The organism is Leucobacter sp. 7(1) (assembly GCF_900163635.1).
Taxonomy (GTDB): Bacteria; Actinomycetota; Actinomycetes; order Actinomycetales; family Microbacteriaceae; genus Leucobacter.
Genome location: NZ_FUID01000005.1, coordinates 1 through 57,671, shown reverse-complemented (window position 1 = coordinate 57,671; position 57,671 = coordinate 1). Strand labels below are relative to the sequence as shown.

Here is a 57,671-nt window from a genome sequence, read left to right as displayed (position 1 = left end):
CCTCGATAATCTGAAGCCCGAGCACATCGACCAGGCCATCGCGAAGTACGACAGCCTCGGCAGCGACATGATCGCGTGGTCCACCGGCGCCCAGGCACAGCAGCAACTCGAGAGCGGCGAGGCAGTGATGGGCTACGTCTGGTCCGGGCGCGGTTACGGTGCCGCGGAGGCCGGGGCCCCGATCGCACCGGTGTGGGACGAGTGGCTCGTCGCGATCGACTCGACCGCGATCCCGAAGGGCGCGAAGGATCCGGCGGCCTCACACGCGGCGATCAACTACTTCCTCGGGGCAGAACAACAGGCCGGGATGACCGAGCTGAACTCGATGTCGCCGGTGAACGTCAACGCCGAACCGCAGGTGGACGATGTGCTGGCCGAGTGGCTCGCAAGCACACGATTCGAAACCGGCCACGTCCCCAACTTCGACTTCTGGGTCGAAAACTACGACGCGATGTCCGATGCGTGGGCGAAGTGGGTGACGGGCGCGTAGCCGGATCCTGCGGCGCGTGTCGTCGGGGCCTGCTCCGGCTCAGGCTCCGGCGACACGCGGACCCAGCTTCCAGCTAGTTCATAGCAAACGATCAGAGACTGGGAACATGAACACTCAGCCAAAGGGACCCCGGATTCTGATCGTTGACGATGAGCCCAACATCCGCGAGCTGCTCAGCACGAGCCTCCGGTTTGCTGGGTTCGGTGTGCGCGCCGTCGCAAATGGTGCGCAGACAATCTCCGCTGTACTTGAGGAAGAGCCCGATCTGATCGTGCTCGACGTGATGCTGCCCGACATGAACGGCTTCAGCGTCACCAAGCGGCTCCGCTCCGCGGGCTACACCGCGCCCATCATCTTCCTCACCGCGAAGGACGATACCGAGGACAAGATCGAGGGCCTCACCGTGGGCGGCGACGACTACGTCACCAAGCCGTTCAGCCTCGACGAGATCATTGCCCGCATCAAGGCAGTGCTGCGACGCACAATCCAGGAGGACGAGGACTCGGTCCTCACGGTCGGCCCGATCACGATGGACCAGGACACCCACGAGGTCTCCGTTGAGGGGGCCTCCGTGGAGCTCTCCCCCACCGAGTTCAAGCTGCTGCGGTACCTCATGCAGAACGCGAACCGCGTCCTCTCCAAAGCACAGATCCTCGATCACGTGTGGGAGTACGACTTCAACGGCGATGCCGGCATCGTCGAGTCGTACATCTCGTACCTGCGCCGCAAGCTCGATCCGCTGACCGAAGAATCGCTGATCCAGACGAAGCGCGGCTTCGGGTACATGCTGAAGACCGAAGCAAAGTAGCGTGGCGCGGCAGAGCTTCACCGACCGATGGGCCGACATCTCGCTTCGCGCGAAGATCACCGGTGTGACGGTGTTCATCCTGTTCCTGGGACTCGTCGTTGCGGGTGTCGGCACCCTCTCGGTGCTGCGGCCGATGCTGCTCTCCAACCAGACCTCTTCGCTGCTGCAACTGCGGAAGGACCCGACGGCCGCGCTGGCGGTTGACGCGAACGGGGCGCAGCTGAGCCCCGAGGACATTCGCTACGCAAACCAGCAGTACTACGTGGCGCTGTTCGATTCCTCGGGCGCGCTGCAGTACGACAACACTCTGGGGCTGCGCCCCTCGTCGGTGCCGGAGCTGCAGCACTCGATGACGCTCGAATCTGTGACGCAGGATCCGGCGCAGATTATCCCCATGACAAGCCCGGACAGGGTCGACTGGCGCGCCATCGCGATCCCGATCCTGGTGCCCGGCGAACAGAGCGCGATCCTGCTTATCGCGTCCTCGATGGCGGGGATCAACCAGGTCGTCGCGCAGTACGTCATCATCTTCACAGGCTTCGGCATCGCCGTGATCTTGCTCGGTGCGGCGCTCACCCGGCTCCTTGTCACCACCACGTTCCTCCCGCTTGCGGAGGTCGAACAAACGGCACTCGAGATTGCCCGGGGCGACACTTCGAAGCGAATCATGGTGGCGAGCCCGCACACAGAGGTGGGTCATCTCGGGGAATCCCTGAACATCATGCTCGACCGGCTCGACGGGTCCATCGAGGAGCAGGCGCACACGATCGACCGGATGCGTCGCTTCATCGGCGACGCCAGCCATGAGCTGCGCACCCCGCTCGTCTCCGTGCGCGGCTACGCCGAGCTCTACCGGATGGGTGCTCTGCAAGACACCGAACAGGTGGGACAGGCGATGGAGCGCATCGAGAAAGAAGCGATCCGCATGACCTCCCTCGTGGAGGACCTGCTGGCCCTCGCCCGCCTCGACGAGCGCCGACCACTGCAGCTCACCTCGCTGCCACTCAACCAGCTCGCCCGCGACGCCGCTCTCGACGCCCGCGCGCAGGCCCCCGATCGGGAGGTCACCGTCGTCGAGGACGCCGCCGACCCCACCGTGACCGGCGACGAGCACAAGGTACGCCAGCTCCTCACGAACTTGATCGGCAACGCGATGCGGCACACCCCTGAGGGCAGCCCCATCGAGGTCGTGGTCTCTGCGCCGCCCGTCGCTGAGGGCGAACCCACGATCGGCCGTTTCGAGATCGTCGATCACGGCGAGGGCGTGCCCGAGCAGATCCGGGACAAGATTTTCGGCCGCCTGTGGCGCGCGGACTCCTCCCGCAACCGAGAAACCGGCGGCTCCGGCCTGGGACTCGCGATCGTGCAGTCGATCGTGGAAGCGCACCGCGGCACCGTCAGCGTGCACGACACCCCGGGTGGCGGCGCAACCTTCCGCGTGGACCTCCCCGCGGGCGGACACGAGCTGCCGCCCACCACAGGCTCCACCGCGCTCACATCCGGCAGCACGGGCCCCACGGAATAGGCGATCCCCGCCATTTCCGGGCCCCTCCACACCACCGCACCTCCGTGGGTTCCGTGACAGCCCAGCCACGCGCACTACCCGTGCCGCCCGTGTGAGGGCCGCACCTGCGAGAGCGCGGCCATGCTGAGCCGCTGCACCTCGGGCCACTCCCGTTCCACCCGCCGCGAGCTCACGCGAATCCTCACGTAGCCGTTCACGGTAGGTTCCGCGTCCAGCAGATTGTCCGCATCGCGCTGCGGCCCCAACGTGGTGCCCGCCGTCGATCGGGAGGACGAGCCAGCGTTCGACGAGGAAGTCGACGCGATGCCCCAGGACCCGGGCCCGGCGCCCGAGCCTGCCCCGGCACCCAGCACACTCCGCCCTCCGCACACCGCACACCGCACTCCGCACTCCGCACCAACGAACCCGAAGGATATTCACGAGTTCACAGGAGATCCAGCCCCGAGCACGGCACGCGAGCAAAGAATCTTCGTAGCTCAGGTTCGCCCGGAGCCGTACGAGCGAACCACACGTACGCTCCATGGGCACCAGCCCGGCTTGATGCCGAAAACACCACAGGGGGCCGCGCCCGAAGGCGCGACCCCCTGTGAGGGGAGGCAGGACTTAGAAGTCCATGCCACCGGTCGGGTCACCGGCCGGAGCGGCACCAGCCGGCTCGGGCTTGTCGGCGACGACGACCTCGGTGGTGAGGAACAGGCCTGCGATGGACGCGGCGTTCTGCAGCGCGGAGCGCGTCACCTTGGCCGGGTCGAGGATGCCCTGCGCAGCAAGGTCACCGTACTCGCCGGTCGCGGCGTTCAGGCCGTGGCCGAGGGGCAGGTTCGCGACGCGGTCGACGACAACGCCCGGCTCAAGGCCAGCGTTGAGCGCGATCTGGCGCAGCGGAGCCTCGATGGCTGCCTTGACGATCTTCGCGCCAACGGCTTCGCCCTCGGTGAGCTCGAGCGTGTCGAACACGTCCTTGCCCGCCTGGATCAGCGCGACGCCACCGCCGGGAAGCACGCCCTCTTCGACGGCTGCCTTTGCGTTACGCACGGCGTCCTCGATGCGGTGCTTGCGCTCCTTGAGCTCAACCTCGGTTGCTGCGCCAGCCTTGATGACGGCAACGCCACCGGCGAGCTTTGCGAGACGCTCCTGGAGCTTCTCACGGTCGTAATCGCTGTCGGTCGACTCGATCTCGCGACGGATCTGGGTGACGCGACCCTGGATCGCCTCTTCCTCGCCGCCACCCTGGACGATGGTGGTCTCGTCCTTGGTGATGATGACCTTGCGGGCGGTGCCCAGCATGTCGAGGGTGGTGTTCTCGAGCTTGAGGCCTACCTCTTCGGAGATGACCTGGCCGCCGGTGAGGATCGCGATGTCCTGCAGCATGGCCTTGCGACGGTCGCCGAAGCCCGGAGCCTTGACGGCTGCCGACTTGAAGATGCCGCGGATCTTGTTCAGCACGAGGGTAGCGAGCGCTTCGCCCTCGACGTCTTCAGCAATGATGAGGAGCTGCTTGCCCGACTGGATGACGGGATCGACGACGGGGAGCAGGTCCTTGATGTTGGAAACCTTGCCGTTGACGATGAGGACGTAGGGGTCCTCGAAGACGGCTTCCTGGCGATCTGCGTCGGTGACGAAGTATGCGGAGAGGTAGCCCTTGTCGAAGCGCATGCCCTCGGTGAGCTCCAGCTCGGTGCCGAAGGTGTTCGACTCCTCGACGGTGACAACGCCTTCCTTGCCGACCTTGTCGATTGCCTCGGCGATCAGCGCGCCGATCTGCTCGTCAGCTGCGGAGATCGATGCCGTTGCGGCGATCTCGGAGGTCGTCTCGATCTCCTTGGCGTTGGCGAGGAGCTGAGCGGTCATCGCGGAGACGGCCTTCTCAATGCCCTTCTTGATCGCGATGGGGTCGCTGCCAGCGGCCACGTTGCGGAGGCCCTCACGCACGAGCGCCTGAGCGAGCACCGTAGCGGTGGTCGTACCGTCACCCGCGACGTCGTCAGTCTTCTTGGCGACCTCCTTGACCAGCTCAGCGCCGATCTTCTCGTAGGGGTCGTCGAGCTCGATCTCCTTGGCAATGGAGACACCGTCGTTCGTGATCGTGGGGGCGCCCCACTTCTTCTCCAGAACAACGTTGCGGCCGCGCGGGCCCAGCGTCACCTTCACGGCATCAGCGAGAATGTTCAGGCCTCGCTCAAGCCCACGACGTGCTTCCTCATCAAACGCAATGATCTTTGCCATGTAATTCGCCTCTCCTGGACGTTCTCGGTGTGGTGAGCAGCGCATCAACGCAGAGCATCGATGCGCGAAGCTTTAGCACTCAGTCGATTCGACTGCTAACACCAATCTTGGCACTCACACGTGGCGAGTGCAAGCGGTATCGCTCGCGTACAGCGAACAGAGAGGGAGTCTGGCCGGGCGGCCAGACGGCTAGGACGCGGGGGCTGCGGGATCCGCAGCGAGACCTGTCGCCGGGTCAACAGGAAGCCCCGTTGCGGGGTCGATCGGGAATCCGGTCGCGGGATCAATCTCCCACCCGGTTGCGGGATCAATTTCCGGTTCCGCTGTGGCCCCGCCGCCCGCGCCGCCCATCGAAATCGACCCGTCGGTCCCGGGATCGGTCTCTGCGGCAATCTGTGCTGCCTCAGTCAGTCCCGGCCCCTGATAGTCCGCACCGATGAGCACAACAAGCTGTGCTCCGTACTGGTCGTAATCCGTGGTCGTGTAGGTCGAAAGTCCACCCAGTTTTGCGGCGAGGCCCGCGGCGGCACCCTCGTCCGCAGGATCCGAATAGAACACCGCAGAAATCTGCACGTCGGCCGCTGAGGCACTGCCTGAGAAGAGGATCTTGCCCCACGCTTCCTCGGTTACGATCTTGTCGACCGCGGCTGCCAGGTGTTCCGTCGTGGTTCCGTTCAGCACCGCAATCGTCGCGTCCGGATTGATTTCCGCATCGGGCTGCGTCTGCCCCGAGGATGAGGTCAGTCCTTCACCACGAATGGGCAGTTTCCCCGCGTCGCCAATCGCGTGCACCGCGAGCACGCCCAGCGTAGTCAGAATCGCAAAGCCCAGCAGTGCAGCGATCAGATACTGCCATGTATATCGGGGCCGGGCGGTGACACGATGCGCCCCCACTCGCCCGCTCCGTGCAATCCTGTCGAACCGATCCTCGGGGTAGTCCTGGCGGTTCACCGGACGCGCCCCTGCGTCTTCGGTTCGTTTCGCCACGCGGTTCTCCTCGATCAGTCTGTGGTGGATCGCCACGAAGAAACCGCAGGATCAGCCCCTACAGTACAACGTGGTTCCTGCCAGGACGGTGGATCCACTCCGAATGGGCGTCACTTTGGTCCGGGGACGCCCGTCGGCTGGGCGTGCACGCGCACCCAGCACCGGATCGCGTACCGGGGTAATGGCCCCGGCGCGACCCGCAAGAAAACGCTGACGCGTTTTCATGTGAGCGGGACGCGCGCGTTACTGTAGCGAATCATCCTCCGGGCTACGCCCGTCGGCTGTGCGCGCACGCGCACCCAGCACCGGATCGCGTAACGCTGGCGCGTTACTGTAGCGAATCCGGTGCATACACCGCGCGGGCGAGGCCGTCGATCACGTCCGGGATGCGCGTGCCACCGGCAAACAAGAGTGTGTCATCCACATCGATGATCCGACGGTTCTTGCCCGCAGTAGTGAGCGCGATGCTCGGCTGCGCCTCCAAAAGACCGTCAACACCGCCGGCGCTCTCCAGCCCCTTGGTCATGACGAGGATCACGTCTGGGTCGATCGCGATGAGCGCTTCGTCAGTCATCGGCTTTTCGCCCTTCCACCCAATCTCGGCCGCCACATCGAGCGCCCCGATGGAGCGAATCAAACTATCGACGCCGCTCCCCTCGCCGAACAGGTAGTAGATCCCCGAGGTTCCACGCACGTACAGAAACGCAACGCGGGGCAGCTTCTCGGGATCCTCGGGCAGCAGCGTTGCGACTTCCGCTTCTTTGGCGGAGATCGCCGCTTGCAGGGTGTCGATCAGTGGCGGGGCCGATTCCGGAACACCCAGGGCATCCGCAACCTGCTGCGCCGTCACGAACGTCGTCGCCGCATCAACCGCGCGATCCACCGTGATCACCGGAATCCCAGCGTCACGCATCTGCAACACAACGTCGGTGGGGCCGATCGATCCATCGGTGAGGATCACCGTGGGGCTCAGGCCAAGTACGCCCTCCGCATCGATGGAGTGCCCGTCCCGAGTCACAATGGGGAGATCCTCCGAGCCTGGGAAGTTCGTCGAGATGTCGCGTCCCACCAACTGATCAGACATCCCATACGCGTGCACAAGCTCACCGAGTGAGCCACTCAACGACAGCGCGAGCACGCGCGAGGTATCCGTTACCGTCACCTCGGTATCGCCTGAGCGGTCATGCGAGGTTACCGTTGCCGGCAGCTCCGGCGCGGGTGCGTCGGCGACCGGGGCAATTGAGGGTCCACCGATGAGCGCCGTCGTCGGGCCCTCAATGTTGCGCGGATCCGGCGCGGGAGTCAGTTCCGAGATCGGTGGAAGTTCAACGGACTCGGCGCTTTCCAGGCCGACGGACGCGCTCCCACTTTGGCAAGCAGTCAGCCCGAGTCCGAGCAGCGCGACAGTGACGAGAGCGAGCGCGCGACGAGCGCGCGTACCGCGGAACGTGTGCATGAGGTCCCTTCGAATCTGCAGGAGCAGCAGGTCAGACAGCGCAGCAGGCATCATATGCCCCTGCACATTTCCCGTACGCCAGCGGGGGTAAGTCTAACCTAGTGAAGGTATGATGAAGCCAAAGGGTCGTCGCGGGGACGTGGCGCTCGGCGCGGGTGCGCGCTCGGGATCCTGACCCACGAACTCTCACGAAAGCTGTCCTTCGCACGCATGACTGCCCAATTGAAACGGACCGGTTCCCGGCACGCCGCGAAGACGACGATCCTGTTCGCCTCGCTCGGCATCGCCCTCGTTGTATCGCTCCTCATTTCGGCGGGAACTGGCCAGCTCGGAGTGCCGCCGCAAGAGGTGCTCGGGTCCCTGCTGCACCGCATCGGCATCGACTGGCTGCCAATGCCAACGCATCCCGCCGGCGACCAAACTCTTTGGGCGATCCGGTTCCCACGGGTTTCCATGGCGGCACTCGTGGGTGCGGGGCTCGCAGTGTCCGGTCTCCTCATGCAGGCGATCTTCGGTAACCCGCTCGCCGAGCCTGGCGTCATCGGCATTTCATCCGGTGCGGCAGTCGGTGCGGGGCTCGCAATCGTCTTCGGCCTCACCATCTTCGGCGAGTGGACCACGGCAGTTCTTGCTTTCATTTTCGGCCTCGGGGCGACACTCATCGTGTACGCGATGAGTCGCGCTGACGGCAAAACCGAGGTCGTCACCCTCGTCCTCACCGGTATCGCGGTCAACGCCATCGGTGGGGCCGGGATCGCGCTCCTCACGTTCCTCGGCGATACCCAGTCACGCGAGCAGATCGTCTTCTGGCAGCTCGGCAGCCTCGCGGGCAGCCGCTGGTCGCAGGTGCTGATCATCGCTCCCATCATCGCGGTCGGGCTGCTCGCCGCATATATCGCGGCGCACAAGCTCGACCTGCTCGCGCTCGGCGAGCGCAACGCTCGGCACCTGGGTGTCAACGTCGAGGCGCTCCGCATCGTCATGATCTTTGTCGTCGCCCTTCTTGTCGGCGCCGCGGTCGCCTTCGCTGGCATCATCTCGTTCGTCGGGCTTGTGATCCCGCACCTGATGCGCATGGTCCTCGGCCCCGCACACCTCCCGCTTGTCACGGCAAGCGCCCTCGGCGGCGCGCTGTTGCTGACCCTGGCGGATCTGGCAGCCCGCACGCTCGTTCCCATGGCCGATATGCCGATCGGCATGCTCACCGCGATCGTTGGTGGACCGTTCTTCTTCTGGCTGCTCCGACGAACTCGCAAACGAAGTGGAGGCTGGGGATGAGCGCGCGGCATGTGGCTCTGCCGACTCATGCAACCACGGGCGATGTTGTGTGTGCTGCCGAAAACGTCGGTCTGAAGCGTGGCGGTCGCGCCCTGCTCGATCAGGTCTCGCTCGAGGTTCGCGCCGGTGAAGTGCTCGCCCTCCTGGGCCCGAACGGTGCCGGCAAGTCGACACTGCTGAGTGTGCTCTCGGGCGACGTCGCAGCTGATTCCGGCGTGGCTCGGTTTGGCGGTCGGCCCATCGCCGACTGGTCGCTGGGAGAGCTCTCGCGTCGCCGCAGCGTGCTCTTGCAAGACAATCAGCTTTTGTTCCCGTTCACGGTGCACCAGGTTGTCGAGATGGGTCGCGCGCCGTGGCGCAAGACTCCACTCGAAGACGAGGACAACGAGGCCATCTCCGAGGCCATTGCCTCCGCCGACATTGCTCACCTCGGCAATCGCCGGGTTCCGTCACTCTCAGGTGGCGAGCGTGCCCGCACCGCGTTTGCACGTGTGATCGCGGGCCGCACCGGGGTGCTGATGCTCGATGAGCCCACAGCTGCGCTGGATCTGGGGCACCAGGAGGCGGTTCTGGGACTGGCACGAGAACGCGCGATGGCCGGGGACGCTGTCCTTGTCGTGCTGCACGATCTGAACCTCGCCGCGGCGTATGCCGACCGGATCGCACTGCTGCGTGATGGGAAGGTCTACGCCTGTGATGCGCCGGCGAAAGTACTGACGGCCGAGATCGTCAGCGAGGTCTACCGGACCCCGGTCGAGGTGATCCCCCACCCCATCACCGGGCAGGGGATCGTTATGCCGAAGCGGTCCTAGCACGGCACAGCCCCACAGCTTCAGGGGCCTCTCCACGAGACGACCCCGAAACTTCGAGACGACCCCGAAGCCGCAGATATTCCTGCAGTTTCGGGGTCGTCTCGCGCTCAAGGGGTCAGGTCGACGCAAACCGGGCTGCGCCCGAGCACCGGACTAGTGTGTGTCGGTCCCGGGATCGGTTTCGGACTGCTGCGCGCTCGGGCGTTTGCGTCCACCCAGCAGCATGCCGCCGGTCACACCAATGACGAGGAGCGCCACGGCACCGATGCCGATCGGCAGCCACGGGATCGACGGAGCGGCGCTCTCTGTGTCGGTCACGCCGGGGGCGGGGGTCGGATCACCGGGCAGCTCGGTCTCGGGCATGACCACAGCGGCGCTCTCCCCGAGCTCGCAGCCGGTCACGGTTGCGGTGAGCGCAATCGGGTCGAGTTCCTCCCCCGCGACATAACTGCCGTACTCTCCGTTCAGTGCCGCGGCACCCTCTGCGGTGAGGCGCGGGATCGCGCTCTCGAGTGACAGCTCGGATCCGCCGGCCGAGACCGCGTCTGTCAGATCGATCTTTGCGGCACGCAGCGTCTCCGCAGTGGCCTCCCCGCCGGCATCCGCGGCGTCGGTCGCGCCGATGGTGAGCGTCAGGTAGGCGGTGTCATCGTCCGTGAACTCGATCTTCGGATCCGACAGGTCCAGCTCCATTGCGCCGCTGTGACCGGTGAAGTGGATCGCGCCAGTGAACGCAATGTTGCCCGCGGTGAGGTCACTCGACACAGCCCCGGTGACCTGGTCCCAGATAAAGCTGGGGGTCTCGTAGCGCATGTCCTCGCTCACGGTCCACTCACCGTTGGCGATGGAGCCACTGATGTATGAGCGGAAGCTCTCCTTGACGCCCCAGGTCAGCATCCCGGTGCTCACCGTGCACGACGTTTCTGCCGTCGCGGCAACGGGGGCCGCTTGTGCAAGAACGGCGGGAGCTGCGGTGGCCGCGGTTGGCACGAGCAGCGCTCCGGCCGCAATCAATCCGCCTCCCACCAGCGCGAGGGTACGTCGCGCGGTCCGGCGCCCGAGGTCGTGAGAGTTCTGCACGTCTGATCTCCTTGTGTTGCGGGGTGCGGCGGCGTTCCCGTGGCAGGGACGCCCGCACCAACGATACGTGATGGTGTTAGAAGCCGGATCCGGGCGGGGTGTTTCCCGCGGCGGCCTTTCGGCGCTGCCCTACAACGAGACCACCCATGACGCCGGCCACCGCAAGCAGTCCGATCGATGCCGCCCACCACATCCATGCGGCCTGGTCGTCTGCGGCAGGAACCACTCCGGCTGCGGCTGGCGCGCCGGCTTCCTGTTGCGCGGCAAGCTCGGCCACGCGCTGTTGCTTCGCGGCAGCCTTCGCCTTCGGTTCCGGCTTGCGAACCTCGAGAACGGCACCGGCGTCGGTACTGCCCTGCACGGTGATCACGTACTCACCGAGCGGCAGATCCTCGGGGATCGTTCCGAGCCAGCGCACAGTGCCGGAAGTATCCGCGCCTGCGGCTTCGTCCAGCACGATCACGCCAGGGTAGAGCACCACAAGCGCTTCGCGTTCCTTCGCGGTGAAGCCCGGGGCTTCAAGCTCGATCTCGCCGCCCGGCACCAGCTTCTTCGGGTCGGTGAGGATCCGGATCCCGCTCGTCGTCGGAGCGGAAGCGGCAGCGGTCCGCTTGAGGGAATCGTTGCTCACGGCGGTGGAGCCGTAGCTCACACCGCTCGCGGTGCCGACGGTGAATGTCAGTGGGTCGGCGGCGAGGGTGTACTGGCTTCCGCCCGACGCGCCTCCGGAGAAGCCACCGCTCACAGGGACGCCGCTCCAGGTCACCTCACCATTGGCACCCACCGACTTTGCAGCTGCGGCGAGGTTCAGGGTGCCCCACTGCGATCCACCGTTGTAGATCACAGCGGAATCGGGCCCGGTGACCTGGATCATCGGGTTGCTCATGCTTTCGCTGAGGAGACCTTTGTGGCCGGTGAAGGAGATGACGCCGGAGTACTGCACGGAACCCGTCTGGGTCGCCGTGTCCCAGCTGCCGCCCGCGGCCTGTGGGAAGAGGTAGCCGCCACCGGAACTGCCCACCCCGCTCGTGGCAACCTCGCCCTTGGCAATCGGGCCTGTCACGTACTTGGAGAAAGCGCTCGAGACGCCCCAGCTCAGCGAGCCAGCAGCCTGCGCACCGCCCGCGTTCCCGTCCACAACCGTGGGCGGAAGCGGCTTCGGGACCGGCTTGGGCTTGGGTTTCGGAACCGGCTTCGGCTTCGGGGGCGTTATCGGCTTCACATCACGTTCTGAGCCAACCGTAAAGGTGATCAAATCAAGCGGCTGTCCTTCGCTATAGAACCCCTGAAAAACGTCAACGCCGGCAGTGGTCAGCGTCGCGTTCGCGTTCGCCCACCGGATCGCACCACCTTTTCGAGTCGTCGACGTCGCCGATGAGAGGTCAATAGACGCGATCACATCAACGCTCTCTTTGATCACAGGGTCACGTTCGGATTCCATATCCAGTTCAACTGACGTAGTCGTCACGGAGAGCTCAGCCCGTTTCGAGTCGATGACCCGAATCACGGGGTTGGACATATTGAGGTCAAGGCCCCCGTTGTGCCCATAGAAACGCATCGAACCTCCATACTGTGCCACGCCGCGCTGCGTTCCTGCGCCCCATTTTCCACCGGTTACCTGCGGAAAAGTGAACAGTTTTCCGTTGTACGAGGCTGGCTTGGTTGCGGACACCTTTCCCTTCGGCCCGGCTTTGGTCTCCACGTAGTTCCGGAACCGCTCAAGCACACCCCAGCTGATGCTGCCTTCCTCGGCGACCGGGGGAACCGGCCCAAGCAGCTGGTCCCATTCCCCTGAGGAAAGCTTTAGGTCAACACGCGCGAAGATATTCGACTGCGCGGGCTTCTCATCGCTTGGCCACAGCACGATTTCGTACTGCGCTGCACGCACAAGCTGTGAAACAGCGGCGGTGAGTACAAAGCTCGAAGCTCCATCGGTCACACGAGGCAGGGGTTTGGCCAGAGCCGGAATCCGATCCGTCGGCCCGGTGAGCACGGCGGTGTCTCCCTGAGGAATGAGCGCCGCGGAGAGGTCAGTCACGCCCGCTGGAAAGCCACTCGCGGACACCTGAACCTCAAGGCTTTTCTTCGGGGCGACGGATGCCTCGAACTGAATCTTCACGTTTTCAGGTCCGGCCACGGGCTCCGTTGGGAGGTCTGGTGCCTCCGCTGCGGAGGTCACCGCGGAATTGGTTTCGCTCTCGGGGACCGGACCTTGGAGTTCCGGCGCTGGATTCTCCGCTTCCACGTCGCCATCCTTGAAACTGAGCTCAGGAGCTTTCCCAGGATTCCCCGGTTCGACGACTTCAGCACCGCCCTGCGGCGCTTCCGGGCTTTCGCTGGGCACTTCAGCCTCACTGACATCGGTAGCGTTCTCCACAGAGACAGAGTTCGCGGGGTCTATCTGCTGCGAGTCACCGATAACCGATTCCTCTGCGAATGCAGGTTCTCCCACCGCCCCACCAATGACGAGCGCTGTCGACAGCGCCGCCGCGGCCAATCCGCGGAACACGTTCCGTGCGTGCATTTGGTCAGACTCCCTGTATGTGACGCCAGTGGTGCGTCGAACCTTCCGGGGGACATATGGCTGAGCCCGCCCGTGTGTAGTGCAGTGTTTCCAGTCTGCTGAACATCATCTGATGTTGCAACTCGGTGCGGGAGTTTCATCCCCCACCGACAAGTTCGGGCGTGAGCGTGGCCGAAGCAACACTCACGCCCGAACTAGCATTACTTTACGGCTGTGCGCGGTAGAGGAACGCCGCCATCGCCTCACGCGTGACGTTACTCTTCGGCGCGTACGTCGGCTTGCCACTGGGCTGCTTGTTGCCCGTCGACAGACCACTCGAGTGCATCCAAGCGATCTCCTTGAAGAACTTGTCACCCGGCTTCATATCAACGAACGGCGAGACCTTCGGCGACGCCGGCTTCTTGCCCGTGTCGATCCGGTACATGAACGCTGCCATCGCCTCACGGGTGATGCTCGCCTTCGGCAGGAACTTCACCGTGCCGTTGGCCTGCTTCACGCCAGTGGAGATCTTCATCTCCGCCATCCAGGCGATCTCCTTGTAGAACTTGTCCGTCGTCTTCACATCGGTGAAGGCCGACTTCGCCGGAGCCTTGTAACCCGGCTTGCTGTACTGCCGGAACAGGAACGCCGCCATAGCCTCACGCGACACATTCGCCTTCGGCGCGTAGGTCACTGTACCGTCAGCCTGCTTGTTACCGGTGGAGAGCTTACTCGTGTACATCCACGAGATCTCCTTGTAGAACTTGTCGCCCGGCTTCATGTCGGTGAAGGGAATCTTCGGAGCAACGGTCGGGAACACGGTGTCCCACTGCTCCTTGGTGACCGTGACATCGGCACGCGCATAGGTGTTCTCGGGGGTGAGGTCCGCATGCTTCTTCCAGAGGAAGAGCTCGTACTGCTTGGTGCGGTCTAGATCCTTTGTGGGAGCCTGCAGCGTGAACTCTGCAGCTCCATTCGTGACCTTCGGGAACGGGAGACCGAACGCTGCGTACTTACTGTTGGGGTCAGTCATTTGCGACTCGGTACCCTTGATGATCACCGCGGCGTACATGTCCGTAATGTCCGCGGGCAGGTCTTTCGCCGAGACACTGATGCTCAGACCATTTTTCGTGGCCGAAACGGCAGTCGCGGCAGTCGCGACCGGGGCCACGACCTCAGGAGCGAAGCTAAACGACTGCTCCAGCTCGTTCGCGGGAATGGCGAGAGCAGGTGCGCGTCCTGTGAGGCCATGTGTGAATACCGCGTAACGGGCACCCTCGGGAAGCGCACCGAGCTTCTCTTCGCTCACGTCAAACGTATGCTCGAACGATGCCGTGCCGTCTTCCGCGATCGTCCACTTCGACGGGGCCTGGCAGTTCTTGTCCTTGTCCGCGAACCACGCCTGCTCGACGCCGTTACGATCTGTCTTGCTGACGCCGCCCGTGGACGGACGCCAGTTGTCCGTCACCCAGCCGAGCTGGACATATACGCCCTGCGGAGCCTCCGCGGAATCCGTGCAGCCGTAATAGCTGGGCAGCCCCTTGGCGGAAGCGTCAAAGCCGGTGCCGACAACCGTCAGCGTGTCACCAGCGGGGTCGAGGACGGGCTTCGAGATCGACAACTGCGGGGCCGCAGGAGCCTCTTCGGCAAATGCGGCGGCCGGGGCCATCAGGGCGCCGCTTGCGGCGAGAAGCACCGCGGTTGCGGTGGCCAGCACCGAGGCGGAACGCCTCCGCCAGCTCGTGTGTGCTGTCATGACGATTGCAGTCCTTTACGCGTCGGTGGCCTGCACACTGTCGTGGAGGCTCTCATCGGATCGAAGTGAGGTGCACCTAACCTCAGCACCGCCCTATAGTCTGACGAATAACATCTGACGTTGCAAGTCGAGGGCCATTTTTGGGCCCAGAGAAATACTGATTTAGGTACTCGATCCCTTCAGGCACTCAGCCGGCCCGGTTACGATTGGGGCTGCAGTACCCGTTGCGCACACCACGGAGGCATACATGACGAAGCCCATCGACTCACCTGAGTATCCGGTCCAGCTCTCGGAGAGTGACTGGCGTGAGCGGCTCAGCCCGAACGAGTACTCGATCCTCCGCGAGGCCGCCACGGAGCGCGCCGGCACGGGCGCACTCCTCAACGAGGAGCGTGACGGGCTCTACCGCTGCCGCGCCTGCGGCAACGAACTCTTCATTGCGGGGACGAAGTTCGACTCCGGCTGCGGCTGGCCCAGCTTCTATGAGAGCGTACGTCCGGACGCGGTGGAGCTCTTGGAAGATGCGAGTCTCGGCATGGTGCGCACGGAGGTGCGATGCGCGGACTGTGGCTCGCACCTGGGGCACGTGTTCCCCGACGGCTTTGGCACTCCGACCGGGGACCGGTACTGCATGAACTCGCTCGCGCTCACGTTCGAAGCGGGCGCGGCTCCCGAAACCGACGCGTGACCGAGGCCGCGCCTGCGGCCGCCGCGGTCCGCGCCCGCCGCTCACACTCAAAGGTCACCGACGCAGCGCCCAGCCACGAGGAGCTGAGCGAACTCGTTTCTGCGATGTCCAGCATTGCTGATCATTCCGGGCTCCGGCCGTGGCGGATCATCGAACTGCGTGGTGATGCACGTCTCAAGCTCGGCGAAGGCCTCGCTGCTGCGGCCGGGTCCAAGCGGGAGAAATATCTCGCCAAGGCCACTCGCGCACCGCTGGTCCTCGCGCTTGTGGTGTCTTCCAGGCCAAAGCACAAGGTCCCCGTCTGGGAGCAAGAGGCCGTAGCCAGCGGTGTCGCTCACACCCTGGGCCTGCTCCTGCATGAGGCGGGGTGGGGCACCTTCTGGCGAAGCGGTTCACTCACGCGCACCCCGGAGGTACACGCCGCGCACGGACTCGCACCCACCGAGTACTTGCTCGGGTGGCTCTACGTGGGCGGGATTCCGGAGCGCGATCAGAAGTCCAAGCCCCGCAAGCCTCTGGACCTCGGCCGCCACCTCAGCGCGCCGAGCGCGGACGCCACGGCAGCGCCGCAATAACAACCGCGAGAAGCGCGACGGCGGTGCCCGCGACGAGCCCCAGGGTGAGCCCCCCTCCCAGCGGCGCACCGGCATCGAACGCCAGTGCAGCGAGGAGCTGGCCGGCAACGTTAGACATGCTCAGCAGCAGCACACCCGCGGTCCGCACAAGCATGGCGGCGACTGCAATGAAGATCGTCCCGATCACCCCGCCGAGGTAGTACACGGGTGAGGATGGCCACTCAGTAGGCCATCCGGACGTCGCAACGGAGATCACGGCGATCAGCCCCAGGAGCGTCGTCCCGACCACGAAGTTCACGAAGGTGGCTGTGATCGCGCTCTGTGCGGCCGAGCGCACGAGCCCGTTCACCATCGATTGCGCAGAGACAAGCACGCCAACGAACACCGGGAACACGACCAGCCACAACACGCTCTGGTCGGTGGCGTCGCCGCTGAAGCCAACCGACACGATCACCGCGATCACGGCGAGGACCGTGCCCGCGATCCGGGTGGGTGTCGGATCGATGCGGCCACCTGGGCCGAGCCCAATCCGATCGAGCACGAGCCCTCCGAGCACCTGCCCGGCGACGATCCCGACGGTGAACAGTGCGAGGCCAGTGAGCGGGGCGACGAGCCCCTGGCTCAGCACGAAAAACGCGCCGCCAGCACCGCCGATCAACGTCCAGGCGGGCAGCCTTCTGGTTCGAACCTCGGTCCGAACCCGCCCTAACCCTGCGCGGCCCTTGCGTGAGGCGAGCAAGACCACAGTCATCACCACGAGGCCAATAGCGAATGAGACCGCTGCCGTCACATAACCGTTGCCGATCTGCTGGCTGAGACCCCCATTAATACGGGACTGCAGAGCAACGAGGACGCCAGCCAAGCCCGAGCCCAGCAGTGCGGCCCACACGGGGAAAGATCGAGTACGACTCACCCCGCTACCCTACTCGCCTCGCGCGATACCCATGTACGAGGTGCCGTCCTGTCTTCCCTGACGCCCCCTCCCCTCCCTACCTCTTACCCCTATCCCCATTCACCCACCCGGCAGCTCCGCCGAGAACGCAATCTCGCACGTATCTCGCGCTACGAACGCGCAGAATCGGGATCTCGGCGGGGTATCACCCTGGAGGTGTGTGTGTGGGTGGGTGGGAGTGAGAAGCCCCATTGAGAACGCGATCACGCACCGGGCCGGCCGCACCTACGCCCAAGATCGCGATCTCGGCGGGGCGTCGTCCGGGCCACCCTGGGCCCATCCCCACTCCCCTTCTTGACCTTTTCCCGCTCACCCACCCGGCAGGCTCCGCCGAGAACGCAATCTCGCACCTACCGCGCGTGGATAACGCGCACAATCGCGGTCTCGACGCGATACCAAGCTGGAGAGGAGGCAGAGGAGGCAGAGGAGGCAGAGGGAGCGGGAGGGGTAGCGGGAGGGGTAGCGATGGGAGCGGAGCCACCCTGGAGCAGGACGCTTCGTGGCAGTGCTGATCTGCAAGCGCCGCAGTGGCGGCACCGACCCCGGCCGAAAACGCTACGCGTTTTCTTGCTGGAAACAGGACGCTTCGCGGCAGTGCTCATCTGCAAGTGCCGCAGTGGCGGCACCGACTCCGGCCGAAAACGCTTCGCGTTTTCTTGCTGGAACCGCCTATCGGACTCGCTTGCCGCGCTCCGGGCAAGGCGAAGCGTTGCGCGCGGCAAGCCGGCGAAGTTGGCTTCGCCGGAATCGGTTCAAAGCCCGATAGCCGGCGACACGCAAAAGGCCCCGCGGAGCGGGGCCTTACTGGAGCCGCCTATCGGACTCGAACCGATCACCTGCGCTTTACAAGGGCGCTGCTCTACCAGATGAGCTAAGGCGGCAAGTGGGGCGGCCGTACGCGACCGCCCCGTGAGTAAGTCTACTCAGATTTTTTGGCGTCGGACTTCTCCTGCGCCTGTTCGTACTCGCCCTTGACCTTCAGGAGGTACGATTCGAGGTCGCCGTCGCGGGCCTGGTTCCACTGCTGACCATTGACAATGACGGTCGGTGTGGAGACGAGACGCTGCGGTCCGTCGGCGGGCTGCGGGGTGGCACCGTCGGCGCTCAGCATGAGCGCGCCATCGGCGAGTCCCTTGATGCCGGTCTCGCTCGCGGACTTGTAGTTCGCGGAGATGAAGCTGCCGAACGTCACGTCCTGCACGCAGGAACGCAGTTCGGGTGTGAGCTTCGCGCCGGCCGCCTCGGCCTCTTCCAGGAGCTGCTCATCGCTCAACCCGGTGGTGCCTTCCTTCGGCTGCACCTCGGGGCTCAGGAGTCGGGTATGCAACGCAAAGGCAACGTCGGGCTGCTCTTCGACGACGCAGGCAAGCAGGTTGCCCGCGCGTGTCGAGTACTTCGAACCGAGTGATGCACCGTCGAGGAAGTTCAGCGGGTAAATCTCGAGCTCAATGTCGCCAGCGCCGACGTAGTTTTCGAGCATGGTGCCGTACTGCTGCTCGAACGCGCCACAAGCGGGGCACATGTAGTCGGCGTAGACCGTGACGTCGAGCGGCAGCTCGTCACGGTTGACGGTGCGTGCTTCACGCTCCGCCCCCGATTCGAGCGCGGGACCTTCAACGACCTTCAGGTCCTTCGTGAACACCACACCACCGGAGGCCATGTTCTCCGGGCCGGGGCCCGCGGGCTTCATGGTCTGCGTCAGGACGAGGGCCACGATCCCGAGGATCGCGAGGACACCGATAACGATGCCTCCCTGCAGGAAGAGGCGGTTGCGCTTCTCCCGCTTCTTCTCCTGTTCACGGGCCTTGCGCGCCTGTTCGCGCGCCTGAGTGCGTCGCTCGTTCTTGGTCAGACGACCGGTGTTCTCGCTTGCCATTCGGTATATCTCCCCATCGGTCCGCGGGTGCGGAGCACGGTTTGGTGAGGGCGGGTCGCCCTACTTCTTCTTGCCTGCGCGGCGCTCGGCGCGGTTGCCCGCTGCTCCGGCACCATCCGCGGGAACCTGCTGTCCGAACGCGCCGCGCTGGGTGGCCGGGGCCGCCTTCGCTGCCGGATCGGGAGCACCGCTCACCGCGGGAGCTCCATCCTCGTCGGGCGCGCTGTACGAAAGCTTGGACTGATCCGGGCTCTGCTGCTCGTCGAGGCCGCCACCCTCAAGGTGGACGTGTCCGTGGTGCTCGACGTCTTCGCGCACCTTAACCTCGAGGTTGTAGAGCAGCCCCATGGACTCCTCCTTGATCTGCCCCATCATGCCCTCGAACATTGTGTAGCCCTCGCGCTGGTACTCGACGAGCGGATCGCGCTGGGCCATCGCACGCAGGCCAATGCCCTCCTTGAGGTATTCCATCTCGTAGAGGTGATCACGCCAGCGGCGGTCGATCGTGGCGAGGACAACGCGGCGCTCGAGCTCGCGCATTGCCTCGCTACCGAGGGCCTTCTCGCGGTTCTCGTACGCGACAATTGCGTCAGACAGGATTTCGCGACGGAGGAAGTCGCGGTCAATGCGACGGCCACCGGTTTCGGCGAGGAGCTCGTCGACGGTGATTCCCACGGGGTACACCTGACGGAGGTCGTTCCAGAGCGCGTCGAAGTCCCACTCCCCGTCGGTGCCGTGGGAGTCGAGGATCGCGTCGATCGTCTGCTCACGGAATGCGACGATGCGTGTTTCGATTTCTTCGCCGTCGAGGATCTGCTGGCGGTCGCCGTAGATCGCCTTGCGCTGACGATCGAGCACGTCGTCGTATTTGAGGACGTTTTTGCGAATCTCGGCGTTCCGCTGCTCGACCTGGCTCTGTGCGCTCTGAATAGCGCGCGACACCATCTTCGACTCGATCGCGACGTCGTCGGGGAACCCGTCGCGGTTCATCAGCGCCGCTGCGGCACCCGAGTTGAAGAGTCGCATCAGATCGTCGGCGAGCGACAGGTAGAAGCGGCTCTCGCCGGGGTCACCCTGACGTCCGGAACGACCGCGCAGCTGGTTGTCGATACGGCGCGACTCGTGTCGCTCAGTGCCGAGCACGTACAGGCCGCCAACGGCGGACACCTTGTCGGCTTCTTCCTTAACGGCAGCCTTCACTGCCGCGAACACGTCGTCCCAGGCAGCCTCGTAGGCGTCCGGATCGTCCTCGGTCGAAAGACCGCGCGCGGCCATCTCCTGCACGGCGAGGAACTCGGCGTTGCCGCCGAGCATGATGTCCGTACCACGGCCAGCCATGTTCGTAGCGACGGTCACGGAGCCCAGGCGGCCGGCCTGCGCGATGATCGCGGCCTCGCGTGCGTGGTTCTTCGCGTTGAGCACCTCGTGGCGCACACCAGCCTTTGCGAGCAGGCGCGACAGGTATTCGCTCTTCTCGACGCTCGTGGTGCCGACGAGCACGGGCTGACCCTGCTCGTAGCGCTCCGCGATGTCTTTCACAACCTGCGCGAACTTCGCTTCTTCGTTCTTGTAGACAAGGTCGGGCTGGTCCTTGCGCTGCATGGTGCGGTTGGTCGGGATCGGGACCACACCGAGCTTGTAAGTCGACATGAACTCGCCGGCCTCGGTCTCGGCGGTACCGGTCATGCCCGAGAGCTTCTCGTACAGTCGGAAGTAGTTCTGCAGGGTGACTGTCGCGAGCATCTGGTTCTCAGCCTTGACCTGCACCCCTTCCTTCGCCTCGATGGCCTGGTGCATGCCCTCGTTGTAGCGGCGACCGGCAAGAATACGGCCGGTGTGCTCGTCAACGATCAGCACTTCGCCGTTCAGCACGACGTAGTCCTTGTCGCGTGTGAACAGCGCGTTGGCCTTGATCGAGTTATTCAGGAACGAGATGAGCGGGGTGTTCACGGACTCGTAGAGGTTCGTGATGCCGAGGTGGTCTTCGACCTTCTCGATACCCGGTTCAAGGACACCGATTGTGCGCTTCTTCTCGTCAACCTCGTAGTCGACGCCCGGCTTCAGCTTGCGGGCAATGCGAGCAAACTCGGAGAACCAGCGGTTCGCTTCGCCGGAGGACGGACCCGAGATGATGAGCGGCGTACGCGCCTCATCGATCAGAATCGAGTCGACCTCGTCGATGATGGCAAAGAAGTGCTCGCGCTGTACGCGCTCCTCCGCGGACGACGCCATGTTGTCGCGCAGGTAGTCGAAGCCGAACTCGTTGTTCGTGCCGTAGGTGATGTCAGCGCCATACTCTTCGCGGCGCTTCGCGGGATCCTGGCCTGCAACAATGCAGCCCGTGGTCATCCCGAGCGCGCGGAACACACGCCCCATGAGCTCCGACTGGTAACTCGCGAGGTAGTCGTTGACCGTGATGATGTGCACGCCCTTGCCCGCGAGGGCGTTGAGGTACGCGGGCATTGTCGCGACAAGGGTCTTGCCCTCACCGGTCTTCATCTCGGAGATGTTGCCCATGTGGAGGTTCGCGCCACCCATGACCTGCACGTCGAACGGGCGCAGACCAATTGTGCGCTTCGCGGCCTCGCGGACCGCGGCGAAGGCCTCTGGGAGCAGATCGTCGAGCGTCTCGCCCTGTGCGAGGCGGCCGCGGAACTCGTCGGTCTCGCCGCGCAGCTCCTCGTCGCTGAGTTCTGAGAACGAGTCTTCGAGCTGGCCGACGAGTTTCGCCTGCCGCTCGAGCTTCTTCAGGGTGCGACCCTCGCCGACGCGAAGGAGCTTTTCGAGAACTGTCGCCACGTTGTCTCTCCGATAGGTTGGCACGCTGACCCGCTCTGCAGAACAGACTCAACGCCGTTGCCAAATTGTGACAACTGCCTCAGCTTAGCAACGCGGTGAGACGACCCGCTGGGAATGTCGTTCTTTTGAATGATTCAAAAGAACGCTATACTGGGAGCATGACCCCTCGCGCACCCCGCTCCGCCACGGACGCTCAGTTGAGCGCCGCGGGGCTGCGCTCAACGGCTCCCCGACGTGCGGTACTCGAGATGCTTGAGCCAGGCGGCCACCTTGACGCGAGCGGCGTGTACGAGCGCCTTCGCGACACGTTGCCCGGGACCTCACTCCAGGCCGTGTACGGCGTGCTGGGTGCCCTCACCGACGCCGGGCTCGTGCGCCGCCTGGCGCACGACGGCGGACCCGCACACTATGAGGCGCGCGTCGACAACCACCACCACCTTGTGTGCCGCGCCTGCGGCCGCATCGAAGACGTCCCCTGCGTGGTCGGGAGCGCACCCTGCCTGACTCCCGAGGTCGACCACGGCTTTACGGTCGACACCGCAGAGATCACCTTTTACGGAGTGTGTGCCGCGTGTACCGCGGCGACAAGCTAACTCCGCCGCGTTGCGCGTCAGCACAGTCGCGCTCCGCCAGAGACCACCCTTCCCGAACCATGAGAGAGGCATCAATGTCTGACAAGCAGCCCACCACCACACAGACCGGTACGCCGGTCGCGAGTGACGAGCACTCCCTCACTGTCGGGGCCGACGGCCCCACGGTGCTCCACGACCGCTACCTGGTTGAGAAGCTGGCCTCCTTCAACCGCGAGCGGGTGCCCGAGCGCAACCCGCACGCCAAGGGCGGCGGCGCCTTCGGCGAGTTCGTTGTGACCGAGGACGTCTCGAAGTACACCCGCGCAGCGGTATTCCAGCCGGGCGCCAAGAGCGAAACCCTCATCCGGTTCTCGTCCGTCGCCGGCGAGCAGGGTTCCCCCGATACCTGGCGTGACGTGCGCGGCTTCTCGCTGCGTTTCTACACGTCTGAGGGCAACCTCGACATTGTCGGCAACAACACCCCGACGTTCTTCATCCGGGACGGCATCAAGTTCCCCGACTTCATTCACTCGCAGAAGCGCCTCGGCGATTCGGGTCTGCGCGATGCTGACATGCAGTGGGATTTCTGGACCCTCTCCCCTGAGTCGGCACACCAGGTCACCTATCTCATGGGCGATCGTGGCCTCTCGAAGAGCTGGCGTCACCTGAACGGCTACGGATCGCACACCTATCAGTGGGTCAACGCCGCAGGCGAGCGGTTCTGGGTGAAGTACCACTTCATGTCCCAGCAGGGCGTCGAGCACCTCTCTCCCGAGGCCGCTGAACAGCTTGCCGGATCCGACGCTGATTACTACCGCCGCGACCTCTTCGATGCGATCGCCCGCGAAGAGTACCCGGCGTGGGACGTGTACGTGCAGATCATGCCGTACGAGGAGGCGAAGACCTACCGCTTCAACCCGTTCGACCTGACGAAGACCTGGCCCAAGGCGGACTACCCGCGCATCAAGGTCGGCACGTTCACCCTGAACCGCAACCCGGAGAATTTCTTCGCTCAGATCGAGCAGGCCGCGTTCTCCCCCGGAAACCAGGTGCCCGGCACCGGCATCTCGCCCGACAAGATGCTGATGGCCCGCGTGTTCTCCTACGCGGACGCGCACCGCTACCGGATCGGCACGAACTTCAACCAGCTGCCCGTGAACCAGCCGCACGCGGCCGAGGTGCGCAACTACATGCACGAGGGCAACATGCAGTACCGCTTCAACGGCCCCGAGCACCGCACCTACACGCCGAACTCCTACGGCGCTGCCGGCGGCCCCGCCGCCGACCCGCAGCTCGGCGTCGAAGCGAGCTGGGAGTCGGACGGCGAGCTCGTGCGCAGCGCGTACACGCTCCGCGCCGATGACGACGATTTCGGTCAGCCCGGGACGCTCTACCGCGATGTGTTCGACGCCGCGGCAAAGGAGCGCTTCCAGGCGGTCCTCGGCGGCCAGGCGAAGTCGATCACAGTCGACGAGATCCGCGAGCGGTTCTTCCAGTACTGGACCAACGTTGACGCAGATCTTGGCCTGATCCTGCGCAACAACTACGCCGCGTAGTTTCGCATACTGACGGGAGGCTGGCCTATGGGGCAGCCTCCCGTTGGTGTCTCGCCGCCCCTCTCACGGGAGTGGACCACGTAGCCTCTGCCAGGATGGACAGCATGCAGAATCCGCACGACGATGCAGCCCAGGGCGAGGTGCTTGTCCTCCTCCCCACCTACAACGAGCGTGCGACGCTGCCCGGAACCGTCGCGGGGCTCCTGCATCATCTCCCTGCCGCGCATCTGCTGATCATCGACGACGGTAGCCCGGACGGCACGGGTCGGCTTGCGGATGAGCTTGCTGCAGATCCCCGGGTGAATGTGCACCACCGTTCCGGGAAGCTCGGGCTCGGCACCGCGTACTCGTGGGGATTTCAAGCGGCGCAGGATCGTGGCTATCGCTACGTCGTCGAGATGGACTCCGACGGCTCACACCTCCCGGCGGAGCTGCCGGCGCTCCTTGCCGCGGCTGAGGCCGGGGCCGGGCTCGTCATCGGGGCCCGCTGGGTCCCGGGCGGCCGCATCGTGAACTGGCCGTGGTACCGCCGGTGGATTTCCCGCACCGGAACCTCGGTCGCGCGGATCGCGCTTCGCTCCTCACTGCGGGATCTCACAAGCGGGTTCCGCGTGCTCGATACTCGGTGGGTGCAACGCCTCGAGCTCGGTGCGCTCGATTCGCAGGGGTATGCCTTCCAGGTGGAAACTGCCTGGTCGCTCGAACGCCTCGGGTGCCCGATCACTGAAGTTCCCATCACTTTTGTGGAACGGACCGAGGGACACTCCAAGATGAGCGTCGGCATCGTCTGGGAGGCCCTGGGCGGGGTGCTTCGCTGGGGCTGGCGGCTCCGCTTTCCTCACCGCGACCGATAGTTCATCGGTCCCGCGCCCGGCTGGTTCCAGACGCGGGACCCACACTCAGCCGCGCGCCCGACGACGCAGAGTCACGAACAGTCCACCACTGAGCAGGAGCAGTGCGACGACGGCGGTCCAGCCCATCGGGACGGCCCCGGTCACAGACAGCCCCGTCGTCGACGTGTAGAAGTTCGTCACCCGAACTTCCGTTGGTACCGCAGTGGCCTCGGGCCCGGGGCCTGTCAAGGTCACCAACGCAGACTCTTCAGGCTGGTCTGCAACGTCCACAGGCTGCTCCCCGAGCGGAACAACCGTGGTGCGTTCCGCCCCGGCGGGATCTGGCTCCGTCACCGCGCACTGCGCGCCAGCGGGGAGCTCCGCAATCGTTGCGGGGGCCCCTGGGGCAACACGGGAGAGCCCATCGTGATCGGTTACTGTCCGTTCGACGCCGTCGATTGTCAGTTCTCGCGTACACGTAGACTGAATGCCAAAGGTGTCTGGTACCCGGTCCTCCGCCGCTCCTGGACCGGCCACCTCTTTGCTGAGCTCGAGCGCGGCCGGGTGCACCGTGTTCACCATCTCGACAATGACCTCGTCCTGGGGCAGCACGGTGACGGTGCGATCGGGCGCGGGTACGTGAGCGCCGCCGGCCTCGGTTTCCCGCACGGTGCACTCGGCACCGACAGGGAGTTGACGGATACTCCCGCTCGCCCGTGCTTCACCCGGCGCAAAACTCAGGCCGAGGGTTCCCCGGTCGCCGAGATCCAGCGTGTAGCCGCCGAGATCACAGCTCAGCCCGAACGCGACATCGCCCACGGCAAGCCCGGCCCGAGGAAGCTCCGCTGTTTTCAGGATCGTCAGATCTCCACCCGCCGCAAAGGTGTTCGTGAACCGGATCTCGTGCTTGCCCGGATCGAGCGTGCTGACGCGAACACCCCGTTGCTCGTCGAGCACAGCCTGGCTTCCGTTCACACTCGCTGTCACCTGAGCCGCCCCGCGGTGATCGCGCTCGGTCGCGGTGCAGCTGACTCCCACAGGAAGCCCCGTGATCGTTTCGGTTTCACCGCGCAAGATCGAGAACGGCCCGTAGTCCTGGGTCACGCCCCCAAATTCACACACAACCGCAACTTCGAAGCTCGCGTCCTGCGAGATGAGGTCTGCGGCCTCCCCCGCTACGTCGACACCGACCTGAAGCTCAGTCTCGACAAACTCGGTGACGACAAGAATGTTGTTCGCCGCGGGGTCATCCTTCAGCACGATCGGCTCGGCAGGCGCTGCCGTGAAGCGGTAACCTGTGGGGCTTTCCGAGGCCAGGCCGTACTGACCGGGGCCCGCGGCGGGGCTGGGTTCGTACCGCTGATCACTCACCTCGCAGCTGCCCCCGCGCGGCAGACCCGCCACACGGGCGGTTCGCGTACCCTGCGGGGTATCAATACCCGGCAGCGTCACCACACGTTCTGAGGGGATGGACGCCCCCGGGTTGAGGCAGGCGATCGTTACTTCGTAGTTTTGGGCCGCAAGATGCCACGGCGTCGCGGCTCCTTCCCCGAGCGCGACCGTCACGAACATGTCGGTGTCCTGCGCCCGGGCACCAGACTTCGGCGACTCGGACGTGGGCTGCCAGATCGTCGTTGGGTGGGTCCGTCCTGTGCCCGCAGCGGAGTTCCAACTCAGGCTCGGGGCAATCCCGGTCGCGGGCACGCTCATATCGAAGTCGATAAGCACGTACTCTCCGCCACCGATTGTCCCGTTCACAAAGCTGATGTCCCCGCCGAACGCAGCACTCGTGGCACTGGGCACAGCGGACCAGTCGCCTGCGTCGCAGTCCATCGTCGTCATGGTGCTGTACCCGTCCGGGATCAGCGTGCACGGTTTAGCCGTCGCGGAGTAACGGAACGTGTCGCCGCGAAGCTCCCCATCGCCGCGGGCACCCAGGTTTGTCGCAGCCTCCCCCGTGAGTAGGCGGGCGGATCCGGGGACAAAACCCGGCGTCCATTCGGAGCCCCGCGGGCTCTGGAGCACCGTGCCCTTGTCGCCAATCTTCGGGAGTTCATTCACGAAGCGAAGGTCGGTAAGCGCGGAGTTGCCCGAGTTAATGACTTTGACACGGTACGTGAGACCGCCGTCGACCGTCGTCTCAACGAGGCACGGATTGCGCACCCAGGTGCCGTCATCCCAGTCCGCCACAGTCGTGATGTCACAGCTTTCCCCGCCGAGAACACTGGCACCGCCGACCTTGGCATCGAGATACGATTCCAGACGCACCGAGTCAATGCGCTGCGCCTCCACACCGGCTTGCGCGGTACACACCTGAGCGTTTGCGTCGTCCGCTGCACACACCGACGGGCCCGGAGCATCGGGAATACCACTGCCAATGACGCGGACCGTGTTCAGTGTGGTCTGCGACGCGGGGAGGCCGTCACTGAGTTGCAGCGGGAGCCGCAGCACGATGCGTTCGCCGGGCCGGAGGACCTCGTGCTCCGGCCAGGTCCAACGCAGTGAGGTGGAGCCGTTATTGATGATCTCTACGTCCGGGGACGTCGAGACCCCTTCGGGGGCGCTCTCTACACGCCACGCGTATGCCGCGCTTGTGGCGTTGTAGTGCAGTTCGGGCGGCAGCACATCCTCCATGCGCAAGCCGTAGAGATTGCTCGAGGCGGAACCCCGGTTCTCGAGGACAAGTGTGAAGTTGACCCAGGATCCCGGGTTGGCCTGCGTATTCGTCAGGCCGGTGTTCGCGTTTGCGTCATACCGCGCAGCAAACTTCAACGCCCGCGGAGCTGGTGTGCCCGGCCGTACCGTAAGCGCGGCCGACACATTGCTCGCGGTCGCGAGCGCTCCCGTCTGGCTGCTGCTGTGCACCGCAGCAGCGCCCGTTACTTGTGATTCCCAACTCTGCTTCCCCTCGGGGAGCAGAGTGGCTGGCGCGAGCTCAGTAGTGTCAGAACGAAGCGTCTCCCGCAGACGCGTAGTGAGTCTCAGGATCGCCTCGGACCGCTTTTCGATGAGTTGGTCTGCGCCGGGCTCCGCAGCAAATTCGACGCGGATCCCTGTGGCGTCTTCCCAGCGTTGGGGTCCGGTGCCGCCGGGCGGCAACGCAATTGCGCTCCCGTTCTCAGCGGGAATCGGCGCGGTCCACGCGCCGCTCGCGTCTCGTACCCGGATCTCGGCGGCCGTGGCACCCTTCGGATATACAACGCTCGCCTGCACGATCCGAGACGTGTCGAGGAGAGTTCCAGGTGCCGGTGCCCCGGAACCCGTCGCGATTCCGTCCCATGCCCCCGCAAGCAACCCGCTCTCGCTCGCGAGCCGCACCACTCCCACAGGGAAGTTGCCGGTGTTGCGTGCCCGCAGCTCCCATGAGGTGTCCTGCCCTGTTCCGGACGCGATATCGCGGTCCACAACCCCATTGCGCGTCGGGCTCAGGGTGGCTGCAACTCCGGGAGCCGCGCTGTTGATCGGGAGTTCTTCACTCACGAGCGTGCCGCTGAAGTCTTCAAGCGGGGTGAGTCCACCGCGGTACTCTGCGGCGAGCGCGGCGCGGCGCTGGATCAGTCCCTCGTCCGAGGGGAAGCCGCCCTCAATGCTTGCTCCGGGCCCCAGCTGCGCCGGGTCTCCGGCGGTGAAGTCGTACGTGAAGTCGGCGCGTACGAAGTCGCGAAGCGCGGCGGTGAATCCGAGCCGTCCCGGCGTCTCACTCGCGGAAAGCCGGGCACCGACGAACTTGTGGGGTTCAGCCCAGGTGATCGCGACACCCACGATGTCGCCCCACCGTTCCTCTTTCGGGTTGAGTTCACTGTATTCCGCTCCGACGGGGGCCTGAAGTTCCTCGATGCTCCCATCCGCAAATGTGTAGCTCAGGGTACCCGCGACGCGGCGCATCGATTCAGAGCCCCAAATCGGCGCGTCCTCACTCAGGGGCCAGCTCAGTTCGCTCACCCCAGTGAAGTCCAGGATCGCGAACGGATTGCTCCCGCTCTCGGCGTCACCACCCACACTTGCCGTCAACTGTTCAATACCGATGGGCACGCTCCCTTCCAAGTCCCCCGGCGCTCCGGCGGATCCGGAGGGACCCACCACAGTGCGGTTGCTCGCCTCGAGCGTGACGTGCGACTCCGTGCCGTGCTTGGCAACCAAGTACCCGTCGCCATCGGCGGCATCCCAGCTCACGCGCCCGTCTCCGGTGATCTCGGTCGCCGCGAAGACCGTGAACGCGGCCGTGCCCTCTGGTCGTGCGGTCCACTGACCGTCATCTTCGTTGTCCGGGTCGACAAGTGGCACAGCCCGAGAGGAGATTCTGGCGACGTTCGTGTAGCGAGTCCCTTCGGGGCTGCCCGTAATCTCGTGATCTTGATCGCTGAGGCGTGTCGTCCGAAGTGTGGCGTCCAGGATCACCGAGAACGCACCAAAGGTTTGCAGCGCCTGGTCCGGATCGCTGCGCTGCAGCGTCGCCCGCACCTCGAACACTCGCTCCCGCTCCCCCGCGGCCCACTCTCCGTTCCATTCGAGTTCACGAGTGATCTCGCGGAACTCCCGGTAGCCGGCGCTCTGGGAGTTCTCGATCTCAGCGTCAGAGAGCGGACCTGTCGGGAGGCTCGTCCCTGGGTCGACAGTTCCGATGGGACCGATGGCTGCGCCATTCAGATCTCGGAAGCTCAGCCGTAGGATCTGATCCGGGCCCAAGCGCGCGTCTCGGATCTTCGCCAAGGCAAAAATGTCGAGCGAGTCGCCGATTCGGCCACCGTCAACGATTCGGGTCGCTACGCTGTCCTGACCATCGGGGACTCCCGCCAGGGTGAAGCCTGTGCGCGTGTTCCGCCCAGCGATGCCGTGCGACGGTGCCTCGGGGGCGAACGCTTTGGCCACGGCTGAGCGCTGCTCCTCGAGCAGGGTCAGGCGATCGCTCCCCACGGCTGTCGGCAAGTTCGTGCCCGTCCAGACTTCGGCGGTGTTCGTGACGGTGAGCAATCCTGGCGTCTCAGCGGGTGCGAGATTCGCCGGGCTGATGTGTGTCATGTCCGCCACCTGCGCGTCACGGAAGCCTGCGGTCATGCCCGCCGGAACCTCGCACCGCACAGCGCGGGGGAACTCGCCGCTCTGCGCGGTGGGAGTGACCCGGAGCTGGAAGCCCACGATCCGGTCGAGTTCATCCGGGTCCACGTCATCCACAAACTCGATGTGTTGCGGATCGGTGAGATCGTCCACCACCCAGAACTCGCGCACCGTTTCGCTGCCGACCGCGGACTCGTCGTCAGCGACGCACACGGCCTGCGCCTGCGCTATGGGAGTGAGCGTGGTGACCCGGATCGTGTTGAACGGGTTCTCGGGGAGATTGCTGGGGCTTGGTTCGAGTTGCGGATCCACGATTGTGAATCCGGTGGCGCCCTGCGGCTCGTTCTCCCCCGCATTGACCTGGGTCTCGACGGTGAAGCGTAGGGGATGGTCCGCATAGATCTGTTCCTCGCGCCCCGGGACGTAGATGTCCCCGGCCGCGGCGGTGCCCGTGGGTGGATACACGGTCTGGGAGCCGCCGTCACCGAAACGCTTCGTGAGCGTTGTGGTGAACTGGGGCTTCACGATCGTGAGCTGCGCAGTCTGTGTACTTGTGCTGGCTTCAGTACCCGTCGTCGCACGCAGCCCAACCGCGGCCGTCATGCTCAGCGGCGTCGTGCCAGGATTCTGCGGCGGTGGGGTGATCTCCGCACCGTTCGACAGCCGTGTCTCGCGCAGCGCACCCTGCAGGACCACCGCGCCCGCGCACTCGGCCGCAAGCTCGCAGCCTCCGGGTATCCCGCCGCTCGAGCTGAACACAATTGACACGGCTCCCACCGCGGCAAGGTCCTGCTCGCCGACGTCGGGACCCGGGACTGCGTCGAAGGGTCCAAACTCACGCGCGGTTCCCTGCTCGGGCCCGTCCTCGGTGTGGACTGTGTACTGGATCGTGGCCCGGTCTGCGCCTGGGGGGAATGTCACAGCGGGGACCTCGGTGAGCCGCTGGTACTCGAAGAAGTCGCCGCTTCGCGCGTCAACCCGCACCGATACTTCGGAGAGCTCCTGCAAGCCAGTGTTGGCGAGCCGGATCGTGGCGGCAGAGGCTTCCTGCGAGCCATACACGCTTGTGGAGTCTCCGGAGGCGGTGAGCCAGGTGAGAGAGTGGCCGAGGGCCGGCGGAACCGTACTCACTCGGACATCAGCGAGGGTCCGCTGCTCTGCGATCGGTGACTCACCGGCGGCGGGAGCGCTCACTGCGTTCACGACGTGCCCGGTGGCACGCACCGTTCGAGAGGTGCTCGGCGACGCGATGATGCGATCGCCACTGGTGCGCTGGGTCGTCCGAAGCGTCGAGTGCGCGGTCATGGTCACGGTCCGCGCTGCGGGATCGGCCAAGGCGCGAGACGGCAGCCCGGTCGCTACGAGCTCAACCGCGACCGCATCTGCTGGCGCAACAAGTGTCAGATCACCGGGCTGCAGCGTGGCGTCATGCGTACTCCCGTTTGCGAGCGTGAACGTGATCGTGGCGCCACCCGGATTCTGGTTGAGTTCAAGCTGCACGAGGTCAAATGCTTCCGCGGCGGGTAGCGCTGCGGCGGGAACTGACGGGTCACCGGGCACCCGAAAGGTGAGGGTGCTTGTGCTGTTTGCGTCGGCGATTGCCGTGAGCGTGTGGCTGGTGTCGGTGGCGCTGCCCTCCTGCACGGATTCCTCGGCCCAGCGGTGCGTGGCCCCAGAAACCCCAGGAACCTCCGGCACGCGCAGCGTCATATCCGCCGCGCCAGTAATCACAACCGCATCGTCTCCTACTCCCGCGGACAGTGTTCCCGTGACTGTCGCGAGGGTCCCGTCGGCACCCGCGTCGGTGATCCGCGGCACCGCGGCAGGCAGGAACACGACGGCGGTACCGTCGAGAGACTCCCAGGTGAGCGTCACGACCTGGCCAGTGCCGGACTCGGCTGGAGTGACCACGAAGCTTGCCCCCGGAGGTGCCACGATGCCCTTATCAAGAAACTCAATGTGCTCGGGGAAACCAATCTGCAGTTCCGCCGGGCCGCAGCCGCTGGGATCCGGGCACCCGACGTTCGCGGAAAGTTGGAAACTCTCGCCGGCGGCGACCTCGGTGAGGGGTTCCCCAACGCCGCGGTCAATTGCCACAAGGGTGAATGTCACCTCAGGCGGTGCAGCTGCGGCGGCTGACGCCCCGGCCACCCCCAGCCCCGCAACCAGGACACCCACGAGGAGGGTGGCCAGACTGCGGCGGGCCGCGCGTGATCGGGCTCGGGGTAGGCGATGGTTCACGGTGGGACTCCCAGTCTGTTGTGACACAGATCCGTGCGACGTCCCATGCCCCTGCACACACGATGTGAACGCCCCCGCGGTCAGCCGAATCCGTGAGAAAACGTAGCAGCCACACCTGTTCACTCAGACGGAATCCCGAGATTTTCTGCTTTCTACTCAGCAGAATGCCCCCGGTCCCGTGACACGCACGAGGCCGGGGGCATTCTCACTTGATTAATGAGTGCTGCGCCTGAGTGTTTAGGCTTCCGCGAGAGAAATCACGCCGTAGTTCCAGCCCTTGCGGCGGTACACGACACTCGGCTTCCCGCTTTCAGTTTCCACGAAGAGGAAGAAGTCGTGTCCGACAAGCTCCATCTGGTCGACGGCGTCTTCCACGGATAGCTGCTCAGCGGGGAACTCCTTGCTGCGGATCACGACGGGTGTGTACTGTTCGTCGGGCTCACCGGCACCCGATGGCTCGCTACCATTCGCGACAGCCTCCAGCACCTCGAGCGATGCCGGTTCGATGTCTACCATGCCGAAGTCATTCGCGGCCGCGTCGCCAAGCGACACCCGTCCACGTCCACGCCGATCCTGCAGCCGATCCTTCATGCGCCGGATCCGCTCGAGCACTCGCCCGTATGCAATATCGAAGGCTGTGTACTTGTCGCTCCCCTGTGACTCTGCACGGATGACCGGTCCCGGGCCGACAAGCGTGATCTCGACCTGGTCGCCGTTCTGGGGGCTGCGGTCCGTCTGGCGCGAGACCCGAATCTCCAGTGACTGCGCCTTCGGCAGCAGCCCCGCGACCTTCTCGGCCCGCGACTCGACATACTGCTCGAAACGATCGGTGATCCCGACGTTCTTGCCGCGAATGTTCACGTCCATGGTGACCTCCCAGGGGACTCAGGCGGGTGGGCCAGTGCGGCGCACCGCTACGCCTTTCCCGAACTCTACTCCACTCCGCGACACGGTTTCCACCCCCTCACCTGAGCATTTTCTTGGTTCCGGTGTTCCCCGATCCGCCACGCACAGGACCGCGCTCGCGACGACGCGCGCGCCCGCTGATTCCAAACTCGCCCGCGCCGCCCGCAGCGTCGCGCCGGTGGTGAGAACGTCGTCAACGAGCACAACCTCACGCCCTCGCACGGAGCTACGAAAGCGGCGGCGCACCGCGATTCGTGCAGCGTTCTCAGCGCGCTGTGCCGGGGTCAGCCCGACCTGGCTCAGGCGTCCGCGGCGCGTCCGCAGCGCGCGAACCGCGCGAACCTTCCGCGCGGCCCGCAGCGCGCGAACCGCGTGCCGCACAAGGAGTTCGCCGTGCCGATAGCCGCGCTCGCGGGTTCGGCTCGGGCGGGAGGGGGCGACCACGACAAGCGGCGGACCCGGATCTGCCGCACACGCGATCCCGGCTCCAAGCGGCCCTGCGAGCTGCCTGCCGAGTTCGCGGGCGAACCGCACCCGCCCGCCGTGTTTGAAGGCGACAAGCAGCGCCCGAATCGGCCCCGAGTACCGCGCCCTGGCAAAACAGGGCATTCCTTGCTGCTCCGAGCGCAGGAGTGCAAGCTGACGCACCTCTCCCAGGCAGTTGGCACAACAATCGCGATCCGCGGCCCCGCAGTGCACACAGGAGGTGGGCCACAGCACCGCGAGCAGGTCGAGCCCGAGTTCCCGAAACCACCGCAGAGTATCCATATCCCCAGCCTCGCCTGGATCTGTCTTGTTCCCCACCGCTCCTATGCTTCCGTGGAGAACTCAGAGCCCCGCCGAGGCAAACCCATGCTGTGAGCGACGCTAGCCGCGCTTCGCCAATACATCGATCTCGTCCTCGCTGCGCTGCCAGCCCGCGCCCTGGGGAGAAAACAGGTCGCCGTCCGCCCCCAGCACCCGAAGCGCCGACCGGCCGCCGCCGCCGCTCACGTGGACACCGCCCGGCACCGAGGTCCGCTCGATCCCAAACAGTCCCACGCCGCCGACAGTCACCTTGCCAGCTGCTCCCACACCCGTCAGCGCTGCGAAGCTCAGCTGCCCCACCCAGTCCAGATCGCGCGGGGTTCCCGCCGCCCACAATTTGGTATCTGCGTCAGCCACCGTGCGCAGCGGCACCCCGTTCTCATCGCGAATCACTCCGGAGACAAGCACGTGTGATTCGTCGCCGTCCGCGACCAGCGCTGCCACTCGGCTTCCGTCTGGCGAGAGCCTCACGGCGGCTGGTGATCTGCCCGCAAGCCAGGGCGTCGCCACCTCCGTAGCGGTCCCGTCGGGTGCGGTCGCAAGCAGTGTGTCGGAATCTGCCCGGGGCACCGTCCACACGTACCCGAGCGGATCAATGCTCGGTTCCAACAATCCCGCGCGCCCGTCAACAAGGATCGCACCGTTCGCATCCACACGGGTCACCCCGGAATCCCCCAGCAGCGCCGCGGCCTGCTCGTCGGCGGAGAGCGTGATCGCTTCAGGGTCGAAATCGTGCAGGCTTGCCCCCAAACCTTGCCAGGGGGTGAACTCCCCGGACACCACCGTTCCAAACTCCTCACCGATCATCACCGCGGGTGCCTGCGTGGTAGTTACCGGGCGCGGCGCGTTGATCTCCTCGTCGGGGGTGGGTCGCAACGGAGTTCCCTCCACCGAAAGCTCAAACCCGGTCACACCGGGGACCGTCTGCAGGCTTGTCTTGAGCTGCTGTCGGATCTCTCCCATAGCAGCCGGGCTGGCTTCGAGCACAGTGTTCGTGAGGTCGATGCGGGCCTTGCCATCGACAACGGGAACTGAGTTCGAGGCGAGCGAGGTCCCGACAGGGAAACCACTGCGGACAACCTCCCGCATCCGTTCCCCGGGGCCTTCAAGCAGGGCACCCACGATCTCTGTGACAAGCGCGGTTCGGGTGAGAAACCACCGGGTTTCCGGCACGAGCAGATTCCCTGCACCCACGAAGTACAGCTGGTGCGAGGACCAGATCGTCGAGAAGGTATTCGCGTCGAGGATAATTCCGCTGGGGGCGGAGGAGATCCGCCACTCCCCCGCGACGCGCTCAAATTCAAAGCGCATCTCCATGCTGGGTCCCGGGGCCACAGGCAGCATGTCCCCCGCTGAATCGAGCTTGGCGGTCGTGGCGAGCGAGAGCACACCAGCGGTGTCGCTATCTGCACGATACGGGCGGGTGCCCTCGTCGATAAGCACCCCATAGTAGGGATCCCACTGACTCGAATACTCCGAGGTCAGAAACTCGCGGGCGGTAGCGTAGTCATCAACTGAGGACGTTGCGGCGAGCACAAAGCCGCGCACCAGGTCTTCCTGGCTTGCGCCTGCGATCGGCCCCGACGGCTTGTACTGGTAGACCTGATCCACCTGTTGGAGGTCTTTGAGTCCTCCCTGCACCGGCCCAGAGGTGGGGATCGCGCTGCACCCGGCGAGCATGACGCCGCTCGCAAGCAATGCGCCCAGGACGCGGCCGCGTCGGGTCTTCCGTTCCCTGATCATCGCCGCTTATCCTTTCGAATTCGACGCCCAGGCCGGCGAAGCCAGCCGCCGGACGGGCGGGGATCGCCCGCCTCCACTTCGATGCCCTCCGGCACGAGCGGCAGCGGCGATACGAAACTCGTGATGTGCTCGTCACGCGGGAGTGTGAGGCGGAAGTTCGTCCCGACGCCGGGCCGCGACCAGGCTTCAAGAATGCCGCCGTGCACGGCCGCGTCTTCCTGGGCGATCGCGAGTCCGAGGCCCGTCCCACCGAGGGTGCGCTTGCGAGACGGGTCCGCCCGCCAGAATCGATCAAACACCTGCTCGAGTTCGGCCGCGGACATGCCCACGCCCCAGTCCCGCACGGACAGTGCGATCGCCGCCGCGTTCGAGTCGATCGTCAGCACGATGGGCTGGTCCTCCCCGTGCTCAATCGCGTTCCCCACGAGGTTTGAGATGATGCGCCGCACGCGTCGCGGATCCACCTCGATCGGTGCGTAGCCCCCCAGCGCCCGCACCTCGATGGTCCCGGGAGAGAGCGTGCGCAAACTCTCGACGACCTCGGTCGCGAGCGCAACCAAGTTCGTGGACTCCGTCTCCAAGGTCACCCGGCCAGCGTCGTACCGAGAGATCTCAAGAAGATCCCCCAGCAGCACCTCGAACCGCTCCACCTGCGTCCCCAAAACCTCAACCGCTCGCTGCTGCCCAGCTGGCAGCCCGCCCGCCGTGTTCTGCAGGACTTCGCTCGCAAGCCGGATCGTGGTGAGCGGAGTGCGCAGCTCGTGCGACACGTCAGAGACGAACCGCTGCTGCATCTCGGAGAGGGTGTCGAGCTCCTGGATCCGGGACTGCAGCGTGTCCGCCATATCGTTGAAGCCTTCAGAGAGCACGTCGAAGTCTTCGTCGTTCTGTTGCGGCATGCGCGCGTCGCTTTCACCCGCCGCGAGTCGCCGGCTCGCGGCTGCGGCTGCGCGGAGCGGCCGGAACACGATGCGGGACATGATCCAGACGAGAATGCCAATAAACGCCATCATGGCCGCGGCGGTGATCAGCAAGGTGCGCTGCACAAAACTCAGCGTCGACTGGGTGTCCGCCAGGTTGTACCCGATGAACAGGTCATACGTTCCCGCGCCGGCCGGAAACTCAAGCGTGGATCCGACGATGATTCCGGGAGAGCTGGATCCGTCGTCTCCGAGAAAGGTCACTGCCTGCCAGTGCTGCGGTTCCTGCTCGTTGACAAGCGCCGCCGCAAGCTCTGGGGTGACGGTGTCGATCAGCATGTTCGCGGTTGTTGTTGGCGGCGGGGCCTCCGGGAACGAAGCTTGGCCGGGCTGACGTCGCAGGTACATCAGTTGGCTCGAGGAGGTGTCCTGCACCATACGGCGCACCGTGGTGGAGAGCAGCGACAGCCCGCCCCGGTCCGAGGCATCCGAGGCATCGATATGGCGCTGCGCCGCGAGGGTGGCTCGCGCCGAATCCTGCAGCGCCTGCTCTTTCCGAGAATTGTAGAGGTCAGTCCCAACGCTCGTGAGAATGAATACTCCCGCGATGAGCACCATAAAGCCAGTCACGAGCCCAGTGATCGTCATGGTGCGCACCATGAGGGAGCGACGCCACCGCGCACGGAACGGGCCGAGAACGGGCTGTGACCACCGCGTCCATCGCAGTTGCAGCCGGCGCAGGGCGATCGCGAGGCGCGAACGGCGGGTGCGCACGGTGCCCGCGCTATTCGACAGGTGCGCCAGCGCGGTATCCCACGCCCCGGACCGTCGTCACAATTGTCGGATGGTCAGGATCCTGCTCGATCTTCGCGCGCAGCCGCTGCACGTGCACGTTCACGAGGCGGGTGTCGGCCTTGTACTGGTAGCCCCAAACCTTCTCGAGCAGCACTTCTCGGGTGAACACCTGCTGCGGTTTCCGCGCCAAAATGGTGAGCAGGTCAAACTCAAGCGGCGTCAGCGGGATCGCTTGCGAGCCCCGGCGCACTTCGTGAGCCGGGACATCGATTGTGAGATCACCGATGCGGAGCGTCTCGCTCGCCTCCTGCTGGGGCTCGCGCAGCCGGGCTCGGATGCGCGCGATGAGTTCCACAGGGTTGAACGGCTTCACAACGTAGTCGTCCGCGCCCGCTTCGAGGCCGCGGACAACATCCCGAGTATCCGTGCGCGCAGTGAGCATGATGATGGGGGTGCCCGACTCGGCTCGGATCTTCTCGGCGACTTCGATCCCGTCAAGCCCCGGGAGCATCACGTCGAGCAAGACCAGATCGGGTCGCATCTCGCGGAACCGCTCAACGGCGTCAGCACCGTCGAACGAGAACTCCGTCTCGAAGCCCTCGCCCTGCAGCACCATGCCCAGCATCTCGGCAAGCGCCCTGTCGTCATCAACCACCAAGATGCGCGCACTCATGGTCCCATTATGGCGGGGTCTGCTGAAGATTACGCTGATCCGTTCCGTTGCGTGGTGATTTGCCATAATAAAACCACCTGTGGAAATGCCCGGGATTCTCAGAAAGAGAGCTGTTATGACTGGTACCGCCCGCAGTGCGGCGGCGGAAGCACTCGCCACATTCCTATTCGTGTTCGTTATCGTCGCCGCCGTGAACAACGCTGGCGACCTCACCCCTATCGTCATCGGCTTCGCGCTGATGTCGCTGATCTTTGCCACCGGCCATATTTCGGGGGGTCACCTCAACCCTGTGGTTTCGCTCGCCGCGCTGATACGCGGGGTGATCTCCGGAAGTGAGTTCGTCGCCTACGTCATCGCACAGTTCATCGGTGCCGTACTCGGAGCGCTCTTGGCGACAACGATCTGGCCGGCGCCGGAGTCCGGCCCGATGCAGATTGAAACGGGGCCGGCGTTCCTCATGGAGGCAATCGTCACATTCGTGCTCGTGTACGTCATCCTGAATGTCGCTACGTCGAAGGCACACCCCGACAATTCCTTCTACGGCCTCGCCATCGGTTCCACAATCGTCGTGGGAGCGGCGGTTGCGGGCCCCGTCTCGGGCGGCGGCTTCAATCCGGCCGTGGCCCTCGGCCTCGCATTCTCCGGGCAGTTCGACTGGGCCAACATGTGGCTCTACATGCTCGCCCCGGTTGTCGGCAGTGTGCTCGCGGCACTCGCATTCCGGGTACTGAACAGTGACGACGTGATCCAGCGTCAGAAGAAGGTCGCTCAGTAACCGGCGGGTTTCACCTCGCAAACGGGTGCGACCCCATCACTGGGGCCGCACCCGTTCGCATCTCCGGACCACTCCGAGGTCCGGAGCTAGTAGTGGTCGAAACGACCAGGAAGTAGCTCCCAAGGCTCTCGTCCCAGGTACTCGCACACAGCGAGATAGACGCAGTGCTCAACGAAGTAGCGCCGATGCTCATCGTCATCAACGTGCAGCCCCTTGGCGCGCTGGATCGGCATCCGGAACAGCATGATCGTCTGGGCATCTCGGTCGACGGAGTACAGCAGCGGGTTGCCGCCATCACCCTCACCCGTGGGCGCGGTCTGAAAGCCAATCCGGACGCCGTCGAGGTCCTCCGGAAAATGCGCCTGAAGCAGTGACACGACGCCCCGTGCCTGCGCTTCGAAGCGCGCCACACGGCTCGCCGGATTCGGCAGCCCCGGCCCCACGAGCGAGGACCGGATAGGCCGCCGCCCGTGACGACGGGCTCTACGCACGCGATCAGACATGATCCCAGTCTATTCGGGGAACCGCCACAGATCGCGCCGCCGCGGAGCTATCGCGTGAAGACAGTGAGCTCTCCGTCGCGCGGGTCCGGAGCAAGGACAGGGTAGCCCGCGAGGTCGCCGCCCTGCAGGAACCTCACTCCCGCGTGGACCGGCTCAGAGGACGTCACCACAGCATCAGCTGGAGCTGGCACGGTCTCCGCGGACCCGGGAGCCACCGTCAGCGTCCGCGGCTTGCCTTTCCCGCTCGCCGCGGTCACCTCGACCTTGGCTGGTGCCTCACCCGTGTTCGCGAGTACCAGCTGACCGCCCGAGACGACGGGTGCCGCGGTCGGCGTGTCCGCCGCAATCGCCGGAGCGGGCACGAACCACTCATTGTCGTGGTGGGAACGTTTCGTGGCCGAGCCGAGCGCGCTTGCGATCACTGGCACGTCCGAGTCGATGACCAACGCGTGCGCCCCCTGGGGCCACACCGCGATGCTGAGCTCTCCCACGGCGCCAGGCACAAGGTCAATGATTCCCAGGTCGGTTCGCGTGCCCGCCGCGTCGATGGCGTGAGCGCGCACTTGCCCACCGGCATCGCCGGGGGCGAGCGCGCGCAGGAGCACGGGGAATTCGTCCCCCTCGCCCGAATCGGAGGGGCCGTGCTCGTGATCGCTTTCGTTTGCGATCGCCGGAATCACGAGCTGCGTGTCCGGGGCCGTTTGGCGAGTCACCGATGAGATCGCGAAGGGATCAATCCCGAGGCTGTGCCCCACCCCCAGGCTGGCCGTCACGGGTGCCCCGGTGCTCACCACGCGCACCGCGAGGCGTGCACGATCCGGAGCGTAGCCATTCACTGAAACAGTCTGCTCTGATCCGGCAGGTACCAGCACGCTCGCCATTTGGAGATCGTCCACCGGGCCGTTCTCATCGAACACCGACACGACAACCGTCGCGGGAACCGTGCCGGGATTGGCGAGACTCAACGTGGTGGAGACCCCGAGGGAGCTCGCACCTCCGAGCAGCCACTGTTCATTTACGGGTTCAGCGCAAGCGCTGCCGACCACACCGCGAAGGTTTTCCGTTTGCACGGATTGGAGCTGCGCGGCGGCGAGCGGCTCCGCCATCGGGGCGGTCAGAGCCGCGGGAAGCCCTTCGCCGCCCTCGGGACGAGTGACGCTCACGGCACTGCTTGCCGTCCCCGACACAACGACCTCTGGCGCCCCAATCGGGATTGTGGCGCCGGGGCGATCCGGGTCTGCGCCGAGCACGCCGAACGCCCCCGCGCAGACAAGCGTGCGGTTCGCGTCGTGTGTCGTATCGACGACAAGCGGCTGCGGTTCACTCGTGACTCCGGGCAACACCGTGTTCCCGAGGAGCACTGCGGCGGTCGCGGCAACCGCGACAACGAGGAGCCCGGTGACCGCTCGCGCGCTGCCGCGCAGGATGCGAGATCGATCGCTCATCGCTGGGCTCCGTCCGTGGGATCTGTGTTCGGGTCGGAGTCTACGTTCAGCTCAGATTCCGGTGCCGCTTCGGGTTCCGGTGCAGGCTCCGGTGCAGGCTCCGGTGCGAGTTCGGGATCGGCTCCAGGCTGAGGCTGGGACTCCGGCGCGGGCGCGGGCTCAGGCTCAGGCTCAGGCTCAGGCTCAGGCTCAGGCTCAGGCTCAGGCTCAGCTTCAGGCTCCGGCTCGGCTTCAGGCTCTACCTCAGGCTCAGAGACCGCGTCGCGGTTCTCGTCGGCCACAGGGTCGGCTTCGTCGGGAGTCTCGTCCTCGGGTGAGCGCTCCGACTCACCATCGACACGGGGCTCTGGGGCGGCGCTCTCCGGATCACGCACCGGCCCCGGTTCTGCGGGTTCGGGCGCGGGCACTGGGGCAGGCGCGATCACTACGGGCACCGGATTGCCGGCGGCCTTCCGTGCCGCACGGGCCGCGGCCCGCTGCTTCCGCCGCGAGGGCCGGATCCGGCGCTCTGGCCGGTAGGTCACTTCTCCGGTCGGGAGCGCCAGCAGCAGCACGCCGAGGAGGACCACAAGCTGGATCACCCAGATCGTCTGTCCACTGAGCGAGGTCCCACCCACACGCTGTGACGCGTCGCCTGGGGCGTCCTGCTCGGCTTCAGGGTCTACCACGCGCCAGAGAAGTCCCTGGTCAGTCAACCCAGCGCTCGCGAGTGCCTCGTGCTGATCAAACATGCGCTGCAGCTCTGCTCGCTCTGTGTCACTGCCGCTGTTCGGGAGCAGCACGAAGCCAATCCCCGCGTCGCGGAGATCGCCGCTCAGATCCGGTCCGCCGACGCTCGCCAGCCCGCCCACGAGTTCCGCAAGGCGCTGATCCGCCGCAGTATTTTCCGGGGTGCGCTCGGCGCTACGGATCTGATCGAGCCGAAGCCCGGACCCGGTGATGACCTGAGCGCGCACTGCGTGCGGTGCCTCTGCCGTAATCGTCAGCGTCTTGATTCCGGGCTGCTGCTCCCCGGCCGCCTGCACGAGTGCGGGCATTTGCGAGCTTGCGGGACCAAACGGCACCTTCCCCAGCAGCAGCTGCGCACCCACCGGGGTGACTGCGAGAAGTGCGGCGACGAGCGCAACAGCGACAAGCGGACCCGCCGCCCGCCGCAGCGTACCCGCACCGACGGCGGCAAGACTCAGGATCGCGAGCCAGTAGACCGCGAGCCCGGATCCGGTCCAGAGTGCGACGCTCTCGTCACCCACAACCACAAGCCGCAACTGCGACGCCGCGAGGGCCGTGAGGATGCCCAGGCCGCCGAGCAGCGCACTGAAGAGCGTCACCGCGACACGGCCGGTGAACATTCCCAGAATCGCGAGGAGGGCGATCGGAAGCATCAAGATGCCCACGAGCAGGGTCGCGGGGGCACCGGTCACGCCCGCGCCGTCCAGGATCGTACCCCAGCCGTCGAGCCCAAACTCGGGGAAGCCGAGCAGCAGGTGCCACGGCGTCGCCGCGGTGAACGGCGTCACGATACCCGGGTCAAGCAGGATGTCGAGCGGCCGTCCCGCGAGCACGCTTGTCACGATCTTCGGAGCGAAGAGAACGAGCGGCACGAGCGCGGTGGTGAGCACACGAGCGGCCCCCCGCAACGTCGTGAAGAGCCCGACGACAAACAATACTGCCGCCGCGGGCAGGAGAATCGGTGCCGCAGCCAGCGCAACGCCTGCGAGCAGAGAGGCCGTTCCGGCCCAGCTCCACGATTCACGAGATCGCGTTGCCGCGAGCAACAGCCACGGCAACACCACGGTAAGCACTAGCGTCGGCAGCATGCCACTCGCCAGAGAGCCGAGCAGCACCGGACTCACTGCGAAGCCGATTGCGGCGAGTGCGCGACCAGCCTTCGACTCAGTGAGCTGAGCGGCCCAGATCCATGCGCCCAACGCGGTCAGCGGGATCGCGGCGACGAGCAGGAGCACGACCGCGTGCGAGGGATTCCAGAACGTCAGCGTTCCCAGAAGCGCGAGCACCCAGTTGAAGGGATCGGCGGGCACTCCGTCGAGCGCGCGCGTATTCCACCACAGCTGGCCGATCTCGCTCAGCGGTGCCAAGCTGCCACCGGCAAGGTTCGTACGCGGCAAGGCCCACCAGGTCAGCGCGATCGCAACGACAACCGAGGTCACGAGCACCGCGAGGCCGCCAGACGAGATGAAGTGCAGTTCCCGCCGCTGCTGTCCCGTGGACGCCAGGATGGCTTCCCTGTCGATCATGCGGGCCGTACGCACGCTCTTCGGATCGATCCGGAGCTGCCTGAGCGCGGGCCAGCCCGCAGAGTTGTGCGCTTTGATCCGACGTCGGGACGCGATGATCGCGTGCGGTCGGAAGAAAACGCTCATCGCCGAAACAAACTCACCGAGCATGTTTCCCGGTTGTTCGCGTATGAGCGACCAGGCCACACGGAAGAAGGCGAGCAGCGGAAGCCCCAGCCAGGCGAGGAATGCGAGCGGTGCCGGCGCATAGGCGATCCGGCGGTGCAGATGAGCGGTGCGCGCTTGCCGGTGCGCCTGGCGCAGCACCGAGCGCTGTCGGTCGATACGCGGCCCCGCGACACCGCTCTGCGCGAAGCGGACGCGCGAGGCCGGAGCGACCTCGACGCGATGTCCAGCAAGGCGCGCCCGGACGCAGAAGTCGAGTCCGTCATCGTAGACAGGCAGCGCGGGATCAAACCCACCGAGCTGGTCCCAGACGTCACGACGCACAAGCATGCCGACCGGGCCGACGCCCAGCACATCTTGCATGTGGTCATACTGTTGCTGGTCCAGCTCCTGACGCCGCAGCGTCCACCGCGCGCCGGTACGGGTGAGGCTCTGGCCGAGCTCGATGATGTGTTCGGGTCGATCCCAGTCCACAAGTTTGGGGCCGGCAACAGCGACTGACGGCGCCCGCTGCACGGCGCTAAGGATCCGCTCAAGCGCTTGCGGTTCCGGGCAGGCATCCTCGCTCAGTAGCCAGAGCCACTCCGACGTGTCGGGGTCGTCGGTCGCGGCCGCCGCCGCGTGAACTCCCTGCGCCACCGCCTGGCCGAATGACACGCGGGATCCCACGCCGATCACCCGTTCGGCACCGCTTGTGAGGAGTTGCTGGCCCACGCTCTCGGGGCCGCCGTTGTTCACGGCGATCATCGCCGCGGGCGCGACGGACTGCGCCGCGATGCCGGCGATGGTCTGATCTAGCCACTCCCCGCCCTGTTGGGCGACCAGGATGACAGTTACTCTCGTGCGCATATCGCGCCCAGTCTAGGCGCGCCCGGGCTCCAGAAGCTGGAGCCTGGCCGCGTGGTCTGGGATCCGACGATTACATTGCCTCGCGGCGCAGGCGTCGGCGCTCACGCTCGGACAGTCCACCCCAGATACCGAAGCGCTCGTCGTTCTCCAGCGCATAGTCGAGGCACTCGGAGCGCACCTCGCAGGTTTCACAGATCCGCTTCGCTTCGCGCGTCGAACCACCCTTTTCGGGGAAGAACGCCTCAGGGTCTGTTTGCGCGCAGAGCGCGTCCCCCTGCCAGGCCAACGCTTCATCATCTTCACGGGTACCGGGGACGCCCAGAAAGACCGGGTCGACGAACCAGTTACTGGGAACCGGAGTGTGCGGTGATTCGCTCAACTGACGCTCCTTTCCTTACATCTTCCGCGTGTCGCGCCGTCGGCGGGAACGCAATGCATTAATTACACCGTTGTGATTCGCCCAAGTCAAGCCGAAGATTTTAAACCCTCAAGGCCAACTTGAGAGTGGTGACACGCTTCCGTGTCCCAAGTGCCGCTTCCGGAATGTATGCCGGGACGCCGAGCTCCCTGGCCCCGGGCGCGACTCTAGCCCCAGATGACAAGCATCCGGTACACCATGACCGCAACGGCAATGTGCGCCACACCCAGCACAAGTGTTGCCCATCGCGTCCGGTCCACGAGCGCCCAGATTCCTGCTCCGATCGGGAGCGCAAACGCTACGATCAGGTACATCCAGAACTCAAGAGGATCACCAGTCGCCGTGTTTCCCGCAAACGGGGCGACGATCGAAATGATGATCTGTGCGAGCAACAGCACCGTCAACAGGAGCGTTGCGCCCATCGTGAAGTCATTGGGAGCGCGCTTGCGAAGAGCCTCAACCAAGCAGAGCGTCGCCCCCAGAGCCCCCACCACAATCACGGCAATCGCGTAGCCGAGAATCATGCCGCACCCCCCGCTTCGGTAGCGTTCGGCACCGTCGGGAAGTTCGTGACAACCCGAGTGCGCCCACGCGACACCTCAACGAGGCCGATCAATACACCGTCTGGGTTCGTCGCGGCTGCAAGCTTCGCGTCCGGCACATCGCCCACATTGACCCGCTTCCCATGCCCGAGATCGAGCGTCTGCTGTGCGTCGAACCGCAGCTCAGGGAACAGCGCGGTCGCCACGCGAGCCGGCTCCAGCACCTCCGCCCGCGCACCGGACATCAGCTGCTCGATGGTCCCCGCGTCGGTGACTGCGAACGGGCCGACCGCCGTGCGTCGCAGCGCGATCAGGTGGCCACCGATCCCCAGCGCCGCGCCGAGATCCCGCGCCAACGCGCGAATGTATGTCCCGGTCGAGCATCGCACAGTCGCATCAATGTCGATCACTGCGGTGCCATCGTCCGCGGTGGCCGCGCGCGGAGCCGCGATCTCGAACTCGTGGATCGTGACCGGACGGCGCTTCAATTCGACGGCCTCCCCGGCGCGCACGCGGTCGTAGGCCCGCTGGCCGTCAACCTTGATCGCGCTGACCGCGCTCGGCGCCTGTTCAATGTCGCCCGTCAGCGCCAGGACCTCAGCAGCAATCTGCGCGGGATTCGCGAGCACCGCCGCCACGGCCGCCGAATCAGCGACCGCTGTAGGCTCACCCTCACGATCGTCCGTGACCGTCGCGATCCCCAATCGAATGGTTGTCGTATACGTTTTGTCGAGGCCAACGAGGTGCGTCAGCAACCGGGTCGCCGGCCCAGCGCCCAGCACGAGCAGACCGGTTGCCATCGGATCTAGCGTGCCCGCATGCCCCACCTTGCGAGTGCCGAACGCGCGGCGCGACTTTGCGACCGCATCGTGACTTGTCCACCCCTCGTCCTTATCGAGCAGAAGGATTCCGCCGTGCGGAGGGAGTGAGACCGATGGATTCGACACCAGACCAGCCTACCGCGCCACCATAGACTGGGAGACGATGGACAGGACCGGTATCGCAGACGAGCTCAACGCGTGGTTCAGCAGAGAAGCTCGACCACTCCCGTGGCGCGATCCCGAAATCTCCCCGTGGGCGGTCCTCGTGTCCGAATTTATGCTGCAGCAAACGCAAGTCGAACGAGTGCTGCCACGGTGGGTCGCCTGGATGGAACGCTGGCCCACCCCCTCCGCGCTCGCGGCCGACCCACCCGGAGAGGCCGTGCGCGCCTGGGACCGGCTCGGCTACCCCCGGCGGGCACTGTGGTTGCATCAGGCCGCCGTGGAGATCACGGAACGGCATGGCGATCAGGTCCCGTCAGACATCGACGCGCTCCTCGCACTGACCGGGGTGGGGCCGTACACGGCACGAGCTGTCGCGACCTTCGCCTTCGGGGAACGTCACCCAGTTGTGGATACAAACACTCGGCGGGTCATTGCGCGCGCCGTACACGGACGTGCTGCGGCAGGCATGCCGGCCGCACGCGACCTCGACGATATGGCCGAGCTGCTCCCTAACACCCCCGCGGCCGCAGCCGTCTTCAACGCGGCGGCAATGGAACTTGGAGCGATCGTCTGCACGGCCCGCGCACCGCGCTGCGGCGTCTGTCCGATCGCGCAGTTGTGTGAGTGGCGCGGCAGCGGGTACCCCGAAAACGCACCGACGAAGCGCCCGAAGCAGGCCCGCTTCGAAGGCAGTGACCGGCAGGCCCGCGGCAGGGTGATGGCTGCGCTGCGCGCAGCTGAGGGCCCGGTAGCGCGCGCCGAACTCCTGGCCGCAGCGGTATCTGACGTTGGCCCCGGCGATTCCGCACAGGCGGAGCGGGCCGTCGCCTCCTTGCTGAGCGACGGCCTCGTAGTGGTCACGGGAGACGCACTGCGCCTCCCGTGACAATCGGCGACTACCGTTCGTCGTCGTCCTCGTCACGGGGCTTGCTGTACGGATCAGCTTCGCCCGCGAAAGTAGCGTTCGCAGCGAGCGCTGCAGACTCATCGTCGCGCCGCTTCGCTTCAGCGAGCAGTTCGCTCAGGTGGCTGGCGCTCTCCGGCAGCTCATCGTGGATAAACTCCAGGGTCGGCGTCAGACGCGTGCCGAGCTGCTTGCCCACTTCGGTGCGCAACATCCCGGTCGCCGCTTTCAGCGCTGCCGCGGTGTCCTTCTGCTCCTGCTCGTCACCGAGGACCGTGTAGAACACGCTCGCCTGCTGCAGGTCACCAGTGACGCGCACATCCGTGATTGTGACAAACCCGAGGCGCGGATCCCGCAGCCCCTTTTCCAAACGCCGTGCGATGATCTGCTGGATCCGCTCGGCGACCTTCCCCGCACGTGGATTACTCATACCCCCTATCTTAGCCGTGAGCAGCCAAGGACGGTCTGCCTCGCGCATAAGATGGGGGCATGAGCACCGCGGCTGATGCCAGGCACCTCCAGGCGCTCCGTTTGCTGCGACGTGTTCGCGACCGCATCGACCGCGACTACGCCGAGCCGCTCGACGTCGCCGAGCTGGGACGGGGCGTGGGGATGTCTGCAGGACACCTCAGTCGCGAATTCAGCGCCGCGTACGGAGAATCCCCGTACAGCTATCTCATGACGCGCCGGATCGAGCGCGCGATGACACTCCTACGACGCGGCGACCTCTCCGTCACCGAAGTGTGTTTCGCAGTGGGTTACGGCTCGCTCGGCACCTTCACGACGCGCTTCACGGAGCTCGTCGGGATGTCCCCCGGACGATACCGGCGCGAGGGCGGCGGACCGCTCACGGGACTCCCCGGGATCGTGACGCTGCGCGCCACCAAACCGGTCAGGAATCGAGAAGTTCCTGGCGTGGGCTCGGAGTAGCGTGGCCGGCATGAACATCAACATCCACGTCACTTTCTTGCCATACACCGACGCCGAAGCGTCGCTCACCTTCTACCGAGACGTACTCGGCTTCGAGCTGCGCAACGATGTCGGCTACGGCGACATGCGCTGGCTGACTGTCGGCCCGAAGAACCAGCCGGACACCTCGATCGTGCTCAGCCCGCCCGCGGTGGACCCGGGCCTCACCGATGAGGAACGGCGCGTCATTGCCGAACTCATCGCGAAGGGCTCGTACGCCTCGGTTGTGTTCGCTACCGACGAGCTCGAGCCGCTGTTCACACGGATCGAGGCCGCCGGTACCGAGATCCTGCAGGAGCCCATGGATCAGGACTGGGGCACTCGCGACTTCGCGTTCCGCGATCCGGCAGGCAACACGGTGCGCGTGCAGCAGTTGTGAGTTCCACCACGCGGCCCGAGCAGCGCAGGCGCTGCCTCGGGATCCAGACTCGTCGAGCTCTCGACTCGGACACTGAAGTCCCCCTCGGGAAGGTCGGCAAACGCGAACGCACCGGACTCGTCCACCGCAGACCAGTAGGAGCCTTCCGCCTCGCTCCACGCGGTCACCACCAATGATGCAAACCAGCGTGGCTCGTCTCCCGCCGCAGCGCTGGGAAGCGTCACCGTGCCGCTCAGCAGGCTATCGTCGGCCTGCGAAAACGTCAGGTCTTCGGCGCGTGGGGTCGCCGGCACCTCCGGTTCGGCGAGGTGCGACGCAGGCTGATCGCGCTCTACGGGGTATCCATCGACACCCGGCACCGGCGGGGCCGGCTGGTCAGTACTCGCGTCGGGGGCCGCATCCTGGCCATCCGCTGGGACCACAGGCTCAGCCCCTTCGCCCTCCGTGTTCGGGAGCACATCGGTCTGCACCTGCGGATATGTCCTTTCACCCCCACGCTCCTCCGCGAACGCGGACGGCGCGCTGAAGATGGTGAGCATCGACAACACAAGTGCGGTGACAAGCGAGAGCACCGTGATGCGTTGCGCGGAGAGGCGCGCGTGAGTGAGCGACATGAGCGGTCTGCCCTTTCAAGGAGAGATGGCGGTAGTTCCCCACCGCGCCCTACTCTAGACGCCGCCCATTGGTTTTGCATAGTTGCACACCAGGACCCCTACTGCAAATGCCTACCTACGTCGCGCCCGCAACGCAGCGAGGGCCGGGCTGGAAATCCCAGCCAGGCCCTCGCCGTGTCGATCAGCCTCGCACTAGTCGCGCGGCTTCTCCACCATCTCAGTCGTCTCGATCTCGTCGCCGATCTGGATGTCGTTGTGCTTGCCGAGGCCGATACCAGCCTCGAAGTCCGTCTTCACCTCGGTGACGTCGTCCTTGAAGCGGCGCAGCGACTCGATGGCCAGGCCGTCGGCAACAACAACACCCTCACGGATGACGCGAGCCTTCGCGTTACGCGTGATCGTGCCGGAGCGAACGATGACACCCGCGATGTTGCCGAACTTCGACGAACGGAAGACCTCGCGGACCTCCGCAACACCGGACTGCTTCTCTTCGTACTCAGGCTTGAGCATGCCCTTGAGCGCACCCTCAATGTCATCGAGCGCGTTGTAGATGACGTTGTAGAAGCGAATGTCGATGCCCTCGCGCGCTGCGCGCTCGCGAGCCTTAACATCCGGACGCACGTTGAAGCCGATGACAATCGCGTTGTCGATCGTGGCAAGATCCACGTCCGACTCGGTGATCGCACCCACACCGCGGTGCAGGATCCGGAGCTGAACCGAATCGTCGACCTCGATCTTCATGAGCGATTCCTCAAGCGCCTCAACGGCACCCGACACATCACCCTTGATGATGAGGTTGAGCGACTCAACCTTGCCATCCTCGAGCGCCTTCGTGAACTCTTCCAGGCTGATCCGCTTGCGCGCCTTGGCGAGCATCGCGTTGCGCTCAGCGGCCTCACGCTTCTCAGCGATCTGGCGAGCCGTGCGGTCCTCGGGCGTCACGATGAAGTTGTCGCCTGCACGGGGAACGCTCGAGAGGCCCTGCACCGAAACGGGACGCGAGGGAAGCGCTTCCAGTACTGGATCGCCGTTCTCGTCGTGCATCGCACGAACGCGGCCGTACGCCGTGCCCGCAACGATCGCGTCGCCCACGCGGAGCGTACCCGATTGGATGAGGACGGTTGCGACCGAGCCGCGGCCCTTATCGAGCTTCGCTTCAATCGCGACACCGCGCGCGTCCTTGTCCGGGTTTGCACGCAGGTCAAGACCCGCGTCAGCCGTGAGGAGCACAGCGTCGAGGAGCTCGTTGATGCCGACGTTGTTCTTCGCCGAAACATCGCGGAACATGACGTCGCCGCCCCATTCCTCGGACACGAGACCAAACTCGGTGAGCTGCTGACGCACCTTCTCCGGGTTCGCGCCTTCCTTATCGATCTTGTTGACCGCGACAACAATCGGCACGTTGGCCGACTGCGCGTGGTTCAGGGCCTCAATCGTCTGCGGCATGATGCCGTCATCCGCGGCGACCACGAGGATCGCGATATCGGTGACCTGCGCACCACGAGCACGCATCGCGGTGAACGCCTCGTGACCCGGGGTATCGATGAAGGTGAGCGCGCGATCAATACCGTCGTGCTCGGTGTGGACCTGGTAGGCACCGATGTGCTGGGTGATGCCGCCGGCCTCACCGCCGCCCACGTTTGCCTTACGGATCGCGTCGAGGAGTCGGGTCTTGCCGTGGTCAACGTGACCCATGACGGTGACAACCGGCGGACGCGCCTGCAGCACGTCGTCGCCCTCTTCTTCAAGCTCGCTCTCGATATCGATATCGAAGCCCTCGAGCAGCTCGCGATCCTCGTCCTCGGGCGACACTACCTGGATCCGGTAGCCCAGTTCCTCGCCGAGGATCTGGAACGTCGCCTCGTCGAGCGACTCCGTAGCCGTTGCCATCTCGCCGAGGTGGAACAGCACGGTCACCAGGTTCGAAGCACTCGTGTTGATCTTGTCCGCGAAGTCGCTCAGCGATGCACCACGGCGCAGACGGATCATTGTCGACCCGTTGCCCCGGGGTACGCTCACGCCGCCAAGTGACGGGGCCTCGCGCATCTCGAATTCTGCGCGCTTCGCCCGCTTCGACTTGCGTGCCTTGCTCTTGGAGCCGCCACGACCAAACGCGCCTGCGGTGCCCGCACCACGGCCGCCACGGCCACGGCCTGCGAACCCGCCACCGGGACGGGGACCCGCGAAACCGGTACCGGGAGCACCGGCACCTGCGCCGCCACCGCCGCCGCCCGGGCGGTTAAAGCCACCGCCGCCACCGGGACGACCGCCGCCACCCGGACGACCGGGACCGCCGGGGCGACCCGCACCGGCTGCGCCGGGTGCCGGACGCGGCGAAGGACGGGGGATGTTGCCCGGGTTCGGGCGACCTGCGCCACCACCGGGGCGAGGCATGCCCTGGTTCGAGTTGAACGGGTTGTTGCCCGGACGGGGCGGGCGCGGAATACCCATGCCCTGGCTCGACGCGAAGGGGTTATTGCCGGGGCGCGGGCCGCCGGGCTTGGGAGCATCCTTGCCACCGGGCTTTGCCGGGGAAGCAGGCTTTGCCGCGCCGGGCTTTGCCGGGGAAGCAGGCTTTGCCGCGCCGGGCGTTGCCGCAGCAGGCTGTGCATCATTCTGAGCAGGCGCAGCCGGCGTCGAGGGTGCCGCGGCGGGTGCAGCGGGAACCTCGGGAGCAGCGGGTGCTTCAGGCTCAGGGGCCGGTGCCGCAGCGGGCTTCGGGCCGGGCCGGGGGCCGGGCTTCTGGCCAGCCGGGCGCTTCGGGGCGGCGGGTGCCGCCGGCGCAGCGGGTGCGCTGCCGGCAGAGCCGGTCACACCGTCAGCAGCAAGAGCTGCCTTGACCTTGCGTGCAACCGGGGGTGCAACGCTTGACGAGGACGCTTTCACGAACTCGCCCATTTCTTTCAGCTTGGCCAGAACGACCTTACTGTCGACACCGATCTCCGCAGCGATCTCGTGTACGCGTGGGTTAGCCACTTTTCTCCTGTCTGGGTTCACGCCAGACAGGCGAGAACCAAAATTACTGGACGGGTCTCATCGTGAGCCGCTCATTAGTTGTCCATGTGTGTTTTCAGCCTGTTCTCTAAAGGGCTTGCGTCGGGCTTCCCCGACACACGCAACGCCCGCGGAAAGGCTCCGCGAGTCATTGCCAGTTTCAGACACTCGGCCGTGGGGTGTACCCACGAACCCCTTCCGGGAAGCGCCGCACGATCGTCAACGCAAAGTTGCCCATCATGCATCACTACCCGAAGGAGCGCCTCGCGCGAATCACGCGCGCGGCACGCAACACAGGTCCGAACCGCATCCATCTTACCAGCTTCCTACTTCTTCCTCGTGCCGTTCGCCCAGCGCGCGTGCAACGCTCAGCAAGTCGCCGCGTGTCGTACGCAAGATGCACGCGTGTCGCGCACCCGCTCCTTCGCTGCCGCTTCCCGATCGAGAAGCCAATCGCGCTCCTTTTCAGATCACGAAAGGTGCGAAATTGACATCTCGACCGGGTGTGGGAACGGAGAGTTAGTCGTTCATGATGTGACGCAGTGGCGTCACCGCGAATCCCACGAGAACGCTGACGCGTTCCCGCCCAAGGGATCCGCGCCGGCTGGATGTCGGCCATACGGACGTTCCACGTCAGGGCTTCGCCCTTCCGTGAAACGCGCGAAGATCGACATCCAAGGAGTGCTAGTCGTTCATGATCGAGTCGGGCTGGATGTCGATCTTCGCGCCAGTCAGTTTCGCGGCAAGGCGGGCGTTCTGGCCTTCCTTGCCGATCGCCAGCGAGAGCTGGAAGTCGGGAACCAAGGCGCGGACCTGCTTCAGGGACTCATTCAGCATGAACACATCGGTGACCTTCGCAGGCGACAGGGCGTTTGCGACAAACTTCGGCAGCTCGGGCGAGTAGTCGACGATGTCGATCTTCTCCTCCCCCAGCTCAGCCATGACGGCGCGAACGCGGCCCCCCATCTCGCCAATGCAGGTGCCCTTCGCGTTGATTCCGGGCTGCTTGGCACGCACGGCGACCTTCGAGCGGTGTCCGGCCTCGCGGGCCAGCGATACGATCTCGACGAGGCCTTCGGCGAGCTCCGGAACTTCCCGTTCGAACAGCTTCCGCACGAGGCCCGGGTGAGTACGAGACACGATCACCTGCGGACCCTTGGTTCCCTTGGAGACGCTCGTGACATACACGCGGATGCGCATGCCGTGCGGGTACTTCTCGCCGGCAATCTGCTCTTCGGGAGGCAGGATCGCTTCGAGCTCCCCCAGGTCAACGTGCACCATGCGCGGGTTGGGTCCCTGCTGCACAACACCAGAAACGATCTGGCCTTCACGATCCTTGAAGGTCCCGAGGACTGCGTCATCGCTCAGATCACGCAACCGCTGGTTAATGACCTGCTTGGCGGCGCTCGAGGCGACCCGACCAAACTCGTCGGTCGTGACGTAGGCCTCACCAATGACCTGCTCATCGTCATCGAGCTCGGGGACGAGCACGGAGATCTCCCCGGTCTTCCGGTCCAGAGTCACCCGCACATCAGATTCGCGGGGCACCGGAAGGTTCTGGTTTTCCGCGTGACGCAGGTACGCGGTTTGGATGGCCTGCTCAATAATCTCGACAAGTTCGTCGAACGGAATCTCTTTCTCACGTTCGATCTGTCGTAGCGTTACCAGCTCGATTTTCATCGCAGCCTCCTCTGTATTGAACTGTCTATTCAGCTGTCACGCCTTCCGGCGCGGAGAAGTGACCAGAGTACTCTAGCCCCCTGGATCTTGCCAGCCCCGCCAAGACGCGGCGATTCGAGTCGTCTCGCGTGCGCCAGGATCAGGCATATGCCAACTATCGCATGTCACTGTCTGTGGCCGTCGCGGCTCCGCTCAAAGCATCGGACCCGTCGGCGTCCTCCTCGACCTTGAACCGCGCAAGATCGCGCACATTCTTCTGCACGGCAACCGACGCAAACAGGCTCATCGCGAAGCTGATGCCGTAAAAGCCCTTTTCGCTGAGGGTGATGCTGCCCGCATTCCAGAGGCCGATAGCAAGCATCGCAAGTGAAACCACAAGGGCGAACCAGGCAATACCCGTATACAGGCTGGTGACGGGAAGCCCATCCGCGCGATCCCGCACAGTCTTCTGCAGCGACACCGCAGCGAACAGGCCGAACATGAGAAGGGTGAAGTAGTAGCCCTTCTCATTCAGCTCCATCCCGGCGTTAAACAAGCCGACGAGGTACGCCCCCATTCCGAGCAGGAGGGCCACCCAGGATGCGCCAACAAAAGCGGGCGTGGGCTTCGCTGCGGGATCAGTCGTCTCGGCCATGAGGAACTCCTTCGTTCAGGATTCGAGGTACGTCTCACACTCTCCCAGACACACATCACCGGATTCGCATATAACCGAGGGTGACAACGAAGAAATGCCGCTCGGGGTATCTATCAAATGAAAACGGGGCGTGACCTGCCGCACGCTGTGCGACCGGCCACGCCCCGTTTCGGCGCAGAAACTACGCGGCGAAGAGGGCGGGGACGTCCGCGAGAGCGACCCTATCCTTCGTGCCTGCCGCGCGGTCCCAGACCTCGGCAAAGCCTTCTGCGGCGTCGCGACCCACGACCACCACGCGTGGCACGCCGAGCAGCTCCGCGTCACCGAACTTCACGCCGGGCGAGACCTTGGGACGATCGTCGAAGAGGACGTCGAGGCCAGCTGCCTCGAGCTCTGTCCCGAGCTTCTCCGCGACCTCGGCAACCAGCGGATCCTTGCCCGTGGCGACAAGGTGGACGTCGAAGGGGGCGATTGAGCGGGGCCACACCAGGCCACGATCGTCATGATTCAGCTCGGCGAGGATCGCCATGATCCGGGTCACACCGATGCCGTAGGATCCCATCGTCACGGTCACGAGCTTGCCGTTCTCGTCAAGCACCTTCAGGCCCAGAGCCTCGGCATACTTGCGGCCCAGCTGGAAGACGTGGCCGATCTCCATGCCGCGCGCGGTCTCAATCGGGCCAGAGCCGTCGGGGGCGGGATCGCCATCACGCACAGTTGCGATATCGATCACACCGTCGGCCGCGAAATCGCGACCCGCGACGAGGTACGCGACGTGCTTCTCGGACTCGTTGGCGCCCGTGATCCAGGAGGTCCCGGATACGACACGAGGATCGAGCAGGTAGCGCACTCCCGTGCTGCCTTCGGTCCCGAGGACAGCCTCGCCGCCGAGTACAGGCCCGATGTAGCCGCGCACGAGGCCCGGGTGCTTCTCGAAGTCAGCAGCTGTGGCGGGCTCTACATCTGCGCCGCCAAAGGCGACCTCCGCACGCTTCATATCGGCGTCGCGATCACCCGGCATACCGACGACAACAAGTTCGCGTTCTCCCCCGATGGGCGTCACGGCGAGCACGACGTTCTTCAGGGTGTCCACGGCGGCCCACGTCTGACCATCGGCGCGGGGCAGCTTGGCATTCACGAGCGTGACAAGCGTCTCGATCGTGGGCGTATCGGGCGAATCGAACACAACCGCCGCCGGGGTCCCGTCACAGGGGATCTCGGCGGGAACCGGTGTGGCGTAGGCCTCCACATTCGCGGCGTAGCCCCCGGCGGAGCGCACGAAGGTGTCTTCCCCAATCGGGATCGGGAGCAGGAACTCCTCGCTGCGGGATCCGCCCATCGCCCCCGCGTCTGCGGAGACGATCACGTAGTCAAGTCCGAGCCGCGTGAAGATCCGCTCGTACGCATCGCGCTGCTTCTGGTAGGCGGCGGCAAGTCCCTCATCGGTCACGTCGAAGGAGTACGCGTCCTTCATCGTGAACTCGCGCCCGCGGAGCAGACCAGCACGCGGCCGCGCCTCGTCGCGGTACTTGTCCTGGATCTGGAACAACTGCAGCGGCAGGTCCTTGTACGAATTCACGATGTCTTTCACCATCAGGGTGAAGGCTTCTTCGTGTGTGGGAGCGAGCAGGTGGTCCGCGCCGTGGCGATCCTGCAGGCGGAACATTGTCTCGCCATACTCGTCCCAGCGGCCTGTGGCCTCGTAAGGCTCGCGCGGCAGTAGCGCGGGGAAGTGCACCTCGTGCGCACCCGCGGTCGCCATCTCCTCGCGGATGATCTGCTCGAGCTTGCCCTTGACCCGCAGGCCGAGTGGCAGCCACCCGAACACCCCCGGGGACTGGCGCCGAATGTAGCCAGCCCGCACCAGCAGCCGGTGGCTCGCCACCTCGGCATCGGAGGGGTCCTCGCGCAGGGTCTTCAGGAAGTAGTTACTGAGCCGTGTCATCACCCCACCATCGTAGCCCTCCTCCCGGGACCTGAGCGCCTAGGCTGGGCACATGGGCACGCGGCTGAGATGGGTGGCACCGATCCTCGTGCTCGGGATCGCCGCCGCGCTGCGTTTCTGGGCCTTGGATCGGCCGGGAACCCTTGTCTTTGACGAGCTGTACTACGTCCGTGACGCGATCAGCCAGCTCAGTCACGGGTTCCCCACGATCTGGCCCGACAGCGAGCCTGATATGTCCGGGGGACGGGCGACAGCATTCACCGGGGATCCCACAAACGCTGTGCACCCGCCGCTCGGTAAGTGGCTGATCGGGCTGGGTGTGCTCGCGTTTGGGCCAGAGTCCGGCTGGGGGTGGCGCTGTGCGGCGGCGTTCGCTGGGGTCGCCACGGTCGGGATCGTGATGCGGCTGGGCTGGCTCCTCTCGCGCAGCATGCGCGTCGCCTGCCTCGCCGGGCTACTGCTCGCGATCGACGGCGTGCACGTGGTGCTGAGCCGGGTCGGGCTACTCGACGGGTTCCTCGCGATGTTCGTCGCACTTGGCGCGCTCTTTGTCTGGCAGGATCAGCTTGCCGTCGCACAGCGGTTCACGGCCAGTGCGACTGACCAACGACGCCCGCTCCCGATCGTGTGGGCCAGGCCCTGGCTGATCGCCGCCGGCATTGCTTTCGGTGCGGCGGCGGCGGTGAAGTGGTCGGGGCTCTATCCGCTCGCCGCATTTCTCGTGTTCGTAACGCTCCGGGACCTCCTGCTGCGCCTTCGATCCCGCGCTCCACGGCCTGTGTCACGCGCCGTGGGCCAGGCAGGTGTGGCCGCGATACTCACACTTCCCGTCGCGCTACTCACATACCTGGCCTCGTGGATTGGCTGGATCCTCGTCCCCGGCGGCTGGGGTCGGAACCCGGGCGAGCACTGGTTCCCGGCGCTCGTGCGCTACCACCGCGACATGCTCGAGTGGCACAGCACCCTCAGTGCTCCGCACCCGTATCAGGCGCACCCGCTGACCTGGCCACTCGCGCTCCGCCCCACCGCGATGTACGAACACAGCTGGACGGAAGGGTGCCCGTGGACAGCGTGCGTCTCTGCGGTGTCTCCCCTCCCCAATCCGCTCGTGACCTGGGGCGGAGTCATCGCACTCGGCGTCTTGCTGTGGTTCGCGGTGCGGTCGATGCGGGTAGGCCGCGCCTCTCGGCTCCTCACGACCGCGCGGCATGTTGTCCCGCCGCGGCTCGGGCCGACACCGGCACCGGCGCTCGCGATCCCGCTCGGCACGGTCAGCGTCTTTGTGCTCATCGGCTATCTCTCCGGGTGGCTGCCCTGGGTGGCGACAGTGTCCCGATCTGCAGTGTTCCAGTTCTACGCGGTTGTCCTTACTCCATTTGCTGCGCTCGCTCTGGCGCTCGTGATCGGGGTCGTGTGCCGCATCGGGGCGCTCCGCCGCGCTGCGAGTGAGCTGGGGTTCCGCGCCCTCACACCGGAGGAACTGCGCGGTCGCCGGATCGCGGCGGCGATCTTTGTAGCGGTCGCCGTCGCACTGGCGCTGTTTTTCGTTCCGGCGTGGAGCGGCCAGCCCATCGCGGACTGGTTCTGGCGCGCGCACCTGTGGCTCCCGGGCTGGGACTGATCTGCACCCCGGCGTGAATCAAGCCCCCGACCCCAGCCGCCGGGGACGAGGATCCAGCCAATCCACGAGGCCAGGTATGTG

General features: G+C 65.5%; 43 protein-coding genes and 1 tRNA gene (1 of these 44 running past the window's edge). 15 read left to right on the top strand and 29 right to left on the bottom strand.

The window, feature by feature from the left end:
- From FM113_RS01755 to FM113_RS01745, 3 genes are all read left to right on the top strand, one after another.
- A protein-coding gene (locus FM113_RS01755; protein ID WP_087010867.1) for an ABC transporter substrate-binding protein crosses the window boundary here: on the top strand, nt 1-490 show its 3' end. The gene continues 620 nt to the left of window position 1, outside the view; 490 of the gene's 1,110 nt are visible here — the last part of the coding sequence; its start codon lies off the left edge, out of view; the stop codon is at nt 488-490.
- Between the two features lie 106 nt (nt 491-596).
- Nucleotides 597-1,298 (top strand): response regulator transcription factor, encoded by a 702-nt coding sequence (locus tag FM113_RS01750; protein ID WP_087010865.1) that lies wholly within the window; start codon nt 597-599, stop codon nt 1,296-1,298.
- A gap of 1 nt (nt 1,299) precedes the next feature.
- Nucleotides 1,300-2,823, top strand: a complete 1,524-nt coding sequence (locus FM113_RS01745; protein ID WP_087010863.1) for a cell wall metabolism sensor histidine kinase WalK — start codon at nt 1,300-1,302, stop codon at nt 2,821-2,823.
- 603 nt (nt 2,824-3,426) lie between these two features.
- On the opposite strand, the gene groL is transcribed toward FM113_RS01745, so the two are convergent.
- The 3 genes from groL to FM113_RS01725 all read right to left on the bottom strand — a co-directional run bounded on the left by groL (nt 3,427) and on the right by FM113_RS01725 (nt 7,543).
- A complete protein-coding gene (gene groL, locus FM113_RS01735; RefSeq protein ID WP_087010859.1) occupies nt 3,427-5,049 on the bottom strand; it encodes a chaperonin GroEL in 1,623 nt (540 codons plus the stop codon).
- A gap of 189 nt (nt 5,050-5,238) precedes the next feature.
- Nucleotides 5,239-6,036, bottom strand: coding sequence for a LytR C-terminal domain-containing protein (locus FM113_RS01730; protein ID WP_087010857.1), 798 nt, complete (start codon nt 6,034-6,036; stop codon nt 5,239-5,241).
- Between the two features lie 328 nt (nt 6,037-6,364).
- Entirely contained in the window at nt 6,365-7,543 is a 1,179-nt protein-coding gene (locus FM113_RS01725; RefSeq protein WP_254908815.1) for a hemin ABC transporter substrate-binding protein, read from the bottom strand.
- Between the two features lie 159 nt (nt 7,544-7,702).
- On the opposite strand from FM113_RS01725, the gene FM113_RS01720 reads away from it, so the two are divergent.
- Complete coding sequence (locus FM113_RS01720) at nt 7,703-8,770, top strand: iron ABC transporter permease (RefSeq protein ID WP_087010855.1); 1,068 nt, start codon at nt 7,703-7,705, stop codon at nt 8,768-8,770.
- Nucleotides 8,767-9,582 (top strand): heme ABC transporter ATP-binding protein, encoded by an 816-nt coding sequence (locus FM113_RS01715; RefSeq protein ID WP_217895935.1) that lies wholly within the window; start codon nt 8,767-8,769, stop codon nt 9,580-9,582. Before FM113_RS01720 ends, FM113_RS01715 begins: the two co-directional genes overlap by 4 nt.
- 153 nt (nt 9,583-9,735) lie before the next feature.
- Here FM113_RS01715 and FM113_RS01710 read toward each other — a convergent pair whose 3' ends face one another.
- The 3 genes from FM113_RS01710 to FM113_RS01700 all read right to left on the bottom strand — a co-directional run bounded on the left by FM113_RS01710 (nt 9,736) and on the right by FM113_RS01700 (nt 14,921).
- The gene (locus tag FM113_RS01710) at nt 9,736-10,662 is read right to left on the bottom strand and encodes an HtaA domain-containing protein (protein ID WP_087010852.1); all 927 of its coding nucleotides are present in this window, start codon (nt 10,660-10,662) and stop codon (nt 9,736-9,738) included.
- Nucleotides 10,663-10,738: 76 nt separating this feature from the next.
- Entirely contained in the window at nt 10,739-13,186 is a 2,448-nt protein-coding gene (locus FM113_RS01705; protein ID WP_087010850.1) for an HtaA domain-containing protein, read from the bottom strand.
- 205 nt (nt 13,187-13,391) lie between these two features.
- Nucleotides 13,392-14,921 (bottom strand): S-layer homology domain-containing protein, encoded by a 1,530-nt coding sequence (locus FM113_RS01700; protein WP_087010848.1) that lies wholly within the window; start codon nt 14,919-14,921, stop codon nt 13,392-13,394.
- Nucleotides 14,922-15,168: 247 nt separating this feature from the next.
- On the opposite strand from FM113_RS01700, the gene msrB reads away from it, so the two are divergent.
- Both msrB and FM113_RS01690 read left to right on the top strand, forming a co-directional pair.
- Entirely contained in the window at nt 15,169-15,609 is a 441-nt protein-coding gene (gene msrB, locus FM113_RS01695) for a peptide-methionine (R)-S-oxide reductase MsrB (RefSeq protein WP_087010846.1), read from the top strand.
- Nucleotides 15,606-16,184, top strand: a complete 579-nt coding sequence (locus FM113_RS01690) for a nitroreductase family protein (RefSeq protein WP_087010844.1) — start codon at nt 15,606-15,608, stop codon at nt 16,182-16,184. Before msrB ends, FM113_RS01690 begins: the two co-directional genes overlap by 4 nt.
- On the opposite strand, the gene FM113_RS01685 is transcribed toward FM113_RS01690, so the two are convergent.
- The 4 genes from FM113_RS01685 to secA form a co-directional block, all read right to left on the bottom strand.
- A complete protein-coding gene (locus tag FM113_RS01685) occupies nt 16,144-17,097 on the bottom strand; it encodes a DMT family transporter (protein ID WP_087010842.1) in 954 nt (317 codons plus the stop codon). The two genes, FM113_RS01690 and FM113_RS01685, sit on opposite strands and share 41 nt — an antisense overlap.
- A gap of 844 nt (nt 17,098-17,941) precedes the next feature.
- Nucleotides 17,942-18,017, bottom strand: a tRNA-Thr gene (locus FM113_RS01680).
- Between the two features lie 38 nt (nt 18,018-18,055).
- Complete coding sequence (locus FM113_RS01675) at nt 18,056-19,012, bottom strand: thioredoxin domain-containing protein (RefSeq protein WP_087010840.1); 957 nt, start codon at nt 19,010-19,012, stop codon at nt 18,056-18,058.
- A gap of 60 nt (nt 19,013-19,072) precedes the next feature.
- Nucleotides 19,073-21,811: a preprotein translocase subunit SecA gene (gene secA / locus FM113_RS01670; RefSeq protein WP_087010838.1), complete on the bottom strand. Its 2,739-nt coding sequence runs from the start codon at nt 21,809-21,811 to the stop codon at nt 19,073-19,075.
- A gap of 158 nt (nt 21,812-21,969) precedes the next feature.
- Between secA and FM113_RS01665 the strand changes: the two genes are divergently transcribed.
- From FM113_RS01665 to FM113_RS01655, 3 genes are all read left to right on the top strand, one after another.
- A complete protein-coding gene (locus FM113_RS01665; RefSeq protein ID WP_087010835.1) occupies nt 21,970-22,404 on the top strand; it encodes a Fur family transcriptional regulator in 435 nt (144 codons plus the stop codon).
- A 74-nt stretch (nt 22,405-22,478) separates the two neighbouring features.
- Nucleotides 22,479-23,939 (top strand): catalase, encoded by a 1,461-nt coding sequence (locus FM113_RS01660; protein ID WP_087010834.1) that lies wholly within the window; start codon nt 22,479-22,481, stop codon nt 23,937-23,939.
- Nucleotides 23,940-24,043: 104 nt separating this feature from the next.
- Nucleotides 24,044-24,793 (top strand): polyprenol monophosphomannose synthase, encoded by a 750-nt coding sequence (locus FM113_RS01655; protein ID WP_087010832.1) that lies wholly within the window; start codon nt 24,044-24,046, stop codon nt 24,791-24,793.
- Between the two features lie 45 nt (nt 24,794-24,838).
- Here the strand turns inward: FM113_RS01655 and FM113_RS01650 are convergent, their stop codons facing one another.
- The 6 genes from FM113_RS01650 to mtrA form a co-directional block, all read right to left on the bottom strand.
- Nucleotides 24,839-32,068 carry a DUF5979 domain-containing protein gene (locus FM113_RS01650; protein ID WP_140393261.1) on the bottom strand — a complete coding sequence of 2,410 codons (7,230 nt, stop codon included), beginning with the start codon at nt 32,066-32,068 and terminating at the stop codon, nt 24,839-24,841.
- Between the two features lie 237 nt (nt 32,069-32,305).
- Entirely contained in the window at nt 32,306-32,935 is a 630-nt protein-coding gene (raiA, locus tag FM113_RS01645; protein WP_087010828.1) for a ribosome-associated translation inhibitor RaiA, read from the bottom strand.
- Nucleotides 32,936-32,953: 18 nt separating this feature from the next.
- Nucleotides 32,954-33,742 (bottom strand): ComF family protein, encoded by a 789-nt coding sequence (locus tag FM113_RS01640; RefSeq protein WP_087010825.1) that lies wholly within the window; start codon nt 33,740-33,742, stop codon nt 32,954-32,956.
- 99 nt (nt 33,743-33,841) lie between these two features.
- Nucleotides 33,842-35,524 (bottom strand): GerMN domain-containing protein, encoded by a 1,683-nt coding sequence (locus FM113_RS01635; protein WP_087010823.1) that lies wholly within the window; start codon nt 35,522-35,524, stop codon nt 33,842-33,844.
- Nucleotides 35,521-37,218 (bottom strand): MtrAB system histidine kinase MtrB, encoded by a 1,698-nt coding sequence (gene mtrB, locus FM113_RS01630; protein ID WP_087010821.1) that lies wholly within the window; start codon nt 37,216-37,218, stop codon nt 35,521-35,523. Before mtrB ends, FM113_RS01635 begins: the two co-directional genes overlap by 4 nt.
- A gap of 10 nt (nt 37,219-37,228) precedes the next feature.
- The gene (gene mtrA / locus FM113_RS01625; protein WP_087010819.1) at nt 37,229-37,912 is read right to left on the bottom strand and encodes an MtrAB system response regulator MtrA; all 684 of its coding nucleotides are present in this window, start codon (nt 37,910-37,912) and stop codon (nt 37,229-37,231) included.
- 115 nt (nt 37,913-38,027) lie between these two features.
- Here mtrA and FM113_RS01620 point away from each other — a divergent pair, with 115 nt between their 5' ends.
- Nucleotides 38,028-38,687, top strand: coding sequence for an MIP/aquaporin family protein (locus FM113_RS01620; RefSeq protein WP_087010817.1), 660 nt, complete (start codon nt 38,028-38,030; stop codon nt 38,685-38,687).
- An 86-nt stretch (nt 38,688-38,773) separates the two neighbouring features.
- Here the strand turns inward: FM113_RS01620 and FM113_RS01615 are convergent, their stop codons facing one another.
- From FM113_RS01615 to truB, 6 genes are all read right to left on the bottom strand, one after another.
- Nucleotides 38,774-39,190, bottom strand: coding sequence for a metallopeptidase family protein (locus FM113_RS01615; protein ID WP_087010815.1), 417 nt, complete (start codon nt 39,188-39,190; stop codon nt 38,774-38,776).
- A gap of 47 nt (nt 39,191-39,237) precedes the next feature.
- Entirely contained in the window at nt 39,238-40,635 is a 1,398-nt protein-coding gene (locus FM113_RS01610; RefSeq protein ID WP_087010813.1) for a DUF5719 family protein, read from the bottom strand.
- Nucleotides 40,632-43,904 (bottom strand): glycosyltransferase, encoded by a 3,273-nt coding sequence (locus tag FM113_RS01605; RefSeq protein ID WP_254908814.1) that lies wholly within the window; start codon nt 43,902-43,904, stop codon nt 40,632-40,634. Before FM113_RS01605 ends, FM113_RS01610 begins: the two co-directional genes overlap by 4 nt.
- Before the next feature lie 70 nt (nt 43,905-43,974).
- Nucleotides 43,975-44,283, bottom strand: coding sequence for a WhiB family transcriptional regulator (locus tag FM113_RS01600; RefSeq protein ID WP_087010811.1), 309 nt, complete (start codon nt 44,281-44,283; stop codon nt 43,975-43,977).
- Between the two features lie 206 nt (nt 44,284-44,489).
- Nucleotides 44,490-44,846 (bottom strand): hypothetical protein, encoded by a 357-nt coding sequence (locus FM113_RS01595; protein ID WP_087010809.1) that lies wholly within the window; start codon nt 44,844-44,846, stop codon nt 44,490-44,492.
- A complete protein-coding gene (truB, locus tag FM113_RS01590) occupies nt 44,843-45,814 on the bottom strand; it encodes a tRNA pseudouridine(55) synthase TruB (RefSeq protein ID WP_087010807.1) in 972 nt (323 codons plus the stop codon). The genes FM113_RS01595 and truB overlap by 4 nt, the downstream gene beginning before the upstream one ends.
- A gap of 34 nt (nt 45,815-45,848) precedes the next feature.
- Between truB and FM113_RS01585 the strand changes: the two genes are divergently transcribed.
- The gene (locus FM113_RS01585) at nt 45,849-46,736 is read left to right on the top strand and encodes an A/G-specific adenine glycosylase (RefSeq protein ID WP_087010805.1); all 888 of its coding nucleotides are present in this window, start codon (nt 45,849-45,851) and stop codon (nt 46,734-46,736) included.
- A 10-nt stretch (nt 46,737-46,746) separates the two neighbouring features.
- On the opposite strand, the gene rbfA is transcribed toward FM113_RS01585, so the two are convergent.
- Nucleotides 46,747-47,184 (bottom strand): 30S ribosome-binding factor RbfA, encoded by a 438-nt coding sequence (gene rbfA / locus FM113_RS01580; protein ID WP_087010803.1) that lies wholly within the window; start codon nt 47,182-47,184, stop codon nt 46,747-46,749.
- A 59-nt stretch (nt 47,185-47,243) separates the two neighbouring features.
- Here rbfA and FM113_RS01575 point away from each other — a divergent pair, with 59 nt between their 5' ends.
- The gene (locus FM113_RS01575; RefSeq protein ID WP_087010801.1) at nt 47,244-47,684 is read left to right on the top strand and encodes a helix-turn-helix transcriptional regulator; all 441 of its coding nucleotides are present in this window, start codon (nt 47,244-47,246) and stop codon (nt 47,682-47,684) included.
- Nucleotides 47,685-47,694: 10 nt separating this feature from the next.
- Complete coding sequence (locus tag FM113_RS01570) at nt 47,695-48,102, top strand: VOC family protein (protein WP_087010938.1); 408 nt, start codon at nt 47,695-47,697, stop codon at nt 48,100-48,102.
- Here the strand turns inward: FM113_RS01570 and FM113_RS01565 are convergent.
- The 6 genes from FM113_RS01565 to FM113_RS01540 form a co-directional block, all read right to left on the bottom strand.
- On the bottom strand, nt 48,030-48,716 hold the full coding sequence (locus tag FM113_RS01565; RefSeq protein WP_087010799.1) for a carboxypeptidase regulatory-like domain-containing protein: 687 nt from the start codon (nt 48,714-48,716) through the stop codon (nt 48,030-48,032). The genes FM113_RS01570 and FM113_RS01565 overlap by 73 nt on opposite strands.
- Nucleotides 48,717-48,908: 192 nt before the next feature.
- Entirely contained in the window at nt 48,909-51,692 is a 2,784-nt protein-coding gene (gene infB / locus FM113_RS01560) for a translation initiation factor IF-2 (RefSeq protein WP_087010797.1), read from the bottom strand.
- 74 nt (nt 51,693-51,766) lie between these two features.
- A complete protein-coding gene (locus FM113_RS01555) occupies nt 51,767-52,024 on the bottom strand; it encodes a YlxR family protein (protein WP_087010795.1) in 258 nt (85 codons plus the stop codon).
- A 370-nt stretch (nt 52,025-52,394) separates the two neighbouring features.
- Nucleotides 52,395-53,390: a transcription termination factor NusA gene (nusA, locus tag FM113_RS01550; RefSeq protein ID WP_087010793.1), complete on the bottom strand. Its 996-nt coding sequence runs from the start codon at nt 53,388-53,390 to the stop codon at nt 52,395-52,397.
- Nucleotides 53,391-53,544: 154 nt separating this feature from the next.
- Nucleotides 53,545-54,024, bottom strand: a complete 480-nt coding sequence (gene yiaA / locus FM113_RS01545; RefSeq protein ID WP_087010791.1) for an inner membrane protein YiaA — start codon at nt 54,022-54,024, stop codon at nt 53,545-53,547.
- Between the two features lie 181 nt (nt 54,025-54,205).
- Nucleotides 54,206-55,972, bottom strand: a complete 1,767-nt coding sequence (locus FM113_RS01540; protein WP_087010789.1) for a proline--tRNA ligase — start codon at nt 55,970-55,972, stop codon at nt 54,206-54,208.
- 49 nt (nt 55,973-56,021) lie between these two features.
- Between FM113_RS01540 and FM113_RS01535 the strand changes: the two genes are divergently transcribed.
- Nucleotides 56,022-57,590: a phospholipid carrier-dependent glycosyltransferase gene (locus tag FM113_RS01535; RefSeq protein ID WP_254908813.1), complete on the top strand. Its 1,569-nt coding sequence runs from the start codon at nt 56,022-56,024 to the stop codon at nt 57,588-57,590.
- Nucleotides 57,591-57,671: the final 81 nt, after the last annotated feature.

Excerpts from the sequence above, each read along its gene's own strand:
- FM113_RS01535 (WP_254908813.1), top strand. The coding sequence starts at position 56,022 with ATGGGCACGCGGCTGAGATGGGTGGCACCGATCCTCGTGCTCGGGATC.
- FM113_RS01700 (WP_087010848.1), bottom strand. The coding sequence starts at position 14,921 with ATGACAGCACACACGAGCTGGCGGAGGCGTTCCGCCTCGGTGCTGGCC.
- FM113_RS01665 (WP_087010835.1), top strand. The coding sequence starts at position 21,970 with ATGACCCCTCGCGCACCCCGCTCCGCCACGGACGCTCAGTTGAGCGCC.
- FM113_RS01575 (WP_087010801.1), top strand. The coding sequence starts at position 47,244 with ATGAGCACCGCGGCTGATGCCAGGCACCTCCAGGCGCTCCGTTTGCTG.
- FM113_RS01595 (WP_087010809.1), bottom strand. The coding sequence starts at position 44,846 with ATGATTCTCGGCTACGCGATTGCCGTGATTGTGGTGGGGGCTCTGGGG.
- FM113_RS01655 (WP_087010832.1), top strand. The coding sequence starts at position 24,044 with ATGCAGAATCCGCACGACGATGCAGCCCAGGGCGAGGTGCTTGTCCTC.
- FM113_RS01555 (WP_087010795.1), bottom strand. The coding sequence starts at position 52,024 with ATGGATGCGGTTCGGACCTGTGTTGCGTGCCGCGCGCGTGATTCGCGC.
- groL (WP_087010859.1), bottom strand. The coding sequence starts at position 5,049 with ATGGCAAAGATCATTGCGTTTGATGAGGAAGCACGTCGTGGGCTTGAG.
- FM113_RS01720 (WP_087010855.1), top strand. The coding sequence starts at position 7,703 with ATGACTGCCCAATTGAAACGGACCGGTTCCCGGCACGCCGCGAAGACG.
- FM113_RS01585 (WP_087010805.1), top strand. The coding sequence starts at position 45,849 with ATGGACAGGACCGGTATCGCAGACGAGCTCAACGCGTGGTTCAGCAGA.
- FM113_RS01610 (WP_087010813.1), bottom strand. The coding sequence starts at position 40,635 with ATGAGCGATCGATCTCGCATCCTGCGCGGCAGCGCGCGAGCGGTCACC.
- rbfA (WP_087010803.1), bottom strand. The coding sequence starts at position 47,184 with ATGAGTAATCCACGTGCGGGGAAGGTCGCCGAGCGGATCCAGCAGATC.
- FM113_RS01620 (WP_087010817.1), top strand. The coding sequence starts at position 38,028 with ATGACTGGTACCGCCCGCAGTGCGGCGGCGGAAGCACTCGCCACATTC.
- FM113_RS01615 (WP_087010815.1), bottom strand. The coding sequence starts at position 39,190 with ATGTCTGATCGCGTGCGTAGAGCCCGTCGTCACGGGCGGCGGCCTATC.
- raiA (WP_087010828.1), bottom strand. The coding sequence starts at position 32,935 with ATGGACGTGAACATTCGCGGCAAGAACGTCGGGATCACCGATCGTTTC.
- FM113_RS01640 (WP_087010825.1), bottom strand. The coding sequence starts at position 33,742 with ATGGATACTCTGCGGTGGTTTCGGGAACTCGGGCTCGACCTGCTCGCG.
- FM113_RS01705 (WP_087010850.1), bottom strand. The coding sequence starts at position 13,186 with ATGCACGCACGGAACGTGTTCCGCGGATTGGCCGCGGCGGCGCTGTCG.
- msrB (WP_087010846.1), top strand. The coding sequence starts at position 15,169 with ATGACGAAGCCCATCGACTCACCTGAGTATCCGGTCCAGCTCTCGGAG.
- yiaA (WP_087010791.1), bottom strand. The coding sequence starts at position 54,024 with ATGGCCGAGACGACTGATCCCGCAGCGAAGCCCACGCCCGCTTTTGTT.
- FM113_RS01605 (WP_254908814.1), bottom strand. The coding sequence starts at position 43,904 with ATGCGCACGAGAGTAACTGTCATCCTGGTCGCCCAACAGGGCGGGGAG.
- FM113_RS01675 (WP_087010840.1), bottom strand. The coding sequence starts at position 19,012 with ATGGCAAGCGAGAACACCGGTCGTCTGACCAAGAACGAGCGACGCACT.
- FM113_RS01660 (WP_087010834.1), top strand. The coding sequence starts at position 22,479 with ATGTCTGACAAGCAGCCCACCACCACACAGACCGGTACGCCGGTCGCG.
- FM113_RS01725 (WP_254908815.1), bottom strand. The coding sequence starts at position 7,543 with ATGCCTGCTGCGCTGTCTGACCTGCTGCTCCTGCAGATTCGAAGGGAC.
- FM113_RS01715 (WP_217895935.1), top strand. The coding sequence starts at position 8,767 with ATGAGCGCGCGGCATGTGGCTCTGCCGACTCATGCAACCACGGGCGAT.
- FM113_RS01750 (WP_087010865.1), top strand. The coding sequence starts at position 597 with ATGAACACTCAGCCAAAGGGACCCCGGATTCTGATCGTTGACGATGAG.
- nusA (WP_087010793.1), bottom strand. The coding sequence starts at position 53,390 with ATGAAAATCGAGCTGGTAACGCTACGACAGATCGAACGTGAGAAAGAG.
- FM113_RS01565 (WP_087010799.1), bottom strand. The coding sequence starts at position 48,716 with ATGTCGCTCACTCACGCGCGCCTCTCCGCGCAACGCATCACGGTGCTC.
- FM113_RS01570 (WP_087010938.1), top strand. The coding sequence starts at position 47,695 with ATGAACATCAACATCCACGTCACTTTCTTGCCATACACCGACGCCGAA.
- FM113_RS01635 (WP_087010823.1), bottom strand. The coding sequence starts at position 35,524 with ATGATCAGGGAACGGAAGACCCGACGCGGCCGCGTCCTGGGCGCATTG.
- mtrA (WP_087010819.1), bottom strand. The coding sequence starts at position 37,912 with ATGAGTGCGCGCATCTTGGTGGTTGATGACGACAGGGCGCTTGCCGAG.